Origin of the sequence: Diaphorobacter caeni, assembly GCF_015354245.1 — a bacterium.
In the GTDB taxonomy this organism is placed as follows: Bacteria; Pseudomonadota; Gammaproteobacteria; order Burkholderiales; family Burkholderiaceae_C; genus Diaphorobacter_A; species Diaphorobacter_A caeni.
In genome coordinates this window covers 56,817-109,428 of record NZ_JADKYZ010000013.1, presented here as the reverse complement: position 1 = coordinate 109,428, position 52,612 = coordinate 56,817, and the positions used below count along the sequence as shown (strand labels likewise).

At 62.8% G+C, this 52,612-nt stretch carries 45 protein-coding genes and 5 tRNA genes; 42 read left to right on the top strand and 8 right to left on the bottom strand.

Features of this window, described 5'->3' with window-relative positions; all coding sequences use genetic code 11:
• Positions 1-248: 248 nt before the first annotated feature.
• On the bottom strand, positions 249-836 hold the full coding sequence (locus tag ISG32_RS25505) for a GspH/FimT family pseudopilin (RefSeq protein WP_228530113.1): 588 nt from the start codon (positions 834-836) through the stop codon (positions 249-251).
• A 309-nt stretch (positions 837-1,145) separates the two neighbouring features.
• On the opposite strand from ISG32_RS25505, the gene ISG32_RS25500 reads away from it, so the two are divergent.
• From ISG32_RS25500 to ISG32_RS25375, 26 genes are all read left to right on the top strand, one after another.
• Positions 1,146-1,231 (top strand) — tRNA-Tyr (locus ISG32_RS25500).
• Between the two features lie 52 nt (positions 1,232-1,283).
• Positions 1,284-1,357, top strand: a tRNA-Gly gene (locus tag ISG32_RS25495).
• 44 nt (positions 1,358-1,401) lie between these two features.
• Positions 1,402-1,476: transfer RNA gene (locus ISG32_RS25490), tRNA-Thr, on the top strand.
• Between the two features lie 64 nt (positions 1,477-1,540).
• On the top strand, positions 1,541-2,731 hold the full coding sequence (tuf, locus tag ISG32_RS25485) for an elongation factor Tu (protein WP_194771793.1): 1,191 nt from the start codon (positions 1,541-1,543) through the stop codon (positions 2,729-2,731).
• 12 nt (positions 2,732-2,743) lie between these two features.
• Positions 2,744-2,819: transfer RNA gene (locus ISG32_RS25480), tRNA-Trp, on the top strand.
• An 88-nt stretch (positions 2,820-2,907) separates the two neighbouring features.
• The gene (gene secE / locus ISG32_RS25475) at positions 2,908-3,291 is read left to right on the top strand and encodes a preprotein translocase subunit SecE (RefSeq protein ID WP_194773815.1); all 384 of its coding nucleotides are present in this window, start codon (positions 2,908-2,910) and stop codon (positions 3,289-3,291) included.
• A gap of 18 nt (positions 3,292-3,309) precedes the next feature.
• Positions 3,310-3,897: a transcription termination/antitermination protein NusG gene (nusG, locus tag ISG32_RS25470; protein WP_194773823.1), complete on the top strand. Its 588-nt coding sequence runs from the start codon at positions 3,310-3,312 to the stop codon at positions 3,895-3,897.
• Positions 3,898-4,044: 147 nt separating this feature from the next.
• On the top strand, positions 4,045-4,476 hold the full coding sequence (gene rplK / locus ISG32_RS25465; protein ID WP_166068710.1) for a 50S ribosomal protein L11: 432 nt from the start codon (positions 4,045-4,047) through the stop codon (positions 4,474-4,476).
• A gap of 2 nt (positions 4,477-4,478) precedes the next feature.
• Complete coding sequence (rplA, locus tag ISG32_RS25460; RefSeq protein WP_194773814.1) at positions 4,479-5,174, top strand: 50S ribosomal protein L1; 696 nt, start codon at positions 4,479-4,481, stop codon at positions 5,172-5,174.
• A gap of 239 nt (positions 5,175-5,413) precedes the next feature.
• Positions 5,414-5,923: a 50S ribosomal protein L10 gene (gene rplJ / locus ISG32_RS25455; protein ID WP_194773813.1), complete on the top strand. Its 510-nt coding sequence runs from the start codon at positions 5,414-5,416 to the stop codon at positions 5,921-5,923.
• Positions 5,924-5,974: 51 nt separating this feature from the next.
• Positions 5,975-6,352, top strand: a complete 378-nt coding sequence (gene rplL / locus ISG32_RS25450; protein WP_194773812.1) for a 50S ribosomal protein L7/L12 — start codon at positions 5,975-5,977, stop codon at positions 6,350-6,352.
• A gap of 367 nt (positions 6,353-6,719) precedes the next feature.
• On the top strand, positions 6,720-10,844 hold the full coding sequence (gene rpoB, locus ISG32_RS25445; RefSeq protein WP_194773811.1) for a DNA-directed RNA polymerase subunit beta: 4,125 nt from the start codon (positions 6,720-6,722) through the stop codon (positions 10,842-10,844).
• Positions 10,845-10,864: 20 nt separating this feature from the next.
• The gene (gene rpoC / locus ISG32_RS25440; RefSeq protein WP_194773810.1) at positions 10,865-15,100 is read left to right on the top strand and encodes a DNA-directed RNA polymerase subunit beta'; all 4,236 of its coding nucleotides are present in this window, start codon (positions 10,865-10,867) and stop codon (positions 15,098-15,100) included.
• A gap of 179 nt (positions 15,101-15,279) precedes the next feature.
• The gene (locus ISG32_RS25435; RefSeq protein WP_194773809.1) at positions 15,280-15,855 is read left to right on the top strand and encodes a LemA family protein; all 576 of its coding nucleotides are present in this window, start codon (positions 15,280-15,282) and stop codon (positions 15,853-15,855) included.
• Between the two features lie 36 nt (positions 15,856-15,891).
• The gene (gene rsmB / locus ISG32_RS25430; RefSeq protein ID WP_194773808.1) at positions 15,892-17,292 is read left to right on the top strand and encodes a 16S rRNA (cytosine(967)-C(5))-methyltransferase RsmB; all 1,401 of its coding nucleotides are present in this window, start codon (positions 15,892-15,894) and stop codon (positions 17,290-17,292) included.
• Positions 17,293-17,332: 40 nt separating this feature from the next.
• A complete protein-coding gene (locus ISG32_RS25425) occupies positions 17,333-17,959 on the top strand; it encodes a DUF4390 domain-containing protein (protein ID WP_407645095.1) in 627 nt (208 codons plus the stop codon).
• A gap of 23 nt (positions 17,960-17,982) precedes the next feature.
• Positions 17,983-20,250 (top strand): sensor histidine kinase, encoded by a 2,268-nt coding sequence (locus tag ISG32_RS25420; RefSeq protein WP_323745996.1) that lies wholly within the window; start codon positions 17,983-17,985, stop codon positions 20,248-20,250.
• A gap of 40 nt (positions 20,251-20,290) precedes the next feature.
• Positions 20,291-21,022, top strand: coding sequence for a response regulator (locus tag ISG32_RS25415; RefSeq protein WP_194773807.1), 732 nt, complete (start codon positions 20,291-20,293; stop codon positions 21,020-21,022).
• 82 nt (positions 21,023-21,104) lie between these two features.
• Positions 21,105-21,180: transfer RNA gene (locus ISG32_RS25410), tRNA-Phe, on the top strand.
• Between the two features lie 473 nt (positions 21,181-21,653).
• The gene (locus ISG32_RS25405) at positions 21,654-22,703 is read left to right on the top strand and encodes a cytochrome-c peroxidase (RefSeq protein WP_228530112.1); all 1,050 of its coding nucleotides are present in this window, start codon (positions 21,654-21,656) and stop codon (positions 22,701-22,703) included.
• 23 nt (positions 22,704-22,726) lie between these two features.
• Positions 22,727-24,577: a DAHL domain-containing protein gene (locus tag ISG32_RS25400; protein WP_194773806.1), complete on the top strand. Its 1,851-nt coding sequence runs from the start codon at positions 22,727-22,729 to the stop codon at positions 24,575-24,577.
• Positions 24,578-24,619: 42 nt separating this feature from the next.
• Positions 24,620-25,594, top strand: coding sequence for a response regulator (locus ISG32_RS25395; protein WP_194773805.1), 975 nt, complete (start codon positions 24,620-24,622; stop codon positions 25,592-25,594).
• Positions 25,595-25,897: 303 nt separating this feature from the next.
• Positions 25,898-27,301, top strand: a complete 1,404-nt coding sequence (locus ISG32_RS25390; RefSeq protein ID WP_194773804.1) for an aspartate ammonia-lyase — start codon at positions 25,898-25,900, stop codon at positions 27,299-27,301.
• A 266-nt stretch (positions 27,302-27,567) separates the two neighbouring features.
• Positions 27,568-27,843, top strand: coding sequence for an H-NS histone family protein (locus ISG32_RS25385; protein WP_194773803.1), 276 nt, complete (start codon positions 27,568-27,570; stop codon positions 27,841-27,843).
• A gap of 77 nt (positions 27,844-27,920) precedes the next feature.
• Positions 27,921-28,808, top strand: coding sequence for a hypothetical protein (locus ISG32_RS25380; RefSeq protein WP_194773802.1), 888 nt, complete (start codon positions 27,921-27,923; stop codon positions 28,806-28,808).
• Between the two features lie 50 nt (positions 28,809-28,858).
• Complete coding sequence (locus ISG32_RS25375) at positions 28,859-29,617, top strand: tyrosine-protein phosphatase (RefSeq protein WP_194773801.1); 759 nt, start codon at positions 28,859-28,861, stop codon at positions 29,615-29,617.
• Positions 29,618-29,695: 78 nt separating this feature from the next.
• Here the strand turns inward: ISG32_RS25375 and ISG32_RS25370 are convergent, their stop codons facing one another.
• Positions 29,696-30,208: an HU family DNA-binding protein gene (locus tag ISG32_RS25370; RefSeq protein ID WP_194773800.1), complete on the bottom strand. Its 513-nt coding sequence runs from the start codon at positions 30,206-30,208 to the stop codon at positions 29,696-29,698.
• Positions 30,209-30,228: 20 nt separating this feature from the next.
• On the opposite strand from ISG32_RS25370, the gene ISG32_RS25365 reads away from it, so the two are divergent.
• The 3 genes from ISG32_RS25365 to ISG32_RS25355 all read left to right on the top strand — a co-directional run bounded on the left by ISG32_RS25365 (position 30,229) and on the right by ISG32_RS25355 (position 32,658).
• Positions 30,229-30,396: a hypothetical protein gene (locus ISG32_RS25365; RefSeq protein ID WP_194773799.1), complete on the top strand. Its 168-nt coding sequence runs from the start codon at positions 30,229-30,231 to the stop codon at positions 30,394-30,396.
• A 71-nt stretch (positions 30,397-30,467) separates the two neighbouring features.
• Positions 30,468-31,316 (top strand): PhaM family polyhydroxyalkanoate granule multifunctional regulatory protein, encoded by an 849-nt coding sequence (locus tag ISG32_RS25360; RefSeq protein WP_194773798.1) that lies wholly within the window; start codon positions 30,468-30,470, stop codon positions 31,314-31,316.
• 43 nt (positions 31,317-31,359) lie between these two features.
• Positions 31,360-32,658: an FIST signal transduction protein gene (locus tag ISG32_RS25355; protein ID WP_228530111.1), complete on the top strand. Its 1,299-nt coding sequence runs from the start codon at positions 31,360-31,362 to the stop codon at positions 32,656-32,658.
• Between the two features lie 25 nt (positions 32,659-32,683).
• Here ISG32_RS25355 and ISG32_RS25350 read toward each other — a convergent pair whose 3' ends face one another.
• Both ISG32_RS25350 and ISG32_RS25345 read right to left on the bottom strand, forming a co-directional pair.
• Positions 32,684-33,085 carry a YXWGXW repeat-containing protein gene (locus tag ISG32_RS25350; protein WP_194773797.1) on the bottom strand — a complete coding sequence of 134 codons (402 nt, stop codon included), beginning with the start codon at positions 33,083-33,085 and terminating at the stop codon, positions 32,684-32,686.
• Between the two features lie 309 nt (positions 33,086-33,394).
• The gene (locus ISG32_RS25345) at positions 33,395-34,141 is read right to left on the bottom strand and encodes a helix-turn-helix domain-containing protein (protein WP_194773796.1); all 747 of its coding nucleotides are present in this window, start codon (positions 34,139-34,141) and stop codon (positions 33,395-33,397) included.
• A 118-nt stretch (positions 34,142-34,259) separates the two neighbouring features.
• On the opposite strand from ISG32_RS25345, the gene ISG32_RS25340 reads away from it, so the two are divergent.
• The 6 genes from ISG32_RS25340 to ISG32_RS25315 all read left to right on the top strand — a co-directional run bounded on the left by ISG32_RS25340 (position 34,260) and on the right by ISG32_RS25315 (position 39,599).
• Positions 34,260-35,111, top strand: a complete 852-nt coding sequence (locus tag ISG32_RS25340; RefSeq protein ID WP_194773795.1) for a hypothetical protein — start codon at positions 34,260-34,262, stop codon at positions 35,109-35,111.
• Positions 35,112-35,139: 28 nt separating this feature from the next.
• Positions 35,140-37,083, top strand: a complete 1,944-nt coding sequence (locus tag ISG32_RS25335) for an MFS transporter (RefSeq protein WP_194773794.1) — start codon at positions 35,140-35,142, stop codon at positions 37,081-37,083.
• On the top strand, positions 37,080-37,589 hold the full coding sequence (locus ISG32_RS25330) for a hypothetical protein (protein WP_194773793.1): 510 nt from the start codon (positions 37,080-37,082) through the stop codon (positions 37,587-37,589). Before ISG32_RS25335 ends, ISG32_RS25330 begins: the two co-directional genes overlap by 4 nt.
• A gap of 146 nt (positions 37,590-37,735) precedes the next feature.
• Positions 37,736-38,233 (top strand): YiaA/YiaB family inner membrane protein, encoded by a 498-nt coding sequence (locus ISG32_RS25325; RefSeq protein ID WP_194773792.1) that lies wholly within the window; start codon positions 37,736-37,738, stop codon positions 38,231-38,233.
• Between the two features lie 128 nt (positions 38,234-38,361).
• Positions 38,362-38,787 (top strand): hypothetical protein, encoded by a 426-nt coding sequence (locus tag ISG32_RS25320; RefSeq protein ID WP_228530116.1) that lies wholly within the window; start codon positions 38,362-38,364, stop codon positions 38,785-38,787.
• Positions 38,788-38,801: 14 nt separating this feature from the next.
• Positions 38,802-39,599: a DUF2145 domain-containing protein gene (locus tag ISG32_RS25315; protein ID WP_194773790.1), complete on the top strand. Its 798-nt coding sequence runs from the start codon at positions 38,802-38,804 to the stop codon at positions 39,597-39,599.
• Between the two features lie 624 nt (positions 39,600-40,223).
• On the opposite strand, the gene ISG32_RS25310 is transcribed toward ISG32_RS25315, so the two are convergent.
• Positions 40,224-41,669, bottom strand: coding sequence for a GGDEF domain-containing protein (locus ISG32_RS25310; RefSeq protein ID WP_194773789.1), 1,446 nt, complete (start codon positions 41,667-41,669; stop codon positions 40,224-40,226).
• A 347-nt stretch (positions 41,670-42,016) separates the two neighbouring features.
• The gene (gene tgt / locus ISG32_RS25305; protein ID WP_194773788.1) at positions 42,017-43,189 is read right to left on the bottom strand and encodes a tRNA guanosine(34) transglycosylase Tgt; all 1,173 of its coding nucleotides are present in this window, start codon (positions 43,187-43,189) and stop codon (positions 42,017-42,019) included.
• A gap of 101 nt (positions 43,190-43,290) precedes the next feature.
• Between tgt and ISG32_RS25300 the strand changes: the two genes are divergently transcribed.
• Positions 43,291-43,770, top strand: coding sequence for a universal stress protein (locus ISG32_RS25300; RefSeq protein ID WP_194773787.1), 480 nt, complete (start codon positions 43,291-43,293; stop codon positions 43,768-43,770).
• A 232-nt stretch (positions 43,771-44,002) separates the two neighbouring features.
• Here ISG32_RS25300 and ISG32_RS25295 read toward each other — a convergent pair whose 3' ends face one another.
• Both ISG32_RS25295 and ISG32_RS25290 read right to left on the bottom strand, forming a co-directional pair.
• A complete protein-coding gene (locus ISG32_RS25295) occupies positions 44,003-44,395 on the bottom strand; it encodes a hypothetical protein (RefSeq protein ID WP_194773786.1) in 393 nt (130 codons plus the stop codon).
• A gap of 207 nt (positions 44,396-44,602) precedes the next feature.
• Complete coding sequence (locus ISG32_RS25290; protein ID WP_194773785.1) at positions 44,603-45,124, bottom strand: MarR family winged helix-turn-helix transcriptional regulator; 522 nt, start codon at positions 45,122-45,124, stop codon at positions 44,603-44,605.
• A 125-nt stretch (positions 45,125-45,249) separates the two neighbouring features.
• On the opposite strand from ISG32_RS25290, the gene ISG32_RS25285 reads away from it, so the two are divergent.
• Genes ISG32_RS25285 through ISG32_RS25260 form a run of 6 tightly spaced genes read left to right on the top strand, consistent with a single transcriptional unit; the run spans position 45,250 to position 52,608 of the window.
• Positions 45,250-47,616, top strand: a complete 2,367-nt coding sequence (locus ISG32_RS25285; protein WP_194773784.1) for a bifunctional salicylyl-CoA 5-hydroxylase/oxidoreductase — start codon at positions 45,250-45,252, stop codon at positions 47,614-47,616.
• Complete coding sequence (locus ISG32_RS25280; protein WP_194773783.1) at positions 47,613-48,401, top strand: SDR family NAD(P)-dependent oxidoreductase; 789 nt, start codon at positions 47,613-47,615, stop codon at positions 48,399-48,401. Before ISG32_RS25285 ends, ISG32_RS25280 begins: the two co-directional genes overlap by 4 nt.
• 55 nt (positions 48,402-48,456) lie before the next feature.
• Entirely contained in the window at positions 48,457-49,314 is an 858-nt protein-coding gene (locus ISG32_RS25275; RefSeq protein ID WP_194773782.1) for an enoyl-CoA hydratase family protein, read from the top strand.
• Position 49,315: 1 nt separating this feature from the next.
• Positions 49,316-50,491: an acyl-CoA dehydrogenase family protein gene (locus ISG32_RS25270; protein WP_194773781.1), complete on the top strand. Its 1,176-nt coding sequence runs from the start codon at positions 49,316-49,318 to the stop codon at positions 50,489-50,491.
• Positions 50,492-50,539: 48 nt separating this feature from the next.
• Positions 50,540-52,156: a benzoate-CoA ligase family protein gene (locus tag ISG32_RS25265; protein ID WP_194773780.1), complete on the top strand. Its 1,617-nt coding sequence runs from the start codon at positions 50,540-50,542 to the stop codon at positions 52,154-52,156.
• Positions 52,156-52,608, top strand: coding sequence for an acyl-CoA thioesterase (locus ISG32_RS25260; protein WP_194773779.1), 453 nt, complete (start codon positions 52,156-52,158; stop codon positions 52,606-52,608). Before ISG32_RS25265 ends, ISG32_RS25260 begins: the two co-directional genes overlap by 1 nt.
• Positions 52,609-52,612: the final 4 nt, after the last annotated feature.

The following is a 52,612-nucleotide window of genomic DNA, read 5'->3' as shown; positions in this document are numbered from 1 at the left end:
ACAGGACAGTGAAACGACTTCGCGCCGATGATAGTGCGGACTCCCGTGTGAAAGTAGGTCATCGTCAGGCTATTACAGCCCAAACCGCCCCTAGCTCATTTGAGTTAGGGGCGTTTTGCTTTGCGGGAAGCAAAACACACGTGCTTCATGGGACCTGCATTCGCATCAGCCATGATCCAGGCGGTGATTGTGAGGGCCCTGCGAAACCAATCTCCGCATGAACACGAAGCATCCCCATATGACCACCCTCATGCACAACTGTTGCCAGGAGTGGATCTGACTCGTCCTCCGGAGGAGATGCATATCATGGTGTCGAGGCCTGAGTCGCTTGAGGCTCTAGGAGTCACGGCGAAGCTTGCTCCAATGCCGTTGATGGCACCCCAGCGGTTGACTGTCAATGTGGCCGAGTTGGTTGTGAAACGCACGGAAGCATCCGGTGGAGCGGGGAAGGACTGGATCAGCTCGTCATCTTCGGTCGACGTGGATGCGCGGGGAATCCCGTTGTTGTCGAGGTCAATGAACACATCCCAGCCACAACTCCAGTCACTGGGCGAGGCGTTGCAACTTCGGCCATCGGTGACGTCCTTCTTTCGCAGTTTGATGTTGTCTCCCCTTCGAACTGCTTCGGAGCGGGCGACTTGCAGGGAGCCCTTGAGCTCCATGGCGGCCTGATGCACGCGCAGTTTTTGGATCAAGCTGGAAAAGTTCGGAGCGGCCAGAGTGGCGACAATCGTCAGCAGCGCAATGGTGCACATGAGTTCAACCAGAGTGAAGCCACTTTCAGCGTTGCAAGAGCGGGGAGTGGGTACAGCGGCGTGAGATGTGGGGCGGTTCATTGGCAGGTGACCGAAGGGGGGGATTTCCCTTTGTACCGCTGCTCGAAAACGGGCAGTTTGATCTCCACAGGCAAGGACAAAGAATGGGTGCGAGTGTGTCGAGAAGCATGCCCCTGGCACAGAAAGAAGGCGTGTTCAAAAAAATCGTCTTTCCGTGCATTTCTCTTCGTGTTTTCCCGAAAGTGGCCCTCCTGCCGGGCTACAATACGAGCTGCAGTTTGGTGGGCTTGGACGAAGCCAAGAATCTTGAAAATATTTTTAGGGTTTCTTGGGTGAGGATGAAAAATCCGCTATAATTGCAAGTTCTCCGGAGGGGTGCCCGAGTGGCTAAAGGGGGCAGACTGTAAATCTGTTGGCTTACGCCTACACTGGTTCGAATCCAGTCCCCTCCACCAAATTATGAGAGTCGAGGTCCTCGTTGGGGTGCGACGCTGATCAATGGATCAAGCGGGAGTAGTTCAATGGTAGAACCTTAGCCTTCCAAGCTAATGACGCGGGTTCGATTCCCGTCTCCCGCTCCATAGCTGGTTTGTGAGAAAAGTTAAGCGCAATGCGCTGTGAAGTTGCCCATGTGGCTCAGTGGTAGAGCACTCCCTTGGTAAGGGAGAGGTCGCGGGTCCGATTCCCGCCATGGGCACCACAAGTTTCAGGTGCGTCCGTTCGGGTTGCGCCTTATTTTCAGGTGTAGTTTTCGGAGTCAAGAAATGGCAAAGGAAAAATTCGAGCGGACCAAGCCGCACGTCAACGTCGGTACCATCGGTCACGTTGACCACGGCAAGACCACGCTGACGGCCGCTATCGCTACCGTTCTGTCGAAGAAGTTTGGCGGCGAAGCCAAGGCTTACGACCAGATCGACGCTGCGCCCGAAGAAAAGGCCCGCGGTATCACGATCAACACCGCTCACGTCGAGTACGAAACCAACGGTCGTCACTACGCTCACGTGGACTGCCCAGGTCACGCCGACTATGTGAAGAACATGATCACCGGCGCTGCCCAGATGGACGGCGCGATCTTGGTCTGCTCCGCTGCTGACGGCCCAATGCCCCAGACCCGCGAGCACATCCTGCTGGCCCGTCAGGTTGGCGTTCCTTACATCATCGTGTTCCTGAACAAGTGCGACATGGTCGATGACGAAGAGCTGCTCGAGCTGGTCGAAATGGAAGTTCGCGAACTCCTCGACAAGTACGACTTCCCAGGCGACGACACCCCGATCATCCGTGGTTCTGCCAAGCTGGCTCTCGAAGGCGACCAGTCCGACAAGGGCGAGCCCGCCATCCTGCGTCTGGCAGAAGCTCTGGACAGCTACATCCCCACGCCTGAGCGTGCAGTGGACGGCGCGTTCCTGATGCCAGTCGAAGACGTGTTCTCGATCTCCGGTCGCGGTACCGTGGTGACAGGCCGTATCGAGCGCGGTATCGTCAAGGTCGGCGAAGAAATCGAAATCGTCGGTATCAAGGACACCCAGAAGACCACCGTCACTGGCGTGGAAATGTTCCGCAAGCTGCTGGACCAAGGTCAAGCTGGCGACAACGTGGGTCTGCTGCTGCGCGGCACGAAGCGCGAAGACGTCGAGCGCGGCCAAGTGCTGTGCAAGCCCGGTTCGATCAAGCCACACACGGAATTCACCGCTGAGGTGTACGTTCTGTCGAAGGACGAAGGCGGCCGTCACACTCCGTTCTTCAACAACTACCGTCCACAGTTCTACTTCCGTACGACTGACGTGACCGGCTCCATCGTGCTGCCAGCCGACAAGGAAATGGTCATGCCTGGTGACAACGTGTCCATCACCGTGAAGCTGATCGCTCCGATCGCCATGGAAGAAGGTCTGCGTTTCGCCATCCGCGAAGGCGGTCGTACCGTCGGCGCCGGTGTGGTTGCCACGATCATTGCGTAAGTTTTGATTCGTAGGGGTATAGCTCAATTGGCAGAGCGTCGGTCTCCAAAACCGAAGGTTGTAGGTTCGATTCCTACTGCCCCTGCCACCTAAGGGTGGAAACAATAAGCCCGCCAAGCCTTGGCGGGCTTCGGCGTCTTGTGCGACGCTGGAATAAGAAATGATTGCAGTCACATATGGCCACTTCTCAGGTTGAAACGGTTAGTACTGGAGCGGACAAGGCGAAGCTTGCCTTGGCCGTCGTACTGGTATTGGCCTCTATTGCCGGCTTCTATGTGCTTTCCAAGCAGGGTCCATTGGTGCAATGGGCTGTGTTGCTGGTGGGATTGATTGCGGCCGTAGTGGTGTTTCTTGTTTCCGAGCCTGGCCGGCAATTCGTGGCCTTCGCTCGCGATGCGTGGAAGGAAGTGCACAAGGTTGTCTGGCCTACCCGCAAGGAAGCGCTGCAGATGACCGGCTATGTGTTCGCCTTTGTGGTGATCATGGCGCTGTTCCTGTGGTTTACCGACAAGACGCTTGAATGGCTCTTGTACGATTTGGTTCTGGGTTGGAGGAAGTAACTGATGACTGATGACGCCATGGAAAATGCTGGCGCTGCAGCGGCAGTTCCTGCTCCCGTAGCTGCAGGCAATCCGGATCTGCGCTGGTACATCGTTCATGCCTATTCGGGTATGGAAAAGGCGGTGGAGCGCAACATCACCGAACGCATCGCCCGTGCGGGCATGCAGGACAAGTTTGGCCGTATTCTGGTTCCGACCGAAGAAGTGGTCGAAATGAAGAATGGCCAGCGCAAGACGACCGAGCGTCGCCTTTATCCTGGTTATGTGTTCGTTGAAATGGTGATGGAAGATGACACGTGGCACTTGGTGAAGCACACCAGCAAGGTCACGGGCTTCGTGGGTGGTTCCAAGAACCGTCCCGCGCCGATCTCTGACGATGAAGTCCAGAAGATCGTCAGCCAGATGGAAGAGGGCACCGAGAAGCCACGCCACAAGATCGAGTTCACCGTGGGTGAGCTGATCCGCGTGAAGGAAGGCCCCTTCACCGACTTCAACGGTTCCGTGGAAGAAGTCAACTACGAGAAGAATCGCCTGCGTGTGTCGGTGATGATTTTCGGACGCTCCACACCGGTCGAATTGGAATTCGCTCAGGTCGAGAAGACATAAGTCTTTCTCCCAAGACCTGATCTGCAAGGATCAGTGGTCCGATGCTTCACAGCTCTGCATCGGAAGCCACTTCACTTCGAGCTGCAACCCCGGGGAGCGTGTCTTGTGAAAGCAAGACAGGCGTTATGACCCGCAAGGAAATTAGCCATGGCGAAAAAAATCGTCGGCTTTATCAAGCTGCAAGTTCCAGCTGGTAAGGCAAATCCATCTCCTCCAATCGGTCCAGCGCTGGGTCAGCGCGGTCTGAACATCATGGAGTTCTGCAAGGCATTCAATGCGCAGACTCAAGGTGTTGAGCCAGGTCTGCCACTGCCAGTGGTGATCACGGCTTTTGCTGACAAGAGCTTCACGTTCGTCATCAAGACTCCTCCAGCCACCGTGCTGATCAAGAAGGCCATCAAGCTCGACAAGGGTTCCTCGAATCCTCTGAAGACCAAGGTCGGCAAGATCACCCGCGCCCAGCTGGAAGAAATCGCAAAGACCAAGCTGAAGGACATGAATGCCGCTGACGTTGACGCCGCTGTGCGCACGCTGGCAGGTTCGGCCCGCTCCATGGGCGTGACTGTGGAAGGACTGTAATCATGGCGAAGTTGACCAAGAAGCAAAAAGCATTGGCCGGCAAGGTTGACAGCACCAAGCTGTACGCATTCGCTGAAGCTGTGGCTATCGTGAAGGAAGCCGCTACCGCCAAGTTCGACGAGTCCATCGACGTTGCAGTGCAACTCGGCGTGGATGCCAAGAAGTCGGACCAAGTGGTGCGTGGCGCTGTCGTTCTGCCTCACGGCACCGGCAAGACCACTCGCGTGGCCGTGTTCGCCCAAGGCGCCAAGGCTGAAGAAGCCAAGGCCGCAGGCGCAGACATCGTCGGCATGGACGACCTGGCTGCCCAAGTGAAGGCTGGCGACATGCCCTTCGACGTGGTGATCGCTGCTCCCGATGCAATGCGCATCGTGGGTACCCTGGGTCAGATCCTGGGCCCACGTGGCCTGATGCCCAACCCCAAGGTTGGCACCGTGACTCCTGACGTCGCTACCGCTGTCAAGAACGCCAAGGCTGGTCAGATCCAGTTCCGCGTCGACAAGGCCGGCATCATCCACGGCACGATTGGCCGTCGCTCGTTCGACAACGAGAAGCTGCAGGGCAACCTGGCTGCTCTGATCGAAGCGCTGAACAAGTCCAAGCCTGCGTCGAGCAAGGGTGTTTACCTGCGCAAGGTCGCTGTGTCCTCCACCATGGGCGTTGGCGTCCGTGTGGATACACAGTCCATCGCAGCGTAATTGCTAAAAAGATCTTGAGGCGCTCGCAAGAGTGCCTCAGTGGTGGGTCGGCGCAGTGATGCGTCGGGTCATCCAAGACCGTTGGTGTGCAGACCGCTGCACTTAAACCGTGTGGAAGCCAACGCAGATGGCGATCCCGCTGCAGATGGAACGAGAAATTTTTCCTCAACAGTTGGTCGCTGCAACTTAAGCGCGCATCGAGAACTTAGGTTCGGAGTGCGCATATGAAGGAGTAGACCTTGAGTCTTAATCGCAGTGAGAAAGAAGCGGTCATCAATGAAGTGACCAGCCTCGCCGCAAAAGCTCAAACGCTGGTGATCGCGGAATACCGTGGCATCACGGTCGCTGACATGACCAAACTGCGCGTTGATGCACGCAGCAAGGGCGTTTCCCTGAGCGTTCTGAAGAACACTCTGGCACGTCGTGCTGTGGCTGGCAGCCAGTTTGATGTTGTCGCCGACCAGATGACCGGTCCTCTGATCTATGGCTTCTCCGAAGACGCTGTGGCCGCCGCCAAGGTGGTGGCCGATTTCGCGAAGACGAACGACAAGCTCGTGATTCGCGGTGGCGCTTTCGGTGGCAAGGCCCTGGACGTGAACGGCGTTAAGGAACTGGCAAGCATTCCCTCCAAGGAAGTGTTGCTGGCTCAGCTGTGTGGCTTGCTCATGTCGCCTATCTCGCGTACAGCCGTTGTGCTGGGCGCCCTGGCGGCAAAGAAGGGCGAAGGCGAAGCTGCTGCTGCTGCTTGATTGAAAAGCGCGCAGTTATCCCTCAAATAAACCAATTGTTAGGAAATCAAAATGGCATTCGATAAAGACGCATTCTTGACCGCGCTGGACAGCATGACGGTTCTGGAACTCAATGACCTGGTGAAGGCTATTGAAGAGAAGTTCGGCGTGTCCGCCGCTGCTATGGCTGCTCCCGCTGCTGGCGGCGCTGCTGGTGGCGCTGCTGCTGCTGAAGAAAAGACTGAATTCAACCTGGTTCTGCTCGAAGCAGGCGCAAACAAGGTTGGCGTGATCAAGGCCGTGCGTGAAATCACCGGTCTGGGCCTGAAGGAAGCCAAGGACATGGTCGACGGCGCTCCCAAGACCCTGAAGGAAGCTATGCCTAAGGCTGACGCTGAAGCTGCTGCCAAGAAGCTGACAGAAGCTGGTGCTAAGGCTGAACTGAAGTAATTCGGTCAGTTTTGAGGGCTGGAGGTTCCAAAAGGGGCCTCCAGCCTTTGGCGCTTCTAGTGCAAGGGTTTGTCCTGTGCTGGAAAGACGTCTTGTCTGACGACCTGCGTGGTCGTTTTGTTGTCAGATCAAGGCGGTAGATTCGGACCATTGTGTCCAGAGCGCACCAGAAAGCGGTTTGCAAGTATTCACTTTAACCGCTTTCTAGTGCCTTCTGATTCATCCGACAGCAGAAGGTGCCTTGGTTCGGGCGATGTGCAACGCATCGCCGTCCGCCATGGTTGGTAGTGGCCAACCGCCAAGCCTACAAGTGTGCCTTGTAGGGCAGTCGTCGAAGACCAGTTTCATGTCTTTGCCTGGAGATCTCATGGCCCAAACTTCCACGTACAGCTACACCGAGCGCAAGCGGATTCGCAAGAGCTTCGGCAGCCGTGACAGTGTGCTCAAAGTGCCTTATCTGTTGCAGATGCAGCGTGATGCCTACACCGCATTCCTGCAATCTGGTACAGCCCCCCAAAAACGCAGCGATGATGGCCTGCAGGCCGCGTTCAACGCCGCATTCCCGATCGTGTCGCACAACGGCTTCGTCGAAATGAAGTTTGTCGAGTACAACCTCGCCAAGCCCGCTTTCGACGTGCGTGAGTGCCAGACCCGTGGTCTGACCTTCTCCTCGGCCGTGCGTGCCAAGGTGCAGCTCATCATCTATGACCGCGAATCCTCGACCGCCTCCTCCAAGGTGGTGAAGGAAGTGAAGGAGCAGGAAGTCTACATGGGCGAAGTGCCCCTGATGACGGACAAGGGCTCGTTCATCATCAACGGTACTGAGCGCGTGATCGTGTCGCAGCTGCACCGCTCGCCAGGCGTGTTCTTCGAACACGACAAGGGCAAGACCCACAGCTCGGGCAAGCTGCTGTTCTCGGCTCGCATCATTCCTTACCGCGGCTCCTGGCTCGACTTCGAATTCGATCCGAAGGACATGCTGTACTTCCGCGTCGACCGTCGCCGCAAGATGCCCGTGACGATCCTGCTGAAGGCCATTGGCCTGAACCCGGAATCCATCCTCGCGAACTTCTTCGTGAACGACAACTTCCGCCTGATGGACACCGGTGCACAGATGGAATTCGTGCCCGAGCGCCTGAAGGGCGAAGTCGCGCGTTTCGACATCACCGACAAGTCCGGCAAGGTCGTGGTCGCCAAGGACAAGCGCATCACCGCGCGCCACACCCGCGAACTCGAGCAGTCCAACACGACGCACGTGAGCGTGCCCGAGGACTTCCTGATCGGCCGCGTCGTGGCACGCAACATCGTTGACGGCGACACCGGCGAAATCATCGCCAAGGCCAACGACGAGCTGACCGAAGCGCTGCTCAAGAAGCTGCGCTCCGCCGGCGTGCACGACATCCAGTGCATCTACACGAATGAACTCGACCAGGGCGCGTACATCTCGCAGACCCTGCGCATCGACGAAACCACCGACGAGTTCGCCGCGCGCGTTGCCATCTACCGCATGATGCGCCCCGGCGAGCCACCAACGGAAGACGCGGTACAGGCCCTGTTCCAGCGCCTGTTCTACAACTCCGACACGTACGATCTGTCGCGCGTGGGCCGCATGAAGTTCAACGCAAAGGTCGGTCGCGATGGCGCCACCGGACCGATGGTGCTGGACAACGACGACATTCTGTCCGTCGTGAAGATCCTCGTGGATCTGCGCAACGGCAAGGGCGAAGTCGACGACATCGACCACCTGGGCAACCGCCGCGTGCGTTGCGTGGGCGAACTGGCCGAAAACCAGTACCGCACCGGTCTGGCTCGTATCGAAAAGGCTGTGAAGGAACGTCTGGGCCAAGCGGAACAAGAGCCGCTGATGCCGCACGACCTGATCAACTCCAAGCCGATCTCCGCAGCCCTGAAGGAATTCTTCGGCGCATCGCAGCTGTCGCAGTTCATGGACCAGACCAACCCTCTGGCCGAAATCACCCACAAGCGCCGCGTTTCGGCTCTTGGCCCGGGTGGTCTGACACGCGAGCGCGCAGGCTTCGAAGTGCGTGACGTGCACGTGACCCACTACGGTCGCGTCTGCCCAATCGAAACGCCTGAAGGTCCAAACATTGGTCTGATCAACTCGCTGGCTCTGTACGCCCGCCTGAACGAATACGGTTTCATCGAAACCCCGTATCGCCGCGTGGTGGATGGCAAGGTCACGATGGACATCGACTACCTGTCGGCCATCGAAGAAGGCAAGTACATCATCGCCCAGGCGAACGCGACGCTCGACGAAGAAGGCCGCCTGACGGGCGATCTGGTGTCGGCCCGCGAACGTGGTGACTCCACTCTGGTGTCCGCCGAGCGCGTTCAGTACATGGACGTGTCGCCTGCGCAGATCGTCTCCGTTGCCGCCTCGCTGGTTCCGTTCCTCGAGCACGATGACGCGAACCGCGCGTTGATGGGCGCCAACATGTCGCGTCAGGCCGTGCCAGTGCTGCGTCCCGAAAAGCCGATGGTCGGCACGGGCATCGAGCGCGTGGCCGCCGTTGACTCCGGCACCGTGGTGACCGCAACCCGTGGCGGTATCGTCGACTATGTCGACGCGACCCGCATCGTGGTGCGCGTGAACGACGAGGAAGCCGTCGCCGGCGAAGTCGGCGTGGACATCTACAACCTCATCAAGTACCAGCGTTCCAACCAGAACACCAACATCCACCAGCGTCCCATCGTCCAGAAGGGCGACAAGCTGGCCAAGGGTGACGTGGTGGCCGACGGCGCATCGACCGACCTGGGCGAAATCGCCATTGGTCAGAACATGCTGATCGCCTTCATGCCATGGAACGGCTACAACTTCGAAGACTCGATCCTGATCAGCGAGCGCGTGGTGGCAGAAGACCGCTACACCTCGATCCACATCGAAGAACTCGTGGTGATGGCTCGTGACACGAAGCTGGGCCCTGAGGAAATCACGCGCGACATTCCGAACCTGTCGGAACAGCAACTGAACCGCCTCGACGAATCCGGCATCATCTACGTGGGTGCGGAAGTGCAGCCCGGCGACACGCTGGTCGGCAAGGTCACGCCCAAGGGCGAGACGACGCTCACTCCTGAAGAGAAGCTGCTGCGCGCGATCTTCGGCGAGAAGGCTTCGGACGTGAAGGACACGTCGCTGCGTGTGGATCAGGGCTCTTCGGGCACCGTGATCGACGTGCAGGTGTTCACCCGCGAAGGCATCCAGCGTGACAAGCGCGCCCAGCAGATCATCGACGATGAACTCAAGCGCTATCGCCTCGACCTGAACGACCAGCTGCGCATCGTGGAAGCCGACGCGTTCGACCGTATCGAGAAGCTCTTGATCGGTCACGTCGCCAACGGTGGCCCGCAGAAGCTGGCCAAGGGCACGAAGATCGACAAGGCGTATCTCGACGGCGTGGACAAGTTCCACTGGTTCGACATCCGTCCTGCGGAAGACAACGTCGCGGCGCAACTTGAGTCCATCAAGAACGCGCTGGAGCAGACACGCCACAGCTTCGACCTCGCGTTCGAAGAAAAGCGCAAGAAGCTCACGCAAGGCGACGAGCTGCCCGCGGGCGTGCTCAAGATGGTCAAGGTCTACCTGGCCGTCAAGCGCCGTCTGCAGCCCGGTGACAAGATGGCCGGCCGTCACGGCAACAAGGGTGTGGTCTCCAAGATCACGCCCGTGGAAGACATGCCTTACCTGGCAGACGGCACCACCGCCGACATCGTGCTGAACCCGCTGGGCGTGCCATCGCGCATGAACATCGGTCAGGTGCTGGAAGTTCACTTGGGTTGGGCCGGCAAGGGCCTGGGCCAGCGCATCGACAACATGCTGCGTGACCACGCACGTGCCGAAGAAATGCGTGAACTCATGGAGCAGATCTACAACTCGCGCGGCCGCCAGGAAGACCTGTCGCAGCTGACCGACGAAGAGATCATGAAGATGGCGGGCAACCTGCGTACCGGCGTGCCTTACGCATCGCCCGTGTTCGACGGCGCTTCCGAAGCCGAGATCAAGGACATGCTCAAGCTGGCCTACCCGGACGACATCGCCAAGGCCAAGGGCCTGACCGACACGCGCACACAGGCTTACCTGTATGACGGCCGCACCGGCGAGCGCTTCGAGCGCCCGACCACCATCGGCTACATGCACTACCTGAAGCTGCACCACTTGGTCGACGACAAGATGCACGCCCGCTCCACCGGTCCGTACTCGCTCGTGACGCAACAGCCGCTCGGCGGCAAGGCCCAGTTCGGTGGCCAGCGTTTCGGTGAAATGGAAGTGTGGGCGCTGGAAGCTTACGGCGCCGCCTACGTGCTGCAGGAAATGCTGACGGTGAAGTCCGATGACGTGGTGGGCCGTACCAAGGTGTACGAGAACATCGTCAAGGGTGAACACTCGATTGAAGCCGGCATGCCGGAATCGTTCAATGTGCTGGTCAAGGAAATCCGTTCCTTGGGCCTGGACATCGAACTGGAACGTTCTTAATTTGAAAAGGGAAAGAGTCCATGAAATCGTTACTCGACCTGTTCAAGCAATTCACGCCCGATGAGCATTTCGATGCCATCAAGATCGGCATGGCTTCGCCCGAAAAGATCCGCTCGTGGTCTTTCGGCGAGGTGAAGAAGCCTGAGACGATCAACTACCGCACGTTCAAGCCAGAGCGCGACGGTCTGTTCTGCGCCAAGATCTTCGGTCCCATCAAGGACTACGAATGCCTGTGCGGCAAGTACAAGCGCCTCAAGCACCGCGGTGTGATCTGCGAGAAGTGCGGCGTTGAAGTCACGCAGACCAAGGTGCGTCGCGAGCGTATGGGTCACATCGACCTGGCCGCTCCTTGCGCGCACATCTGGTTCCTGAAGTCGCTGCCATCGCGTCTGGGTCTCGTGCTCGACATGACGCTGCGCGACATCGAACGCGTGCTGTACTTCGAAGCTTATGTGGTGACCGACCCCGGCATGACTCCGCTGAAGAAGTTCGGCATCATGTCCGAGGACGACTACGACGCCAAGCGCAAGGAATACGGTGATGAATTCATCGCCAAGATGGGCGCGGAAGGCATCAAGGATCTGCTCGAAGGCATCGACATCGATATGGAAATCGAGCGTCTGCGTGGCGATCTGACCGGCTCCGAAGTCAAGGTCAAGAAGAACGCCAAGCGCCTGAAGGTTCTGGAAGCGTTCAAGAAGTCCGGCATCAAGCCTGAGTGGATGGTGCTGGAAGTGCTGCCCGTGCTGCCGCCGGATCTGCGTCCGCTGGTGCCGCTGGATGGCGGCCGCTTCGCTACGTCCGACCTGAACGACCTGTATCGCCGCGTCATCAACCGCAACTCGCGTCTGCGCCGCCTGCTGGAGCTGAAGGCTCCGGAAATCATCGCGCGCAACGAAAAGCGGATGCTGCAGGAAGCGGTGGATTCGCTGCTGGACAACGGCCGTCGCGGCAAGGCGATGACGGGCGCGAACAAGCGTGCCCTGAAGTCGCTGGCCGACATGATCAAGGGTAAGAGCGGTCGTTTCCGTCAGAACTTGCTGGGCAAGCGCGTGGACTACTCCGGTCGTTCCGTGATTACCGTGGGTCCTTACCTCAAGCTGCACCAGTGCGGTCTGCCCAAGCTGATGGCGCTGGAACTGTTCAAGCCATTCATCTTCTCGCGCCTCGAAGCGATGGGCATCGCCACGACCATCAAGGCCGCCAAGAAGGAAGTGGAAGCCGGCACGCCAGTGGTGTGGGACATCCTGGAAGAGGTCATCAAGGAACACCCGATCATGCTGAACCGTGCGCCTACGCTGCACCGTTTGGGCATTCAGGCGTTCGAGCCTATCCTCATCGAAGGCAAGGCGATCCAGCTGCACCCACTCGTCTGCGCGGCGTTCAACGCCGACTTCGACGGTGACCAGATGGCCGTTCACGTTCCACTGTCGGTGGAAGCGCAGCTCGAAGCCCGTACGCTGATGCTGGCATCGAACAACGTGTTGTTCCCCGCTTCGGGCGAGCCTTCCATCGTTCCTTCGCAGGACGTGGTGCTGGGTCTTTATCACGCCACTCGTGACAAGATCAACGGCAAGGGTGAAGGCCTGGTGTTCTCCGACATCGGTGAAGTGCAGCGCGCACTGGACGCCGGTGAAGCCGAGCTGGCTGCACGCATCAGTGTGCGTCTGACCGAGTGGACCAAGAACAAGGCGACGGGCGAATTCGAGCCCGAGACCAAGCTCGTGGAAACCACCGTCGGCCGCGCACTGCTGTCCGAAATCCTTCCCAAGGGCCTGCCTTTCGCGAACATCAACAAGGCGCTCAAGAAGAAGGAAATCTCCAAGCTCATCAACGTGAGCTTCCGCAAGTGCGGCCTGAAGGAAACCGTGGTGTTTGCCGACAAGCTGCTGCAGAACGGTTTCCGTCTCGCGACCCGCGCAGGTATTTCCATCTGCGTGGACGACATGCTGGTGCCACCGCAGAAGGCGGACATCATCGGCCGCGCCGAGAAGGAAGTGAAGGAGATCGAACAGCAGTACGTCTCCGGTCTGGTGACCGCTGGCGAGCGCTACAACAAGGTCGTGGACATCTGGGGCAAGGCCGGTGACGAAGTCTCCAAGGTCATGATGCAGCAGCTGTCCAAGCAAAAGACCATCGACCGTCACGGCAAGGAAGTCGATCAGGAATCGTTCAATTCGATTTACATGATGGCCGACTCCGGTGCCCGCGGTTCCGCAGCCCAGATTCGTCAGCTCGCCGGTATGCGTGGCCTGATGGCAAAGCCTGACGGCTCCATCATCGAGACGCCTATCACCGCGAACTTCCGCGAAGGCCTGAACGTGTTGCAGTACTTCATCTCCACCCACGGTGCCCGTAAGGGTCTGGCGGATACGGCGTTGAAGACGGCGAACTCGGGTTACCTGACACGTCGTCTGGTGGACGTGACGCAAGACCTCGTGGTGAATGAGCAGGACTGCGGCACGCACAATGGTTCGCTGATGCGCGCCATCGTCGAAGGTGGTGAAACCATCGAGTCGCTGCGTGACCGTATCCTCGGTCGCGTCGCTGCCGAAGACATCATCCACCCTGAAACCCGCGTGGTGCTGGTTCCGGCCGGCACGCTGCTGGACGAGGACACGATCGAAGAGATCGAAGCCCAGGGCGTGGACGAAGTGAAGGTGCGCACGGCGCTGACCTGCGAAACCCGCTACGGCCTGTGCGCCAAGTGCTACGGTCGCGACTTGGGTCGTGGCGGCATGATCAACCTCGGCGAAGCCGTGGGCGTGATCGCTGCGCAGTCCATCGGCGAACCAGGCACCCAGCTGACCATGCGTACGTTCCACATCGGTGGTGCGGCGTCGCGTGCGGCGGTGGCCTCGAGCGTGGAAGCCAAGTCGAACGGTTCGATCAGCTTCAACAGCACGATGCGCTACGTCACCAACACCAAGGGTGAACTGGTGGTGATTTCCCGTTCCGGCGAAATCGTCATCAGCGACAACGGCCGCGAGCGTGAGCGTCACAAGGTGCCGTACGGCGCGACGCTGACCGTGAAGGCCGATCAGGCCATCAAGGCGGGCGCGATTCTCGCCAACTGGGATCCGCTGACACGCCCGATCATCACCGAGTACGCTGGTCGCGTGAAGTTCGAGAACGTCGAGGAAGGCCTCACGGTTGCCAAGCAGGTCGACGAAGTGACCGGTCTGTCCACGCTGGTGGTGATCGATCCGAAGCGTCGCGGCTCCGCCAAGGTGGTGCGTCCGCAGGTCAAGCTGATCGACGCGAACGGCCAGGAAGTGAAGATCCCCGGCACCGATCACTCGGTGACGATCGGCTTCCAGGTCGGCGCTCTGATTCAGGTGCGTGACGATCAGGACGTGGGCCCAGGCGAAGTTCTGGCCCGTATCCCGGTCGAAGGTCAGAAGACCCGCGACATTACCGGTGGTCTGCCACGTGTGGCCGAACTGTTCGAAGCGCGTTCGCCAAAGGACAAGGGCATGCTGGCCGAAATGACCGGCACGATCTCGTTCGGCAAGGAAACCAAGGGCAAGGTCCGTCTGCAGATCACCGATCCGGAAGGCAAGGTCTGGGACGAACTGGTTCCGAAGGAAAAGAACGTTCTGGTGCACGAAGGTCAGGTCGTCAACAAGGGCGAGCTGGTCGTCGACGGACCCGCGGATCCGCAGGACATCCTGCGTCTGCTGGGCATCGAAGAACTGGCGCGCTACATCGTTGATGAAGTGCAGGACGTGTACCGCTTGCAGGGCGTGAAGATCAACGACAAGCACATTGAAGTGATCGTGCGCCAGATGCTGCGTCGCGTTGTGGTCGAGAACATCGGCGAGTCCACCTACATCTCGGGTGAACAGGTCGAGCGTTCGGAGATCCTCAACACGAACGAAGCGCTGCAGAAGGAAGGCAAGATTCCGGCAACGTACTCCAACATCCTGTTGGGTATCACGAAGGCATCGCTGTCGACCGACTCGTTCATCTCCGCCGCTTCCTTCCAGGAAACGACGCGCGTGCTGACCGAAGCCGCCATCATGGGCAAGCGCGACGAGCTGCGTGGCCTGAAGGAAAACGTCATCGTGGGTCGTCTGATCCCGGCCGGTACCGGTCTGGCATACCACCAGGCCCGCAAGGCCAAGGACGCGATGGACGAAGCCGAGCGCCGTGCGATCGCCGACGCCGAAGCTGCAGAGCTGGCCACCGCAGGTGATGCCGACGACGCAGTGGAGCCTGCCGCTCAGGACCAAGGCGCCGGCACTGCGGATTGATTGATCCGTAACCCGCGCTGAGATCGACGCACCGCGTCGATCCCGACTCCCGCCCTGCCGTGCAATGCACGGATAGTGCGGGAGTTTTTCTTTTTGTGAGCACTTGGCGAGCCGAAAGTGCTCTACATTGCGGGCATGCATTGCATGACACGTCGTCTTCCTCCAAAGGATTGCACCCCATGTTCCTGACTGGCTGGCTCATCGCTCTGGCCGTGCTGGTGTTCTGGGCCGTCGGTGCGTACAACCGACTGGTGCGTCTGCGCTCGGCCGCGATCCAGGCATTCGGCGCGCTCGATGCGGAGCTGCTCCGGCGCACGGCGCTGCTCGGTGAATACGACGCCGTGGTTGCCGGTCCGCGCGTGCCGCAGGATGCGCAGATGCACGAGGCCTTGCGGGCTTCGGGCACACAGTACGCGGCGTCGCTGGCGGTGATGCGTTCGCGTCCGCTGGACGAGCAGGCTGGCTCCGCGCTGGTCGCTGCGGGCAAGGTGCTCGATGCCGCATGGCAGGCGTTGGTGCAGGCCTCACAGGCGCAGTCTTCGGAGGCGGGGGATGGCGGCGGTGCAGCCGGCACAGGCTCCGCGACGACGTCGCTTCATTCACTCATCGAACGCAGTGCGCACCAGCGCACGCAGATCGATCTCGCCACCGCTCAATTCAATGCAGCGGTGGATCATTACAACAAGGCCGTAGCCCAGTTTCCCGCGAGCATGCTGGCGGGGGTTTTCGGCTTCAAGCGGGCACTGATGCTTTGATCGGCACCACGCGGCCCCGAATGGTTTTTCCGGCTTATGGCGACTCAGTCCAAGAAGACAACATCCTCTTCATCCCAAACGCAGAACTGCGCTGCAGAACCGCAAGGCCCGGCACTGTGGAAGCAGCTTGATGCGGCCGCGCAGTGCCTGCAGGCCGTGCGTGGCGGGCAGTCGGCGACGGCGGTGCTCGAGCAGGTCGAGCGCAGTCTGCGCCCCGGCGTGCAGGCGCTGCTGTTTCAGGCCCTGCGCCAACTGGGGCGCGCGCAGGCGCTGCGCAAGGAGCTGGCCGCGCGCAACCCGCCGCCGCGCGTCGACAACCTGTTGTGCACGGCGCTTGCCCTGGCCTGGCAGGAAGATGCCGCTCCGTATCCGCCGTTCACGCTCGTGAGCCAGGCCGTGGAGGCCGCCAAGCGCAATGCGACGACGCGCGGTCAGGCGGGTTTTGTGAACGCTTGCCTGCGCCGCTTTCTGCGCGAGCGCGATGCGCTGGTCGCCGCCACCGACAAGGACCCGGTCGCGCAGTGGAACCATCCGCTGTGGTGGATTCGTGCGGTGCAGAAGGACTATCCGGACCACTGGCAGCAGATCCTCGCGGCCAACAATGCCCATGCCCCGATGACGCTGCGGGTGAATGCGCTGCGTGGACAGGCTGCGGAATATCTGCAAACGCTCGAAGCCTCAGGCCTGCCGGGCGTGCGCGTGGGCGCAAGTGGCATCGAACTCGCGCAGGCCGCGCCGGTGTCGCAGTTGCCCGGCTTTGCGGAGGGCGCGGTGTCGGTGCAAGATGCCGCGGCCCAGTTGGCCGCCCCGCTGATCACCGAGGGTCTGGATCAGGCACAACCTCTGCAGATCCTCGACGCCTGCGCCGCGCCGGGCGGCAAGACCGCCCACATCCTCGAACTCGCGGGTGCGCAGCAGAAGTGGCAGATGACGGCGCTCGAGATGGACGGCGAGCGTGCCCGTCGCATTGGCGAGACGCTCGAGCGATTGAAGCTCAAGGCCCAGGTGCTGGTGACCGATGCCGGCGACGTGGACGAGTGGTGGCCCAAGGCCAATGGCCGTGCGCAGTTTGATGCCATCTTGCTCGACGCGCCCTGCAGCGCCGCGGGCATCGTGCGCCGCCATCCCGATGTGCGCTGGCTGCGCCGCGAGAGCGATCTGCCGCAGCTCGCCAAGCTGCAGGAGCGGCTGCTGGCCGCGCTCTGGCCGCTGCTCAAGCCGGGTGGCAGGCTGCTGTACTGCACCTGTTCGATCTTCCATGTGGAAGGGCGGAATCAGATCAAAGCGTTTCTCTCGCGCAACACTGATGCAGATTTACTCACCTCGCCGGGCCATTTAATGCCCGGCCATTCTGCGGGAGATGACAAGCTCCGCGAGAATGCGATAGGTGACCATGACGGCTTTTACTACGCACTTCTGCAAAAGCTGGCTGCGTGAGTGGACTGCACGCGGCAGGATGATTGCGTGGTGGCCCCGTTTGACGCCGAGTTCGGCGTTCTGCTCCGCGCTGCTGGTCGCCGCGCTGGTCTGCGGACTGGCTCCGGCGCAGAGCCTGGCCCAGCAGTCGCACTCCCGCAGCGAGATCACCGACTTCAAGCTCCAGCAGACCACGGACGGCCTGCTGCTCTCGACCACCATGCGTTTCGAACTGCCCGACCAGGTCGAAGACGCGCTCTACAAAGGCATCGCCATGTACTTCGTGGCGGAGTCGCAGATCGTGCGCGAGCGCTGGTACTGGTCGGACAAGGTGGTCGCGCGAGCTACCCGTCATATGCGCCTGAGCTACCAGCCGCTCACGCGCCGCTGGCGTTTGAGCCAGTCATCGACCCCGTTTTCCGACACGGGCCTCGGCGTGTCGCTGGGGCAGAACTTCGATGAACTGGGGGACGCTCTGGCGATCATGCAGCGCATCGCGCGCTGGAACGTGGCAGAGGGCGATGTCTTTGAAGACAACGGCACGCAGACCCTGCACTTCAATTTCAGACTCGACATGTCCCAGCTCCCGAGACCGCTGCAGCTCAGCACGGTCGGCCGAACCGGCTGGAGTCTGATGCTCTCGCGCAGCGTGCTGCTCACCAGCAGCACCGTGGAGACAAGCAAGTGAACGCACCACAGCAGCCCGTCCCGATCTCCGAGGCTGCCCGCAAGCAGGAAACGCGTCGTCGCACCGTGCGCTGGGCGCTCGGAGTCGGCGCTGCGCTGATGTGCGCGATCGGACTCGTGCTGCTGTTCCTGCTCACGCAGGCCACCAACAACCGCGACCTCTACGAGCGCAATTTCGCCTGGCTGATGGGCGTGAACGTGCTCGTCGCCGTGCTGCTGCTCGCGGTGCTGGCGTGGGGTGCGTTGCGGCTGGCGATGCGGCTCAAGCGGGGGCGCTTCGGAAGTCGACTGTTGATGAAGCTCGCGGGCATCTTCGGCGTCGTCGGCGTGATTCCGGGACTGTTGATCTATGTGGTGTCCTACCAGTTCGTCTCGCGGTCCATCGAGAGCTGGTTCGATGTGCGCGTCGAAGGCGCGCTCTCGTCGGGCGTGAGTCTCGCGCGGGTGACGCTGGACACCATGGGCGCGGACATCGCCTCCAAGACCCGTGAATCCAGCACCCAGCTCGCGCAGGTGCCCGATGCCGCAGCGGGGCTGGTGCTCGACCGCATCAAGGATCAGCTCGGCGCGTCCGACATCGTGCTCTGGAACGCTTCCGGCCAGCCGGTGGCGAGCGCCGGACAGTCGCGCTTTTCGCTGAATCCGGATCGACCCACGCCGCAGCAGCTGCGCACCGCGCGGCAGGATCGGATGACGTTCCAGATCGAGGGACTGGACGACATCACCACCGCGAAGGCCGAAGACAACGTGCGGGTGAAGGCGCTGGCGCTGGTCAGCAGCCCCACGCTCGGCCTGCTGGTCGAGCCGCGCTTTCTGCAGGCCACGGTCTCGCTGCCGCCCGCGCTCGTGGCCAACGCCATCGCGGTGCAGGAAGCCAATCGCGAGTATCAGGAACGCGCGCTCGCCCGTGGGGGCCTCAGGCGCATGTACATCGGCACGCTCACGCTGAGTCTTTTTCTTGCAGTGTTCGGCGCGGTGCTGCTGGCGGTGCTGCTGGGCAATCAGCTGGTGCGGCCGCTGCTGCTGCTCGCCGACGGGGTGCGCGAGGTGGCGGCGGGGAATCTGAGTCCCAAGGCGGTGATTCAGAGCAATGACGAACTCGGTGGGCTCACTCGTTCATTCGCCACGATGACCCAGCAGCTCGCCGATGCCCGTGCGGCCGTGGAGCGAAGCATGGGCGAGGTTGACGCCGCACGCGCCAATCTGCAGACCATTCAGGACAACCTTACCGCCGGTGTCATCGTGCTCGATGTGGCGGGCACGATCCTCTCGTCCAACCCCGGAGCCACGCGCATCCTGCGCGCGCCCATGGCCGCGTTTGAAGGCAAGCCGCTGGCCGATGTCCCCGGACTCGCCGAATTCGCGTCGGCCGTGCAAGGCCATTTCGACGAATTCCATCGCGAGCGCACGCATCACGGGCTCGACCATTGGCAGCATCCCTTCGAGCTCGATGCGCCGCCGTCGGGCGTGGGCGAGCAGGGCACCAGCCTGGTCGCACGCGGCGCCGAGCTGCCCGAAGGCGCACGGCTGCTGGTGTTCGACGACATCTCGGAAATCGTCTCCGCACAGCGCGCCCAGGCATGGGGCGAGGTGGCACGGCGCCTGGCGCACGAGATCAAGAACCCGCTCACGCCCATCCAGCTGTCGGCCGAGCGTCTGGCGATGAAGCTCGACGGCAAGGTGGCGCCCGCCGAACAGGCGGTGCTCGACAAGTCGGTCAAGACCATCGTCGAGCAGGTCGACGCGATGAAACGTCTGGTCAACGAGTTCCGCGACTATGCACGTCTGCCCGCAGCCGAATTGCACTCACTCGACCTCAACGCGCTGGTCAATGACGTGCTGCATCTCTACGGTTCGGAAAACGCTTCGGTGGCCGTCGAGGCCGAACTGGATGCCCGCAATCCGCACATCAACGGCGATGCGCAGCAGCTTCGGCAGGTCATACATAATCTTTTACAAAATGCCCAGGACGCCACCCAGCAGGCGGCGGAGCAAAGCGCAGAGCCCGCGCGGCCGGTGCGAATCAGCACGGTTTTGAGCGATGCGTCCAATCGTGTGCGCCTTACTGTGTCAGACTCGGGGCCAGGCTTTCCCGCGCATATACTGCAACGGGCATTCGAGCCTTACGTTACGACTAAGCCGCGCGGCACGGGATTGGGGCTCGCGGTGGTGAAAAAAATAGCAGATGAACACGGCGCACGTGTCGATTTGGTCAATCGTGTGGAAAACGATGTGGTGAAAGGGGCACAAGTGTCGCTATCATTCCCTTCGGACATCGCTTCAGCACTTTAACAACACGCGCATATCGTGCAATAAGGGTGTATCAAAACACATGGCAAACATTCTGGTGGTAGATGACGAACTGGGAATCCGGGATCTGTTGTCGGAAATCCTGAACGACGAGGGTCACAGCGTGGACCTCGCAGAGAACGCCACCCAGGCTCGCAATGCACGTCTGGACAATGTCTACGATCTGGTGTTGCTCGACATCTGGATGCCCGATACCGACGGCGTTTCGTTGCTCAAGGAATGGGCAACATCCGGCATGCTGAACATGCCGGTCATCATGATGAGCGGTCACGCCACCATCGACACCGCAGTGGAAGCCACGCGCATCGGTGCGTTCTCGTTCCTTGAAAAACCCATCACCATGCAGAAGCTGCTCAAGGCAGTGGAGCAGGGTCTGGCGCGCAGCACCGGCAACGGGAGCAATGCGCAGGCCCAGGCGGCGGGTGCCGTGGGTCAGGGCGGCGCCACGGCAGCCAAAGTCGCTGGCAGCGGAAATGGCCCTCAGGTGCTCAATGGCGGCGTCGGCGCTCCGGCCACAGCGGTCGCCATGGTTGCGGAGATCGACCAAGGCCCCATGTCGCATCAGGGCTTTGACCTCGACCGACCCCTGCGCGAAGCGCGCGACGGATTCGAAAAAGCATACTTCGAGTTTCATCTGGCCCGCGAAGGCGGCTCGATGACCCGGGTCGCTGAAAAAACAGGTCTCGAACGCACCCACCTTTACCGAAAGCTGCGTCAACTCGGTGTAGACTTGGGCCGCAACAAACGAGGATGACGAAGAATTAAAAAACAGAAATTTTTCGGCGATTTGCAAAAAGAGCTAAAAAATCTGTATATAATTCAAGTCTTCCCCAAGTGGCCCGGTAGCTCAGTTGGTAGAGCAGCGGATTGAAAATCCGCGTGTCCGTGGTTCGATTCCGCGCCAGGCCACCACTTGATTCTCAAAAGCCCGTTCAAGCAATTGAACGGGCTTTTGTCGTTCTGGGCCTGATATGAAATTCCGGCGGATATGTGCCGGGTTTCTTGTTGCGACTTCGCGTTGTCATCTCTTCTGGCCATCGTTTCCCAAGTCGACAACGGAACGCCAAAGCACGCTGCCTTCCCGTGTTTACCCTTGGTTTTGGGCGTATTTAGGCCTTTTAATAGCCAAAATATTACGGTTCACAATCGTTCATTGTGAAAGGCTTTCGGTCTCTGCATCATTTCGATACTATAGATAACGACTCAAGACAAAAAACTTTCGATTGAATCACTCAATACGATGGCGATGGGCCCGAAGAAGGTGGTTTGAGCAGAAATTGTTGAAAGTCAAAAGCGTTTGCAGGTGTTCTGGCGCGTGAAGCGGCGAATCCTGAGCACCGAATGCAATAGATATCGAAACACGTAAGGCAGCCACGAAGTTGCCTATGGAGGGGGAGACGATGCCATTTTTCCGAGCATTGGTACGTCCGGTTGGGGGACGTGCGGGACAGATGATCAGGATTTGCGGGTTGGCTGCGTTGGCGGTGGCCACGGGCGCCAGTGCCCAGACGCAGAAGCCGGCAGCTCTCAACGAGCCGATCTTGCCGCTTCCTTTGGGCCACAAGGAAGATGCCAGCAAGGTTGCATTGGGCAAGAAGCTGTTCAATGACGTGAGGCTGTCGGGGAGCAACTCCGTGTCCTGCGCCAGTTGCCACAACCTTCCCAAGGGCGGCGGCGATATCTTGCCGATCTCGAAGGGGGTGCAGGGGCGATTGGGCAAGGTCAATACGCCGACCGTGTTGAACAGCGGCTTCAACTTCCGCCAGTTCTGGGATGGGCGCGCAGCGTCGTTGGAGGAGCAGGTTTCAGGACCTATCCATGACGCGAACGAAATGGACTCCACATGGGCGGAGGTGATCCGCAAGCTCGGCCAGGACGGAGCCACTGCGGGCGAGTTCAAGAAGATCTATCCCGACGGCGTCACCGCACGGAACATCGCTGACGCATTGGCGAGCTTTCAAAAGACGCTGGTGACGCCCAACGCCAGATTCGACCGCCATCTGCGCGGGGAGAAAGCGGCCCTCACCACCGATGAGCTGCGTGGTTATCAGCTTTTCAAATCCTACGGCTGCGTGGCCTGCCATCAGGGTGTGAACGTGGGTGGAAACATGTTCCAGACCTTCGGCGTGATGGGTGACTATTTCGGCAAGCGCGGCAATCCCACGGCGTCGGATCTGGGTCGCTTCAATGTCACGAAAAAAGAGAGCGACAAATACTCTTTCAAGGTTCCCAGTCTGCGCAACGTGGCGCTGACAGCACCCTATTTCCATGATGGCTCGGCCAAGACGCTTGGTGATGCGGTGGACGTGATGTTTCAGTACCAGCTGGGGCGTCAGGCATCGGCTGAGGACAAGAAGCTGATCGTGAAGTTTCTGCACACCCTTACCGGCGAACTCGATGGCAAGCCCCTTGCCAGCGCGCAAAGCCTCGATTGACCCAGGATTGAAAGAGAGGCCGTATGTTCAACAGCAAGAACTTTCAGTTGCGTTTGATCGGTGCTGCAGCGGTGGTCCTGATCGCGGTTTTGGCATTCCTGATTTTGCAAACCCGCTCGATCAACTTCAACATCAGCAATGAGATCGTCAACACGCTGCGGGAACTCAAACAGGTTGATGCGGAATGGAACGTCGACGTGCTGCGCGCCAAGACGGGACTGTCCACCAACTACGATCAGGTGGCCAGCCCGCTGCCACTGATCTCGCGCTTGGGCCATCAGCTCTCGGACACGACCACCAAGTATTGGCTGGGGCACAGCGACAGCATTTCGGCCATGAAGCCGATTCTGGAGCGATTCCAACGGTTGATGGACGAAAAGATCGCGGCGACCGAGCAGTTCAAGTCGCAGAACGCCATTCTGCGCAACTCGTCGCGCTTTCTGCCGGTGGCGGCCGCCGAGCTGGTGGAAGCCACGCGGAGCAGTTCGATGCCGGCGGGCGATCGGCAGACCCTGGAGCGGCTGACCAATGACATGCTCGCCAATGCGATTGGCTATACCCAGAATCCGGAAGCGGCGCTGAACGATCGCATCGCGGGCGATGCCGATGCGTTGCGCAGCTTTACCGCCAGCGCGGATGCGTCAGTGCGGGATCTGGCTGGCATCTTCGTCGCTCACGTGAACACGCTGGTGCGACAGCAGGACCGTGGCGCAAGTCTGCTTGCCGAACTCAGCGCTCTGCCAACAGCCCAGACTCTGGATGAGCTGTCGGATGCGCACACGATGGAGAACGACAAGCTGCTGACGCACCTGCAACTGTATCAACGCGCGCTGGTGATCTATTCCGCATTCCTTCTGTGCCTGCTGGCCTGGGTGGGCTGGAAGCTGTTCCGCAGCTTTCAGTTGCTCAACAAGGCCAACGACAGCCTCAGCGAAACCAACAAGACGCTGGAAAACGCGAACTTTGAATTGCGTGAGTCGCACGTGCGGCTGGTGCAATCCGAAAAAATGTCGGCGTTGGGTCAGATGGTGGCGGGCATCGCGCACGAGATCAACACGCCGCTGGCCTACATCCGCAGTACGTTCAACGTGGTGCGCGATCAGCTCAATCCGTTCGACACGCTGGCCATCGAGGGACTCGGTTTTGCCAAAGCCATGCGCGAGCCGAAGCGGGACAACGATGTGCTCAAAGTCCATTTCAGCAAGTTTGAATCGGCTGCGAGCGACGTGGTGAACCATGGCGTGCTGCGCGAAGTGGATACCTTGCTCAGCGACGGGATTCATGGCATCGATCAGATTTCGGAGATCGTGCTCAACCTGAAGAACTTCAGTCGTCTGGACCGCGAGAAAGTCACAAACTTTTCGGTGGAGGAAGGGCTGGAAAGTACCTTGCTGCTTGCGCGCAACGTGCTCAAGAACAAGGTCGAAATCCGCAAGGAGTTCGCCGATGTTCCCGACATTTCCGGCTCGCCTTCGCAGGTCAATCAGGTGTTCCTGAACATCATCACCAACGCGGTGCAGGCGATGCCCGAGCGTGACGGTCCGAACATCGTGACACTGCGCACCAGCGTGAGCCCGGAAGGCGATCAGGTGCAGGTGGAGATTCAGGACAACGGCACGGGCATTCCAGAAAGCGTCCTGCCGCATATCTTCGATCCGTTCTACACCTCCAAGCCGATCGGCGAAGGTACGGGCATGGGGCTGTCCATCTCGTACAAGATCATTCACGAGCATGGGGGATCCATTCTGGTCGAGTCGGTGCCCGATGTGGGTACGGCGTTCACCATTCTTCTGCCACTGCAGAACCCAAAGAGCGACCCGTCGGATGCCGATGAACTGATCGCAGAGTCCAGCGAAGCCTTGTTTGCGGATTGATCCGTGATGCAGCCAGTCAACAAATCAAAAGAGGAGAAGCCAATGCCACCCCACATCCCTTCCATTCTTTTCGTGGATGACGAAGAGCGCATCGTGAATCAACTGCGCATGATCTTCAGAAACGCCTACAACGTGCACACGGCGACGTCGGGCGAAGAGGCGCTGCAGATTCTGTCGAGCACGCCGATCGATGTGCTGGTCAGCGATCAACGCATGCCGGGCATGCCGGGCATGCTGGGTGTGGAGCTGCTGGAGAAAGCCCGACAGCTCTCCCCCAACACCATGCGCCTGCTTCTGACGGGGTACTCCGATCTCGCGGCCATTGTGGGCTGCGTGAACGAGGGCGAAGTCTTTCGCTTCATCAACAAGCCCTGGGATCACGAGGAAATTCAGCAGATCATGGCCGATGCCTGCGCCGCCGGCAGCGCCGCACGCCAGGCGAGCCACACCGAAGCCGCATTGGCGACCAGGCAGTTGATTGCCAGCGTCAAGGAAAATCCGCCTAAGGTGCTGTTGATTGACACGAACGTGGCAGAGCTTCAGGCCATGTCTCAGGTGCTGTCGAGCGACCAGAGCTGCATTCTGGCCACCTCCATCAGCGATGCGCTCGATGCGCTGTCCAACAATGATGTGGGCGTCATCGTCTCGGAGGCGCGCGTGGGCCGCAGCGACATGGGCAGCTTCCTGCATCTGCTCAAGCAGCACCATCCGATGATCACGACCGTGCTGCTCAGTCGGGCGGGGGATGCGGATCTCGTCATCCGCATGATCAACAAAGCGCAGATCTTCCGCTTTGCAACCAAGCCGCTGCGCAAGAGTTCCTTTCAGCTGGCAGTGGCTGCCGCCATGAAGGCGCATTTCAACTACCGTGCCAATCCGGCACTGGTCAATCGCCATCGGGTGGCTGAAGACAAGACGGCGAGTTCGGACGCCTCTCTGGTGAGCAGCGTGATGCAGAGCCTCTCCAGTTTGCGGCAGCGCTTTTCGATCTTCGGGCGCAAGCGGGAAGCGACCTGAGGCCACGCGCGCAGGCACTCCGGCAAGAGTGACCACATACCGTTGGAAGGCCATGGCGCCGGAGGTTCCTTGCAGTCCGCGGAAAAACAATTCGCACCAATACAGTGCGACATTGGACCCCGTATGCAAGAAAAGTTGAAACTCATCTATTCTTTTGCATAGTTCACGGCAGCGGCCCAGCTGGATCTGCACCTTGTTGGTGCTGACTCGCTGGGCTTTGCTACGTCCGAATCTAGTTCAAAGAGGTCTTGGCGGCATCGCCAAGGCTGAGTTACACCATTTCCAACTTTTGATCTGCCAACCATGCGCCAAGAAAGCGACTTTTTGGGTCCCAAGGACATTCCCGACAACGCCTACTGGGGGGTGCATTCCGCCCGTGCGGTGGAGAACTTCCCGATCACGGGCCGAACCGTGGCCGAAATGCCAGCGCTGGTGCGTGCGTTCGCCTATGTGAAGAAAGCGGCTGCGGTGGCCAATCTGACGATGGGCGCCATCAATCAGCAGCAGGCGGATGCCATTGCCAAGGCTTGCGACATTCTCATCGCCGGTGAGCATCACGACCAGTTCGTGGTGGACGTGATCCAGGGCGGCGCGGGCACGTCGACCAACATGAACGCCAACGAGGTCATCGCCAACATCGCGCTTGAAACGCTGGGGCTGGGCAAGGGACGCTATGACGTGATTCATCCGAACGATCACGTCAACGCTTCGCAGTCCACCAACGATGCCTACCCGACGTCGGTGAAGCTGGCGACTTACTTCGGCATTCAGGACCTGCTGGCGGCACTGACTGCGCTGCGCGGCGCCTTCCAGGCCAAGGCGGTCGAATTCAAGGATGTGCTCAAGATCGGCCGCACCCAGTTGCAGGATGCCGTGCCCATGACTCTGGGCCAGGAGTTCAACGCGTTCGTCTCGATGATCGCCGACGACGAAAAGCGTCTGCGTGAGTCGGCCAGCCTGATGTGTGAAATCAACATGGGCGGCACCGCGATCGGCACCGGCATCAATGCACCCGTCGGTTACGTGGACGTGGTGGTGCCCAAGCTGGCCGAATTCTCGGGCGTGCCCGTGGTGAAGGCGGGTGACCTGATTGCAGCCACCGGCGACACGGGGGCCTTTGCGGACATCTCCGGCATCCTGAAGCGCATTGCCGTGAAGCTCTCGAAGATCAGCAACGACCTGCGCCTGCTGTCGTCCGGCCCGCAGGCCGGTGTGGGCGACATCAAGCTGCCAGCGCGCCAGGCGGGCTCGTCCATCATGCCGGGCAAGGTCAATCCCGTGATCCCCGAAGTGATGAATCAAGTGTGCTTTGAAGTGATCGGCAACGACGCCGCCATCACCATGGCGGTCGAAGCTGGCCAATTGCAGCTCAACGCATTCGAACCGCTGATGGCCTGGGCGCTGCATCAAAGCCTGACCCATCTGAGCAGTGCCTGCCGTACCCTGCAGGTCAATTGCGTGGAAGGCATTGAAGCCAACACCAGCCTGCTGGATGCACGCATCGCCGAGTCGGTGACCTTGGTGACGGCGCTCAATCCGATGATCGGCTACGAGAAGGCCGCCAAGATCGCCAAGACCGCCATCGCGTCGGGACTGCCGATTGCCGTGGTGGCCGAGCAACTGGGCATCATGAGCCAGGCGCAGATGCAAGAGCTGCTGGTCGCTGACAAGTTGACCACTCCTGGCGCATTGACGGCTGCAGTCTGAGTCTCGGCATGGCCTGTGCTCTGGGCAAGGCCTGCCTCGCCTGATGGTTGCGGCGGCGATTCACGGGATGGGCCGCTGAATCACGCCAGGCGGGGTGTGCGGCGTTTTCTTGACGTCGCATGGCCCTGTCTGCCGGGTGGCGCGTCTGTCGCCATATAAAATCCGAGCCGACTCTGCCGTCGCATCGGTGAGTGAGGGTGCACTCCATGCTCCCCTCCCTGCCGATGGCGATACGCTGTTTCTTCGCTCCTACCCGTGAATCATTGATGACTACCTACAAAGAACTTCTGGCACAGAAGCAGGCACTGGACCAACAGATCGCCGAAGCCAAGAAATCCGAATCCAAGGCCGCTCTGGCCACCGTGCATTCGCTGATCGCCGAGTTCGGCTTCACTGCGCAGCAGGTCTTCCCCTGGAAGCCCGCCGGCGTGAAGGCCGCCGCCAAGTACCGCGATCCGGTCAGCGGGGCCTCCTGGAGCGGCCGCGGCAAGCCGCCGAAGTGGATTGCCGGCAAGGATCGCGCCGAGTTCGAGATCCAATGAACCGCCAGCAGAAGGCAGCCCATGTGGTTGCCTTTTTGTTTTTGAGATCGTAATCACGCTCTGAGAGCCCAGTGAAGATGAACGACGCACCCAGCGGCCAGAGTCCCGAACGCAAAGAGCCCGCACGGAGCGACGCGGGAAAAAAGACGCACGCCCACAGCGTGAGAAGTCTGGGTGTGGCGGCCACCGGTGTCGTGGGGCTGTTCTTCGTGTTCGTGCTGGGCGATCTGCTGGCGCGCTCGGGGATCGGCTGGATGCGGGATCTCTCGCCGAGCGTGTTCTGGTTCGGCATCGTGTTTCTGGTGTTCTATCTGATCGCCTACATCAGCCACTCGGAGTTCACGCGCCACATCGGCGGACAACTCGCGTCGCAGGCGGCGCTGGCGGTGTTCATGTGGTTCATGTACACGCAGGCGGCGCTGCAGGCGAGCGTGCTGCTCAACCGCGTGTACGGCGTCGACGCATCGGCGTTTCCCGGATCGAGCCAGGTGCTGACCTTCGTGCAGATGTTTCTCGCGAGCCGGCCGCTGATCTATCTGATGATCGTCTTCAGCCTGTGGCACTTTCTGCGCTACGTTCTCAGCAGGCAGCGCGCGACGCGCATTTCCGTTTTTTCCTCGCTGATCATGCTGTCCGGAGCGACGATCGGCGTGATGGCGCTGGTGTTCATTCACGAGCGCCTGTCCGAGCCGCTGCTCCTCAAAAAGAGCTATCTGATCGCCAAGGAACTGGATTTCAATCCGCGCGTGCATTGCGGGCGCGTGGATCTCGAGGGCGTCGGCGTGTTTCTTGGCCCCGAGCAGCAGCGCGTGCTGGTCGACGCAGTGCCCTCAACCGCGTCGTGGACGGAGTCGATCTATGCAACGGAAGCCTCGCTGCGTTCGACCGAGGTGCCGGGGAGTTTTCCGGTCTACCGCTGCTCGGAGCGTGATGAAGCACTGCCGCTGGCGTCGCCTGCGCGCTGATGTCGAACAGGTGTCACACCCAATCGGAGCTTTTCCAATACAGTGTGGGCATGGATCATCAATTCACACGTACGCTCAATCTTTCAGGAGCCTCCAACTTCCGCGACATCGGCGGATACCGTGGCCATGAAGGTCGTCAGGTGCGCTGGCGCCGCATCTTCCGTTCGGACCATCTGGCGGCGCTGACCGCGCAGGACACGCGCACGCTGGCCGACATCGGCGTGTCGCGCGCGCTGGACTTTCGCGGCGATGTGGAACGTGCGGCGCAGGCCTATTCGATTCCGAACGTGCGCTACCACGCGCTCTCCATCGAGCCCACCGTGGTGCAGCGCGCCAAGGAGATGACTCTGGCGGGCCAACGCATGACGGCGGACATCGCCGTGGGGCTGATGCAGGACACTTACCGCGCCTTCGTCGCCAACAATGCGCAGCAGTACGCGGAGCTGTTCGAACACCTGCTCGAAGACGACGCGCCGCTGGTGTTCCACTGCACCGCAGGCAAGGACCGCACCGGCTTCGCCGCCGCGCTGATCCTGATGACGCTCGGCGTGCCGCGCTCGGTGGTGATGGAGGACTATCTGCTGACCAACGCGCTCTACCGTCGGCCCGCCGCCATCGGCAACGGTGCGCCGGAGGAGGTGCTCAACGTGCTGTGGCGCGTGCAGGAAGACTTCCTCGAAGCCGCGCTGCAATCGGTCGATGCCGATTTCGGCGGGCTCGAAAAGTACATGGAAAAGCAGCTCGGCGTGGGTGAGCGGGAGCGCGCGCGACTCGCGCAGCTGTATCTGACCGAGACGCCCCAGGGCTGACCGTCCGCGCATGGAGCGGGCAAGAAAAAACCGGCACATGTGCCGGTTTTTTCTTTGCGTGGGCAGCGTGGCCGCCGATCAGGCCGCAGCGTCCTTGAGCTTCTTCAGGGCGCGGGTCTTGATCTTCACGGTGGCGGGCTTGGCGTCGAACCAGCGCTCTTCACCGGTGAAGGGGTCCTTGCCGAAGCGCTTCTTCTTGGCTGGGACCTGCAGCACGCCGATCTTCAGCAGACCTGGCAGCGTGAACTCGCCGGAGCCCTTCTTGTGCACCGATGCCACAATGGCGTTTTCCAGTGCCACGAGCACGGCCTTGACGGCCTTGGCTTCGACGGCGCTGGCTTCCACCAGGTGAGCGATCAGCGAGGACTTGTTGAACACGTCCTTGATCGGCTTCACGGCTGCAGGCGCAGCGGGAGCTGCAGCAGCCTTCTTGGCGACGGGAGCCTTCTTGGCCACGGCGGCCTTCGTAGCCACAGGTGCCTTCTTGGCTGCAGGAGCAGCCTTCTTCGCTGCGGGTGCAGCCTTGGTTTTCGCTGTCGTTGCAGGAGCGGCCTTCTTGGCGGGCGCGCTCGCTTTCTTTGCAGTTGCCATGATGAAGTTGGTTTGTATGTATGTTGATTCGAAATACCGCCAGCAGTGCTGGTGTCGGCATTCTAGGGCGAGATTTCCAAGACGTGCGTGGTGTGCGGGTTCAAAACCACTTGAAAACTGCATTCAATGGCGGTTTTGCGGCGAAAGAGCCACGCGATCCGGCGCTTTTTCAGGTGAACTGCTGTTGACGTTAAGCTGCGAGTTGCGCGAGTATCTGTCATCAATTCCGTTCACGCCATCAGCATGGAGACAACACATCATGAGCGACACTGACAACACACCCTTTGGTTTCGGGCGCTTTGTACCGGGCTTCGATTTTCTGCAGAATCTGGCGAAGGGCGCGACGTCCGGCGCGTCGCCGATGCCGGGACTCGCGAGCTGGGTTGCACCCACGGTGAGCGTGGAAGAGCTGGACAAGCGCATCGGTGAATTGAAGTCGGTGCAGTTCTGGCTCGAGCAGAATTCGCGCGCGCTCGCGGCCACCATCCAGGCGCTCGAAGTGCAGAAGATGACGCTCGCCACGCTGGAGAACATGAACGTCGCGATGGGCGACATCGCAGGCGCTTTCGGCGCGCAGATGGCGGGTGTCGCAGGCGCTGCCAAGAGCGCTGCGGCGAGCGCGAGCAAGGCGGCGAAGGCTCCGGAACCTGAATCTGAACCCAAAGCCGCGGACAAGCCCGCCGAAGCGCCACGCGCGCAATCGCAGGACAAGACCGCAACCGCAGCGGCATTCATGCCCGGCGCGTCGGGCATGGTCGATCCGGTGCAGTGGTGGACCTCGCTGACCAACCAGTTCCAGCAGATCGCAACCAGCGCGATGCGCGACGTGTCGCAGCAGGCGGCGAACGCGCCTGCAATGGCGAGTGCTGGGGGTGTGGGTGGCGGCGCTGCGGCGCAGGAGGCTTTCAAGAAGGCGTCCGACATGGCGACGCAGTTCGCCGCTGACAGCATGAAGGGCGCGGAGGCCATGACGCGCTCGGCGATGGCGGTCGCGAGCAAGGCTGCGGGCGCAGCGAAAGCGCCAGCCGCCAAGACAGCGGCTGCGGCGAAGAAGTCGACGGCCACATCCGCCGCTGCAAAGAAGACCCGCCCCAAGGCATCGAAGTGAACGGCTGGCGCACGCGCCAGACCACGGGCCGGACGGCGCTTTGATGATGTCGGCGAGGCTGTTCCCCTCGGGCCACGCCACCCACCCGCAATGGCGGATGGCGGGAGCTCTGGTGCTGGCGCAGCTGCGTGCACAGATGGCCCTGCCGGGCTACGCGCGTGCGCCGTCGTTGGGGCTTCTGTACATCACCGACCACTATGCTGGCGAGGCCAGCCAGCTGCTCGCATTCCTGTCGCAGCAGCTGCCGGACGTGAAGGCCTGGAGCGGCACCGTCGGCATCGGCGTCGCGGCGAACAATGCGGAGTATTTCGACGAGCCCGCGCTCTCGGTCATGCTCTGCGACATCGCGCCCGAGCACTGGCGCATCTTCTCGGGCGTGGCGCCGATGCCGCGTGCGGGGCAGGGGGGCTTCGCGATGCAGACGGCGCTGGTCCACGCGGATGAGTTCACGCCCGATCTGAGCGAAGTGCTGGAGGAGATGGCGCAGCGCACCAGCGCGGGCCATGTGTTCGGCGGCGTGGCGGCGAGCCGTGGCACCAAGGTGCAGTTCGCGCTGGATCTGCTGCGTGAACACACGCAGAGGCACGGGGACGATTCCGGCGTGCTGCAGGGCGGCCTGTCGGGCGTGGCGTTCGGGCCCGAGGTGCAGTGGGTGTCGCGCGTGACGCAGGGGTGTCGGCCGATTGCGCCTTGGGGCGTGGTGACGGCGGTGCAGGACAACCTGGTGCTTGAGCTCGACGGCGTGCCCGCGCTCGACATGCTGCTGGAGACGTTGGGGGTTTCGCTCGAAGGTGACACGCAGCCGGCCATCGAGGCGGTGAACGCGACCATGGTCGGGCTGCTCGATGCGGGCTCGCGCCAGCCGCACAGCACCGGGCATTTCGGCCCTGACGCGCGGGTGCGCCACATCGTGGGGCTGGATGCCACGCGCCGTGGGGTGGCGCTCGAAGAAGGCGTGCAGTTGGGCTCGCTGATGGCTTTCTGCCAGCGCCATCGGAGCACCGCACGCGCCGACCTGATGCGCATCTGCGCGGAGATACGCGAAGAACTCGAGCCCGCCGAAGACGTGCTCACGGTGCATGGCAGCACGAACGTGGAGCCGTCAGGCGCCTATGACCGGATCACTTCGCACCGGCGCATGCTGGGCGCCGTGTACGTGAGCTGCTCGGATCGCAGCGGCCAGTTCTTCGGTGGCAGCAACGCGGAACTGCAGATTGTGCGTCGTGCGCTCGGCGACGTGCCGCTCGTGGGATTCTTTGCACGCGGTGAAATCGCGGAGCATCGCCGTTACGGTTATGCCGGTGTGCTGACCGTGTTTGTCGGCAGCACACCGGCGGCGTGAATCGCTCTGTCCAGGGGGAATCCGATCAGTTGCGATAAGGGTTGTCCGGGCGACGGTCGTGGCGGTTCGGCACACCGTCGCCATCGCGGTCCCAGCCGCCCCGGTTGTACTGCCAGCGATCGCCTCGCTGCACCCACGCGGGCTGGTGGTAGCTGTGGCCGGGGCGCACGCGAACCCAGGTGCCGGGCACCCAGACATGGCGGTGGCCGCGCCACTCCCAATGGCCTTGCGACCAGACCATGCCGCGACGCGGGGCGGGCACGCGTTCATAGCGTGGAGGGGGCGGTGCGCTGTACTGCACGGGCATCACGGCGGGGTAGGGCGTGCCGATCTGCACGTTGATCTGGGGGCCTGCATGAGCTGCTCCGGCTGCCAGTCCGAATGCTGCAGCAGCGATGCTGGCGGCGATGAGAGGTGTGCGAATCATGTGGTGCTCCTTGTTCGGTGGCTTGGATTGCTGCCACCGTGAAGCGAATCATGAATCCCGTGTGTGAAGCGGAAGTTCTCTCTGTTTGAGCGCTTGGCAAAGTGTTGTGTACAAGTGTGTCGATGCTTGCTTGCCCCATCTTTTCGGCAAACAACGCAGTTACCTGTGGCGCCTCGCGTCTTCAGCAGCGTTTGAAACTGGCGAGGCCCAAGCGAGAGCAGCCGCGCAAGGGCCGCCCCGCCGCGCTGGCTGCGTCCCCCAGCCCGAAACGCAAAGCGTTTCGAGAGCGGGGGGAAGGCGCGAAGCGCCTCAAGAGGGACTAACAGTCCTTCGCATCTGCCCGAAGACCGCGAATTCCCAGCTGCGCATGCCGAGCACCAGCGTGTAGCCCTCAAGCTCGCGTGGCGGCAGTTTCTGGTCGGCGAGATGCTGCTGTGAAAAATCCTGTGCCAGCCGCTGCATGCGCTCGTTGAACGCCGGGGCCACGGCGCGGCTGATGGAGCCGTGCACCAGCAGCATGCCCTCGCCCGCACCGTCGAAGCTGCCGGAGAAATAGTCGAGCAGCGCGTGCTCGCGGAAGTAGTCCATCACCGCACCGTGCGGGCGCCAGCGGAAGGTCTTGGCGAGCTTGAGGCGGTAGCGGTTGAGCGGTCGCAGCTCGATGATGCCGATGCGGTCGAGCTGGGCGAGGTATTTCACGCCCTCGGCCTCGGTCAGTCGGTAGGTGCCGGTGATCTGCTCGAGCGTCCATTGGCTGAGCACGCAGATCGCCATCAGCAGCAGTTTCTTGTCCGCGACGACGGCGCGTTCCTGCTCGGGCGTGAGCTCCTTGAGCAGCGGCTGGCTTTCGGCCACGCGGCGCGCGAGGTCGGCAAAGTCGATGCGCAGCGCGCGGCAGATCGCGTCGATGCGCGTGAGCGGCATGTCGCCCTTGGCCAGCATGCGCTTGACGCTGGACTCCGCCATGTCGAGTTCTCTGGCCAGATCGGCGTAGGTCATCTGGGCGGACTTGAGCTCTTTCTTGAGAGCGGTGATGAGGTCGGCGGTGGTGCTCATGGGTATCGATTATCTATACCAGCGGTTTCGTGCGTTGGTTCCGGTGCGGAAAAACGATGCCAAGCGGCGACGGCGTTCGCAGACTGCGGGGCATGACCACTTGCGGGAGAGACCTTCCATGCTGCGCACCTTGTCCACTTTGTCCACCTTGACCAACTCGTCGTCGTCCAGACTGCCGCGCCACCTCGTCATCGGGGCGATGGCGCTGTGGTCGCTGTTGACCCTCTTCGGCCCGATGCTGGCGCAGTCGCCACGCTATCACGCGTTCGCGGATCAGCGCACCATCCACGGCCTGCCGCACGCGATGGATGTGCTCAGCAATCTGGGTTTTCTGGTCGCCGGCATCGCGGGGCTGGTGGCGCTATGGCGCACGCGCATGGTGCACGTCGCACCGACGGCGCGTTGCATGGCGGCCGTGTTCTTCGCGGGGCTGATCGGCTGCTTTGCGGGATCGTCGTACTACCACCTCGCGCCCGATGACGCGGCGCTGGTCTGGGATCGCCTCGCCATGTGCGTGCCGTTCGCTGGCATCCTGGGGCTCGCGGTGCGCCTGGCCTGCGGTGACGATGCCGCCGCGTGGCTGGCCGCGACGGCCATGCTGGTGTGCGGCATCGCGTCGACGCTGATCTGGCAGCACGGTGGCAACATGCTGCCCTGGGCGGTGGCGCAGGGCAGCGGCATGCTGGCGCTGGTCGGACTGGCGTTCGTGCCGCGTCGCAGCGGCGGTCTGCATGTGCACCTCGGCGTGGTGATCGGCTTCTACGCGCTCGCCAAGGTGTTCGAGCTCGCGGATGCACAGGTGTTCGCGCTGGATTTCGGCCTGCTCTCCGGCCACAGCGCCAAGCATCTTCTGGCCGCCGCCGCTGCCTGGCCGGTGCTGCATGCGCTCGGCAGACTGCGTGTGAACGCCGCCACAGCCGTTTCGCCGAACAAAGGCACAATGCCCGTTGGCAACCAGCAGCGCCGCTGAACAACGACACTTGGAAAACAACAAGACCATGAACCCAACGCCAGTTGACGACCGCTCCGCCAGCGCATCGGCGCATGAGCAGCATCCCAACCAGTTCGCCTTGCTCAAGCAGCGGCGGTTCGCGCCCTTCTTCTGGACGCAGTTCTCGGGCGCGGCCAATGACAACCTCTTCAAGTTCGCCTTCACGGTGATGGTGACCTACCAGCTCAGCGTGAGCTGGATGCCGCCGTCGATGGCGGGGCTGGTGATCGGTGCGCTGTTCATCCTGCCGTTTCTGCTGTTCTCGGCGACCGCCGGGCAGATCACCGACAAGCTCGAGAAGACGCGCATCATCCGCTTCGTGAAGGACTTCGAGATCGTCGTCATGCTGATCGCGGCCGCCGGTTTCGTGATGGGCCATGCGGCAATCCTGCTGGGCTGCGTGTTTCTCATGGGGCTGCATTCCACGCTGTTCGGACCCGTCAAGTTCGCCTATCTGCCGCAGGCGCTCAACGAGCGCGAACTCACCGGCGGCAACGGCATGGTGGAGATGGGCACCTTCGTCGCCATCCTGCTGGGCAACGTCGCGGGCGGTCTGCTCGTCGCCATGCCGGGCATCGGCCACACCGCCGTGGCCGTGGCCTGTGTGGGGCTGGCGCTGGTCGGCAGGCTGGTCGCGCAGTGGATTCCCAAGGCGCCCGCGACCGATCCGGATCTGGTGGTGAACTGGAATCCGATCACCGAGACCGTGCGCAACCTCAAGCTCGCGCACGGCAACATCGTGGTGTTCCGCTCGCTCCTGGGCATCAGCTGGATGTGGTTCTTCGGCGCCGTGTTTCTGAGCCAGTTCCCGAGCTTCGCGAAGGAGGTGCTGCACGGCAACGAGCAGGTCGCGTCGCTGCTGCTGGTGGTGTTCTCCATCGGCATCGGCGTCGGTTCGCTGCTCTGCGAAGTGCTGTCGCGCCGGCAGGTGGAAATCGGTCTCGTGCCGCTCGGCGCCATCGGCATGAGCGTGTTCGCCATCGATCTGTACTTCGCCTCGCGCAATCTCCCCAAGGTGGCGGAGATGGGCGCTGCGGCGTTCCTCGCCACCCCCGCGCACTGGCGCGTGATGATTGATCTGCTGCTGCTGAGCCTGTTCGCGGGTCTCTACAGCGTGCCGATGTACGCGCTGATTCAGCTGCGCAGCCAGCCCACGCACCGCGCGCGCATCATCGCGGCGAACAACATCCTCAACGCGCTGTTCATGATCGCGAGCTCGGTGCTGGCGGGCGCGCTGCTGGCAGCCAAGTTCACCGTGCCGCAGATCTTCCTGTTCACCGGCATCGCCAACGCCATCGTCGCGTTCTACATCTTCATGCTGGTGCCCGAGTACCTGCTGCGCTTCTACGCCTGGGTGCTCTCGCGCGTTATCTATCGCTTCAAGGTGCGCGGCGACGAGCACATTCCGACGCAGGGCGCGGCGATTCTCGCGTGCAACCACGTGAGCTTCGTGGACGCCGTGCTGCTGATGGCGGCGAGCCCACGCCCGATCTACTTTCTGATGGACCACCGCATCTTCCGCGTGCCGGTGCTCGGCTGGATCTTCAAGCTCGCCAAGGCGATTCCGGTGGCGTCGCAGAAGGAAGACCCGGCCACGTACGAGGCCGCCTTCGAGCGTGCCGCACAGGTGCTGCGCGAGGGCGATCTGCTCGCGATCTTCCCCGAGGGCGGCATCACGCGCGATGGTGAACTGCAGGAGTTCAAGGGCGGCATCATGAAGATCATCGACCGCGCGCGCGCCGAGGGCGTGGACGCGCCGGTCGTGCCGATGGCGCTGACCAACCTCTGGGGCTCGTACTTCAGCCGCGTCGAGCAGGGCGGGGCGATGGTGCGCCCGTTCCGCCGTGGCATGTTCAACCGTGTGGGCCTGAACGTGGGTGCGCCCATGGCCGCCGCCGAGGTGCAGCCGGCCAGCCTGCGCGAGCGCGTTGCGCAACTGCTCAAGGCATGAGCGGCAAAGACAGCGCGCTGGCGCTGCGCATCATTGGATTTCTGCGGGAGATCGGCCTTCACGTCGAATTGGGCGAGGTGGCCGAGGACAGCTTTCTGCCCGGCCTGCGGATTCGCGGGGGCGGTCTGCTGGTGGATCTGGACAGGCTGCTGTGGCCCGGCGATCTGCTGCACGAGGCGGGCCATCTCGCGGTGGTGCCGCCCGAGGTGCGCGCCACGCTCGACGACGCCCTGCAGGACATGCCCGCCGTACCGCACGGCGGTGAAATCGAGGCCACGGCCTGGGCGTGGGCTGCCACGCGCCATCTGGGGCTCGACTCGGCCGTGCTGTTCCACGACGGCGGCTACCGTGGCCACGCGGCGGGGCTGCGCATGAATTTCGAGCTGGGGGTCTATCTCGGCGCGTCGGGGCTCGCCAACGCGGGAATGACGACGCTGGCCTCGCAGGCGTCGAAGTTCAGGGACGCCTCCGTCTATCCGCAGATGCGACTCTGGCTGCGTACTTAGTGAAGTGTCCTCAAAAAGTATCGAAAAACGATACTCAAAGTGGATATCGAGACAACTCTCCATCCTTCCGACTACTTTTGACGCCCGCTGCGGCAACATTCGTTCCATGTTCAACAACGAGCTTGCTTGAAGCGGCTCCAAACAACATGTCCTCCAGCAACTACCCCGTCGTTCAACGTGACACGCGCGCCTGGCAACTGCAGGTGTGGGTCTCCTTCGGCATCGCAGTGTTCCTCTGCGCCACAGGCCTTGCGTGGCTGCCGGGTGAACGACTGGAGCAGGTTTTCATGGTGATGGGTTATGTGTTCTGTCTGTCCGCCACCTTCGTGCTGGCCAAGTTCACACGGGACAACCAGAGCAAGCGCGGCGCTGCCGCAGACACGCCCATGTGGCGGTTCGTGGTCTGGGGCGGTTTCGCCATCGCCATGGGCCTGACCGGTTGGGGCCTGCTGGGCATGAACATCAACCCGACCTTCAAGGCCTTCATGGCGGTGAGCTGGCTCTACCTGATCACCACGGCCTTCACGCTGGCCAAGATGCTGCGTGACCGCTACGACGCCGACCTCCTTGAAGCCCGCTTGCACGGTCGCCGTGAAGCGCAGATGCAGAGCATGGCGGCGGCCGAGGAAAGCGTCGCCAAGTGATGGCGGGTGCGGTTGGCAGATCATTCAGAAGAAGCATTCATTGAAATCAAAAGCGCCGGTCGCGAGTCGCGGCCGGCCAAAGCAAGGGAAACATCATGCGTTCGATCTTTCGCAAGACTCTGGTTCACATGGCTTTGGTGGCCTGCATGCTCGGCGGCCTGACCGCACGGGCCGACGCGCAGAGCGATGCGTCGCTCGCGCTTTCGGTGATGCCGATCGCCTCCGTGGTGATGGGTGTGGGCGCGAGTGGCGCTGCCGCCGGTGCGGTGGTGGCGATCCCCGCAGCGCTGTCGGTCGGCGGTGCGGTGCTGGTGGTGAAGGCGGTGGAAGCCTCGGCGGTCGGCACGGTGTATCTGCTGGAGCGCGCATCGGACGGCGCACAGGCCAGCGTGCAGGTCGTCGGCAAGGGCTCGCGTGCCGTGGCCCATGGCGTGGGCACGGCGGTGGAGTGCAGTCTGGTGACCGGCGGCGTCGTGCTGTCGGTGGCGGGCGCGGTGATCGCCTTCGTGCCCGATGCCATCGGCCAGGCGCTGTTGCACAACGAACGTCTGTGAACGGGAGCGACCGCATGCACAAGAAGTCGACAGCCGTGATGGCGCTCGCAGCGGCCACTCTCATCACCGTGGGCGGCGCAGCCCATGCGGGCCGCTCCTGCGAGCAAAAGCCCGTGAGTGTGCAGACCATCAAGAAGGGCATGGAGCTCGCCGCGCAGACCGCCAAGGCGCTCGACGCGACGGGCGCCAAGGTGATCGTGCTGGGCCGCGCCGGTCAGGATCTGAGCAAGTACAACCTGCGCTACTCGCATCTCGGCTGGGCCTACAGGACGCCCGAGGGCCAGTGGCGCGTGGAGCACAAGCTCAACGAATGCGGCACGGCCGAGGCGCACATCTACCGGCAGGGGCTGGGAGAGTTCTTTTTGGACGACCTCTGGCGCTACGAGGCCGTCTGGGTGGTTCCCACGCCCGAGGTGCAGGAGCGCATGCTGCCCCTGCTGCAGGACCGCCGCAAGGCGCTGGCGCTGCACGAGCCCAAGTACAGCATGGTGGCCTATCCCTGGGCTACCAAGTACCAGCAGTCGAACCAGTGGGCGCTCGAGTCGCTCGCGATGGGGATGGAGCCCACGGTGGCGACGCGCGAGCAGGCGCAGGCCTGGCTCAAGTTCAAGGGCTACGAGCCGAGCGCCATGCGCATCGGCGCGATGACGCGGCTCGGCGGACGGATGACGGCGGCGAACATTGCGTTCGACGATCACCCGAACGAGAAACGCTTTGCCGACCGCATCGAGACGGTGACCGTGGATTCGGCGATGGGCTTTCTGCAGCGCGCGCAATTGTCGGGCGCGCCGCAGACACTGCGTCTGGATTGACCCGCCGCAGCGGAGCGAGGACTGCATCCCCCTGAACGCATTGCGCAGAGCAGGGAGGGCGGCGCGAAGCGACCCAGCAGCGTTTGTAGCGATCCGAGGCCTATGCCACCGGCGCGGCCCAGGCGAGAGCAGCCGCGCCAGGCCGCCCCGCCGCGCTGGCTGCGTCCCCCTCCCGCAAAGCGAGAGAGGTGGAAGGCACGAAGCGACTCAGCAGCGTTTGTAGCGATCCGTGGCCCATGCCTCCGGCGCGGCTCAGGCGAGAGCAGCCGCGCAAGGGCCGCCCCACCGCACTGGCTGCGTCCCCTACCGCAAAGCGAGAGAGAGGGAAGGCGCGAAGCGACTCAGCAGCGTTTGTAGCGATCCGTGGCCTATGCCACCGGCGCGGCCCAGGCGAGAGCAGCCGCGCAAGGGCCGCCCCGCCGCGCTGGCTGCGTCCCCCTCCCGCGAAGCGAGAGAGGGGGAAGGCGCGAAGCGACTCAGCAGCGGTTGTAGCGATCCGTGGCCCATGCCACCGGCGCGGCCCAGGCGAGAGCAGCCGCGCAAGGGCCGCCCCGCCGCGCTGGCTGCGTCCCCCTCCCGCGAAGCGAGAGAGGGGGAAGGCGCGAAGCGCCTCAGGGGGTGTTTCTAATACACCGCGTGCGCGCACATCACCACGCGGTTGCGCCCCGTGTCCTTGGCCTCGTAGAGCGCGTGGTCGGCCTCGCGCAGCAGCAGCTCGATCATCGCGTGCTTGGGTGGAGCCTCCTGGTGCACGACACCGATGCTCACGGTGATGTGCAACTGCACCTCGTCGTTGAAGGTGAAGATGTGGCGGCGCGTCGCGTCGCACAGCCGCTCGGCGATCTCGTGCGCCTCGTCGCGGGTGACGTTGGGCAGCATGAGCGCAAACTCTTCTCCGCCCATGCGCCCGAGCACGTCGGAGGGCCGCAGGTGCAGCGTGATCAGCTGGGTGAATTCGCGCAGCAGTTCGTCGCCAGCCGCATGCCCCCAGGTGTCGTTCACGCCCTTGAAGTTGTCCAGATCGATCATCAGCACGGCGGCGGCGCGGCTGTCCTGGCCGAGCTTCTGCAACCAGCGTGCGCACTGCTCGATGAAGGTGTTGCGGCCCAGCACGCCGGTCAGCGCGTCATGCCGTGCGGCGTAGTGCAGGCGGTCGAGCAGCTCGTTGCGGACGGCCTGAAAACTCGCCACCGCCAGCGGCCCGAGCGAGAGCAGCGTGATGCCAAAGCGCAGCGAGATCGCGTCCCTCATGTGATCGGGCGTGTAGGTGATGACGCCCAGCGATGCGGTGTACGACTTGAGCAGACCCACCGCGAAGCACAGCAGCGCGACGGAAAACAGCTTGTAGCGCAGCGCACACCAGATCAGCGCGGGAACGCCGAACACCAGCGAGCCGGGCCCGCCGATCAGCACGGCGGCGGTCTCGCAGGCGATGAGCGTGATCAGCGGGGCGAGATGCACCGGGTCAAAGCGATCCGCGCAATCCTTCCAGCGGATGGCGCGGATCTGCTGCAGCGTGGGCGCGCTCAGCACGATGGGAAGCATCAGCATGCTGCACATCAGCGCGCTGGTGAACCACATGAACAGCGCGCTCGCCGAGGTGCCGCCGAAGAGGAACGGCGTGGCGGGAAATCCGACCAGCGACTCGCCCGCCGCCTGCACCATGCAGCCGCAGAGCAGGAACAGCGCCGACAGCGTGCCGCGCAGCAGCACGGTGTTGCGGTCCAGGCCCTGAAAGAACTGCCAGCCCGCGATGACGCCGGCCAGATTGGCGAACGACAGCCAGATGGCGGCCGCCGGACCATCGCCCATGAGCAGCGAGGAAAGCACGAAGGCGCTGGTGCTCCAGATCCAGGTGCGGGGATCGCGCGCGAGCGACGGGCGGCGCAGGATCAGGCCGAGCATCAGCGCGTTCGCCGGCCAGAACGAGGCCAGAAACTCCACGGGCCGACTCAGCGTGCCGACGATGCAGGCCGCGAACACCGCAATGCCGAGAGCCGCGGCCGCGTGCGCGTCCGACAGCGGCCGGTGCGCTGGTGCAGGATCGGGTACGGCTCTTGGCGAATCCATGGCGGCAGAAGGCGTGCGTGCGTGCACCTTGGGGGATGAATTCTGTCGAGGACTATCGACAGGAGGTATCTGAACAAGAGCTTACAACGGGTTGCACTGCCCGCGTGTGTCGCGTCCGCGTGACATAGGGTTTTGGAGCGCCGAAAAACGCGCTCGTCGATGGTGCGAGATGCACCGGATTGGGGTGCGCGTGGGTGCGCTGTGGGGGCTGGGGGATGCGCTTCGGCGCGGGTGCCGGTGCGCACCGCAAGGAATCCTTCACGGACTCGGAACCGCCGTGCGGCGCACGGGCCGGTGCGCATTGGTGTGAAAGCGCTCACCCACCGGGCGCTTTCACGAGAGTGGCGTCAGACGCCGCGCGCGCGGTCGGCCTTGAATTTCGCGCGGAACTGCGTGAACGTGCCCGCATCCAGTGCGTTGCGGACTTCCTGCATCAGATTCAGGTAGTAGTGGAGATTGTGAATCGTTGTCAACATCGGGCCGAGCATCTCGCCGCAGCGGTCCAGGTGATGCAGATAGGCGCGCGAGAAGCCGTCACGGCCGCCGTCATCCCAGCTCACGCCGCTCGTGCTCGCGCAGGCGTGGCAGGTGCAGGTGGTGTCGATGGGCTGGTGGTCGGACTTGTGGCGCGCGTTGCGCAGCTTCAGATCGCCGTAGCGGGTGAAGATCGTGCCGTTGCGCGCGTTGCGGGTCGGCATCACGCAGTCGAACATGTCCACGCCGTCGGCCACGCCCTGCACCAGATCTTCGGGCGTGCCCACGCCCATCAGGTAGCGCGGCTTGTTCTCGGGCAGCAGATGCGGCGTGTGCGCCATGATCTCCAGCATCTCGTCCTTGGGCTCGCCCACCGAGACGCCGCCGACCGCGTAGCCGGGGAAGTCCATCTCGACCAGCGCGTCCAGCGATTCCTTGCGCAGGTTGGTGTACATGCCGCCCTGCACGATGCCGAACAGCGCGTTCGGATTTTCAAGACGCTCGAATTCATCCTTGGAGCGCTTGGCCCAGCGGCGGCTCATTTCCATCGACTTGCGCGCTTCGGCCTCGGTGGTCTTGTGGCCGTTGGTCTCGTAGGGCGTGCATTCGTCGAGCTGCATGACGATGTCGGAGTTGAGCGTCGTCTGGATCTGCATGCTCACTTCGGGCGACATGAACAGCTTGTCGCCGTTGACCGGGCTCTGGAAGTGAACGCCTTCCTCGGTGATCTTGCGCATGGCGCCGAGGCTCCACACCTGGAAGCCGCCCGAGTCGGTGAGGATGGGCTTGTTCCACTTCTCGAAGCCATGCAGGCCGCCGAAGCTTTGCATGATGTCCAGACCGGGGCGCATCCACAGGTGGAAGGTGTTGCCGAGGATGATCTGCGCGCCCATCTCCTCGAGACTGCGCGGCATCACGCCCTTGACGGTGCCGTAGGTACCCACGGGCATGAAGATGGGGGTCTGCACGACACCGTGGTTGAGCGTGAGCTTGGCGCGCCGGGCGTGGCTTGTCGGATCGGTTTTGAGGAGTTCGAACTGCAGCATGATGGGTGCGATTGTCCCAGACTGCCGATACAGAATATTTCACAAGCCCATTCGTCGCTCTACACTGTTCATAGCAGGGGCAAATAACGAAAGGAAGTCACATGGTAAGAATTCTCGTTGCGGTCGATGGTTCCGAACTGGCGCTCGACGCGGTGCGCCATGCGCTGATGCTGATTCGCGAAGGGCTGAAGGCCGTCGTCGTGCTCGGCCATGTGCAGGAAGAGGCTTCCTTTCTGGAGCTGGCGACTCAGGGCGCCGACGCCATCGCCGAGGCTGCCGTGGAGGCCGGCAAGCACCTCACGCGCCCTGCGGAAAAGCTGGTGCGCGCCGAGAACGTGCCGTTCGAGACGGAGATCGTGCTCGGTTCGCCCGCTGCGGCGCTGTGCGACCTGGCGGAGGCGCAGGGCTGCGACTTCATCGTGATGGGCGCGCGCGGCATGGGCGCGATGCGTGCGGCGGTGATCGGATCGGTCTCGCAGGCCGTGGTGCACCAGTGCAATCTGCCGGTGCTGGTCGTCAAGCACGTCGAGGCGCTGGAAGAGGACGAGGGCGAGGATCAGGACGCCGAAGAGGCGCAGTGAACTCTTGATCTCGGCGCCGCCTTCGGCGGCGATTGGTCAATCGTTTGGAGGCGGCGAAATGGGCCATATCGCTTCGTTGCGCCTCCTTGCCGTACTGAAGTACTGATCTGCGTCGGCGACGCCTCACGCTATGGCCCATTGCGCCGTTGTGGAGTTTGTTCAAAAGCCTCGTGGACTTCGCAGGCCCGCTCCTGCATGAGCACCGGAGAAAGCAAGGAGGGTGTGGAGTGGCTCAGGCCGCCTTGCGCATCGTCTCGTCATGAAAGCCGCGCGCGAACTTGCCGTGCGGCAGGCTGCCAAGGCGCTGGAAGATGCGCCGGCAGTAGATGCGGCTCCAGAGGCACTTGTTGAGCTCGTCGACGGGCCAGGGGCCGCTCACCACCACGAGGTCGTTGGCCTTGTCCCATTCGCCTGCGGCGCGCAGACGGCGGCGCGTATGGGCCGCCCATGACTGGATGCGCGTGGGCGCGCCGTGCTCGTGGATTTCGCCGGTCTGGCGGTTGAACGCCACCGCGACCGTGTCGGTCTGCAGCTTGTAGCGGCGCTCGCCGGTGACCTGGCTGGGCGTTTCGCTGAGGTCGTACAGAAAATAGCTGCCCGCTTTGAGCTGGTACTGCAGGTCCATGGCGGATTCCTCCGGACTTTGAAGATGACGTAGCGACAGTGGGGCGCCGGTTCGGCGCAGCGCTTTGGTGACAGAAAATGTCATCAATCTTCAAATAACGCCGGGGCCAGCGCGGATGTGCTACGCATTGTGTAGCGGTAGGTGCCAATGTGCAAGGGCTGGACGTGGATTTTTGTGACGGGTTGAGGCGAATGCTCTCAACTGCGCTCAATCGCGCGTCTCGCTCGGCTGATCCAGCACTCGCCGCAGTTCGCCGAGCTGGTCGTAAAGCGCCTTGGCATGCGTTCCGCCGAGCGGTGCGAACAGCTGCTCGAGCCAGCGCTCGTGCTCGGTCGCCATGCGGTCGAACTGCTGTTGTCCGCTGGCCGTGAGGCGCACGAACATCGATCGCCGGTCGCCCTCGTCGACCACGCGTTCCACCCAGCCCTCGGCCACGAGCTGGTCGGTCAGGCCGGTCACGTTGCCGCCGGTGACCATCAGATATTCCGACAGCGTCTTCATGCGCAGCCCCTCGGGAAAGCGGCTGAGCTGCGCCATGTAGTCAAAGCGCGAGAGCGTGGTGCCGAACTGCGCCTGCAGATGGCTGCGGATGGTCTGCTCGATCTGCGTGCTGCAGGTCAGTAGCCGCAGCCACAGCCGCACGGCCTGATGGTCGTCGTGCGACAGGCCTGCCTCGCGGCCGGGGCGGTCGCTGGCGTAGTGCGTGGAGTCGGTGGCGCGGGGCTTCATGTGACTGGGCAGGGCTGGAAAGCGCGTGTAACGAAGGGCTGGATTAAGGGTTAGTTCTATCTTAGCTCATCGTTGAGGAGTAAATAATTTAGTTCTAAAGCAATTTCACGAATCGGAAGCCAAGCATGAAGATCGTATGCATCGGTGGGGGGCCCGCAGGTTTGTATTTCGCGCTGCTGATGAAGCAGCTCGACCCAAGTCACGACATCACGGTGGTGGAGCGCAACAAGCCCTACGACACCTTCGGATGGGGCGTGGTGTTCTCCGACGCGACCATGGACAACATGCGGGAATGGGACCCGGTGACCGCCGCCGAGATCGAACAGGCGTTCAACCACTGGGACGACATCGAGCTGCTGTTCAAGGGCCGCACGATCCGCTCGGGCGGGCATGGCTTCGTGGGCATCGGCCGCAAGCATCTGCTCAACATCCTGCAGGCGCGCTGCGAGCAGCTTGGCGTGAAGCTGGTCTTCAACACCGATGCGCAAAGCGACGAGGACTATCCCGATGCGGACCTCATCATCGCGAGCGACGGCGTGAACTCGCGCATCCGCAGCCGGTACGAGAGCGTCTTCAAGCCCGACATTGTCACGCGCCCCAACCGCTACATCTGGCTGGGCACGCACAAGGTCTACGAGGCCTTCACGTTCGACTTCGTGCGCACCGAGCATGGCTGGTTCCAGGCGCACATCTACAAGTTCGACGACCAGACATCGACCTTCATCGTCGAGACCACGGAAGAGACCTGGAAGGCCAGCGGCCTGGAAGGCGCGGATCAGGAACAGTCCATCGCGTTCTGCGAAAAGCTGTTCGCGGGCAACCTGCAGGGCGCAAAGCTCATGACCAACGCGCGCCATCTGCGCGGCTCCGCGTGGATCAACTTCCAGCGCGTGGTCTGCGATCAGTGGTGGCTCCAAAACGCCAAGGGCAGCCATGTGGTGCTGATGGGCGATGCGGTGCACACGGCGCATTTCGCCATCGGCTCGGGCACCAAGCTCGCCATCGAGGACGCGATTGAGCTCACGCGCCAGTTCAAGCGGCTGGGCGACACGCGTGAGCACATTCCCGACGTGCTGGCCGCTTACCAGGAGGCGCGTCGCGTGGAGACGCTGCGCATCCAGAACGCGGCGTGGAACGCGATGGAGTGGTTCGAGGTCTGCGGAAAGCGCTACTGCGATCAGCTGGAACCCGAGCAGTTCATGTACTCCATGCTCACGCGCAGCCAGCGCATCAGCCACGAGAACCTGCGCCTGCGCGATGCGAACTGGCTGGGCGGCTACGAGCAATGGCTGGCGAAGAAAAACGGCGTGACGGCGGAGGTCGGCGGAGTCACTCCGCCGCCGATGTTCTTGCCATGGAAGGTGCGTGATCTCGCGCTCAAGAACCGCATCGTCGTCTCGCCGATGGCGCAGTACTCGGCCGTCGATGGCGTGCCCGGCGACTTCCATCTCGTGCACCTCGGCGCGCGTGCGATGGGCGGCGCGGGGCTGGTGTTCGCCGAGATGGCCTGCGTGAGTCCCGAGGGGCGCATCACGCCCGGCTGTCCGGGTGTCTATTCCGACGCGCAGAAGCAGGGTTGGAAGCGCATCGCCGACTGGATCCATGCGAACAGCGACGCGAAGTTTGCGATGCAGATCGGCCACGCGGGCGCCAAGGCGTCCACGCGCCTCGCTTGGGACGGCACGGACCTGCCGCTGCCTGATGGCAACTGGCCCATCATGTCGGCCTCCGCGCAGCAGTATCTCGATGGCGTGAGCCAGATCTCGAAGGCGATGACGCGCGAGGACATGGACCGCGTGAAGCAGCAATTCGTCGATGGCGCGCGCATGGCCGCCGAGATCGGTGCGGATTGGCTGGAACTGCACTGCGCGCACGGCTACCTGCTGTCGAGCTTCATCTCGCCGCTCACCAATCACCGCACGGATGAATACGGCGGCAGCCTCGAAAACCGGCTGCGCTACCCCGTCGAAATCTTCAAGGCGATCCGCGCCGTGTGGCCCGAAGACCGGCCCATGTCGGTGCGCATTTCGGCGCACGACTGGGTGCCGGGCGGCATCACGCCCGAGGACGCGGTGGAGATCGCCAAGGCCTTCAAGGCGGCGGGTGCGGATCTGATCGACTGCTCGTCGGGCCAGGTCAGCAAGCAGGAAAAGCCCACGTTCGGCCGCATGTTCCAGACGCCGTTCGCCGACCGCATCCGCCAGGAGGCATGCATCGCGACCATGGCCGTCGGTGCGATCAGCGAGGCCGACCACGCCAACAGCATCATCGCCGCAGGCCGCGCCGATCTGTGCGCGGTGGCGCGCCCGCATCTGGCCAATCCCGCATGGACGCTGACCGAGGCCGCGAAGATCGGCTACACGCAGATCGCCTGGCCCAAGCAGTACTACCAGGGCAAGCGTCAGATGGAGGCGAACTTCGAGCGCGAGAAGATGCAGCAGCAGGTGGCAGTCGCTGCGGCCGCAGCCCATGCATCGGCGGGGCTGGCATGACGAGCGGCGCAAGCACTCCCGCCTCCATGGCCGGACAGCATGCCCTTGTAACCGGCGCCGGGCAGGGCATCGGCGAGGCGATCGCGCGGCAGCTGCTCGCGCGCGGAGCCAGGGTCACGGTGCTGGGCCGCCGCAGCGCGCCCCTGCAGACGCTGGTCGAGGCCCATGCGCAGCAATGTCAGGCGGTGCAGGCCGACGTGGCCGATGCCGCTCAGGTGCAGGCCGCGTTCGCGCAGGCCGTCGGCACGTTCGGCGACATCAACATCCTCGTCAACAACGCCGGTCAGGCCGCGAGCGTGCCGTTCATGAAGATGGATCTCGCCACCTGGAGCCACATGCTCGCGGTGAACCTCACCGGCACCATGCTGTGCATCCAGCAGGTGCTTGCGGGCATGACGGCGCGGGGCGCGGGGCGCATCGTGAACGTCGCGAGCACGGCGGGGCTCAAGGGCTACGGCTATGTCTCGGGCTACTGCGCGGCCAAGCATGGCGTGATCGGGCTCACGCGCTCCCTCGCGCTGGAGCTGGCCCACAAGGGCATCACGGTCAACGCCGTCTGCCCCGGCTACACCGAAACCGAGATCGTGCGCGAGAGCATCGAGCGCGTGGTGCAGAAGACCGGCCGCACCGAAGAACAGGCCATGGCCGAGTTCGTCAAGGGCAACCCGCAGGGGCGCCTCGTGCAGCCCGCCGAGGTGGCCGACGCCGTGCTGTGGCTCTGCGGCGCGGGCGCGAGCGCGATCACCGGACAGAGCATCGCGGTCGCCGGCGGCGAAGTGATGTGAGCGCAACCCATCAGCAAGACCTCAGAAAAGCAGAAATCAGAAAGCGAGACACGCAATGAACAGCAGCAGCACCATCGATCCGGCACTGGTTGCAGGCAACCGCAAAGAGTTGGCGGGCTACGTGGCCCAGCACTTTCAATGGCAGGTGGACAAGGGCGTCGGCACCATCACGCTGAACCGACCCGAGCGCAAGAACCCGCTGACGTTCGAGTCGTACGCGGAGCTGCGCGACCTGTTCCAGGAACTCAAATGGGCGACCGATGTGAAGGCCATCGTGCTGGTCGGTGCGGGCGGCAATTTCTGCTCGGGCGGCGATGTGCATGAAATCATCGGCCCGCTGGTGCAGCTCAAGGCGCCCGAGCTGCTGATGTTCACCCGCATGACGGGCGAACTGGTGAAGACCATGCGCGCCTGTCCGCAGCCCATCATCGCGGCCATTGACGGCGTGTGCGCGGGCGCGGGCGCGATCATGGCGATGTCGTCCGACATGCGGCTCGGCACCGCGCGAAGCAAGACTGCCTTTCTGTTCAATCGCGTGGGGTTGGCTGGTTGCGACATGGGCGCCTGCGCCATCCTGCCGCGCATCATCGGGCAGGGGCGCGCGAGCGAGCTGCTCTACACCGGCCGCAGTCTGGGCGGCGAGGAGGGTGAACGCTGGGGCTTCTTCAACCGCCTCTGCGAGCCTGACGCGGTGCTCGCCGAAGCGCAGAAGCTCGCCGCCGATCTTGTCTCCGGTCCGACCTTCGCCAACGGCATCACCAAGACCATGCTGCACCAGGAATGGGCCATGACCCTCGAGCAGGCCATCGAGGCCGAAGCGCAGGCGCAGGCGATCTGTATGCTGACCGAGGATTTCTCGCGCGCCTACCACGCCTTCGTCGCCAAGCAGAAGCCGCAATTCGAGGGGAACTGACATGGCTGATCAAAGCTATCTGAAGTGGCCGTTCTTCGACGCGCGGCACGAGGCGCTTGCGCTCGAGCTCGACGCCTGGGCCCGGCAGCACATCGCGCATGAACACGGCCCCGATGTGGATGCGGAATGCCGCCGGCTCGTAGTGCAGTTGGGCAAGGCGGGCTGGCTCCAGCATGCGATTGCGGGAAGCGCATACGGCGGCGCGGGCGAGCAGATCGACACCCGTGCGATCTGCCTGATCCGTGAGACGCTGGCACGTCACAGCGGCCTCGCCGATTTCGCCTTTGCGATGCAGGGGCTGGGCTCGGGCGCCATTTCGCTGGCGGGCAGTGAAGCGCAGAAGCAGCGCTACCTCTCGCGTGTCGCCAAGGGCGAGGCGATTGCGGCGTTTGCGCTCTCCGAGCCGAATGCCGGATCGGACGTGGCGGCGATGTCGTGTGAGGCGCGGATCGATGGCGATCACTATGTCATCAACGGTGAGAAGACGTGGATTTCCAACGGCGGCATCGCCGATTTCTACGTGGTCTTCGTGCGCACCGGCGAAGCGCCGGGTGCGCGCGGCATCACGGCGCTGATCGTCGATGCGGACACGCCGGGTTTCGAGATCGCCGAGCGCATCGACGTGATCGCGCCGCATCCGCTTGCGCGCCTGAAGTTCAGCGACTGCCGTGTGCCGGTCGCGCAGCGCGTGGGTGCTGCGGGCGAGGGTTTCAAGGTGGCGATGCGCACGCTCGACGTGTTCCGCACCTCCGTCGCCGCCGCTGCGCTGGGCTTCGCCCGGCGTGCGCTTGATGAGGCGCTGCTGCGCGCCACCACCCGCAGCATGTTCGGCGGCGTGCTCGCGGACTTTCAGCTCACGCAGGCCAAGCTCGCGCAGATGGCCACACAGATCGATAGCGCCGCGCTGCTCACCTACCGCGCCGCATGGCAGCGCGATCAGGGACAGAGCGTCACGCGCGAGGCGGCGATGGCCAAGATGGTCGCGACCGAGAACGCGCAGCAGGTGATCGACGCGGCCGTGCAGCTGTGGGGCGGCCTGGGCGTGGTGAGCGAGCAGCCGGTGGAGCGCCTTTACCGCGAGATCCGTGCGCTGCGCATCTACGAAGGCGCCACCGAGGTGCAGCAGCTCATCATCGCGCGCGAGCTGCTCAAGGAAGTTGCCGCACGCGCAGCCTGACCGCGTCAGCCACGTCGTCCATCAAATGTTTGCGAGAGGTTGATTTTCATGTCCTACACCGCTCACGTGGATACCTTCGCGGCCCGGCATCTGCCGCCGCCCGAGCTGCAGCCGGAGTTCGTTTTCGATCTGCCCGAGCTGCAGTTTCCCGAACGGCTGAACTGCGCGAGCGAACTGCTCGACCGCCATGTGCGCGAGGGCCGGGGCGACCGGCTCGCGCTGCAGGCCCCCGGCGTGCGCTGGAGCTATGCGCAACTGCAGGAGCAGGCCAACCGCATCGCCAGCGTGCTGGTGCGCGACATGAGGCTCGTGCCCGGCAATCGCGTGCTGCTCTTCGGCCCCAACAATCCCATGATGGTCGCGAGCTGGTTCGGCGTGGTCAAGGCTGGCGGCATCGTGGTGAGCGCCATGCCGCTGCTGCGCGCCAAGGAGCTTTCGGCCATCGCGGAGATCGCGAAGATCAGCCACGCGTTGTGTGACGAGCGCTTGCGTGAGGAGGTTGAGGCGACCTGCAGGAAAGTGCCAAGCATGCGGAGCGTTCGCTACTTCAATGCGCCGCTGTCGGATGCGCAATCGCTCGAGGCCGCGATGGCGGGCGCATCGCCCGCGTTCGACAATGTCGACACCGCCGTGACCGACACCTGTCTGTTCGGCTTCACCTCGGGCACCACCGGCGTGCCCAAGGCCACCATGCATTTCCATCGCGACGTGATGGCGGTCTGCGCGTGCTGGCCACGACATGTGCTGCGCGCGAATGCGGACGACGTGTTCATCGGCAGTCCGCCGATTGCCTTCACGTTCGGGCTCGGCGGACAGGTGTTGTTTCCGATGTCGGTGGGGGCGTCGATGGCGCTGATCGAGAGGGTGGGCGCGCAGCAGCTGGTGGAAGGCATCGAGCAGTTCGGCGCGACGGTGATGTTCACCGCGCCCACGTCGTACCGCACGATGTCCGCGTTCGCCGACCGTATCCGCCAAAGCACGCTGCGCAAGTGCGTCTCGGCGGGCGAGGCGCTGAACGCCTCGACGCGCGCGATGTGGAAGGACGGCACGGGCATCGAGATCATCGACGGCATCGGTTCCACCGAGATGTTGCACATCTTCATCTCGCACCGCGAAGACGAAGCCCATGCGGGCGCGACCGGCAAGGCCGTTCCGGGCTACCGCGCGCGGGTGGTGGATGACGAGGGCAAAGAGGTCGCGGTCGGCACGGTCGGCAAGCTCGCGGTGCAGGGGCCCACGGGCTGCCGCTATCTCAATGACGAACGCCAGCGCAAGTACGTGGTGGGCGGCTGGAACATGACGGGCGACGCCTACGTGATGGACGCGAACGGCTATTTCGTCTATCAGGCGCGCACCGACGACATGATCATCTCGGCGGGCTACAACATTGCCGCGCCGGAGGTCGAGGACGCGCTGATGGCGCATCCCTCGGTGGCCGAATGTGCGGTGATCGGCGCACCCGATGCGGAGCGCGGCCAGATCGTCAAGGCGTTCGTGGTGCTCAAGGACGGCGGCGCGGGTGACGAGGCCATGGTGCGACAACTGCAGGACTTCGTGAAGCAGACCGTGGCTCCGTACAAGTACCCGCGCGCCATCGAGTTCGTGAAATCGCTGCCGCGCACCGCGACCGGAAAGCTGCAGCGCTTCAAGCTGCACAACGCCTGATGACCAGCGCCGAAACCACCACATCAAGGGATGCGCGGCGTTTTGCGCGGCCGGTGCCGATCCGCTTCGCGCACTGCGATCCGGCGGGGATCATCTTTTTCCCGCAGTACCTCGTGCTGTTCAACGGACTGGTCGAGGACTGGTTCAACGAGGGGCTCGATGTCTCGTATGCCGACATGCTGTGCGGGCAACGCACGGGTCTGCCCATCGTGCATCTGGAGTGCGATTTCCGCGCGATCACGCGCATGGGCGAGACGGTCGAGTTCGGCCTGTCGGTGGCCCGCATGGGATCGAGCTCGATCACGCTGGACATGGACTGCCGCGGCGCAGATGGCGTGCTGCGCGTGTCGGCGCGCAAGGTGCTGGTCTTCACGAGCCTGGACACCCATGAGGCCATCGCCGCGCCCGAGCACATACGCGCCGCGATGGAGCGTTGGATGAATGAAAAGTGAATCG

Excerpts from the sequence above, each read along its gene's own strand:
- ISG32_RS25310 (WP_194773789.1), bottom strand. The coding sequence starts at position 41,669 with ATGGATTCGCCAAGAGCCGTACCCGATCCTGCACCAGCGCACCGGCCG.
- rsmB (WP_194773808.1), top strand. The coding sequence starts at position 15,892 with ATGGCGACTCAGTCCAAGAAGACAACATCCTCTTCATCCCAAACGCAG.
- rpoC (WP_194773810.1), top strand. The coding sequence starts at position 10,865 with ATGAAATCGTTACTCGACCTGTTCAAGCAATTCACGCCCGATGAGCAT.
- ISG32_RS25395 (WP_194773805.1), top strand. The coding sequence starts at position 24,620 with ATGCCACCCCACATCCCTTCCATTCTTTTCGTGGATGACGAAGAGCGC.
- ISG32_RS25380 (WP_194773802.1), top strand. The coding sequence starts at position 27,921 with ATGAACGACGCACCCAGCGGCCAGAGTCCCGAACGCAAAGAGCCCGCA.
- ISG32_RS25280 (WP_194773783.1), top strand. The coding sequence starts at position 47,613 with ATGACGAGCGGCGCAAGCACTCCCGCCTCCATGGCCGGACAGCATGCC.
- ISG32_RS25260 (WP_194773779.1), top strand. The coding sequence starts at position 52,156 with ATGACCAGCGCCGAAACCACCACATCAAGGGATGCGCGGCGTTTTGCG.
- ISG32_RS25415 (WP_194773807.1), top strand. The coding sequence starts at position 20,291 with ATGGCAAACATTCTGGTGGTAGATGACGAACTGGGAATCCGGGATCTG.
- ISG32_RS25320 (WP_228530116.1), top strand. The coding sequence starts at position 38,362 with ATGGCTTTGGTGGCCTGCATGCTCGGCGGCCTGACCGCACGGGCCGAC.
- ISG32_RS25400 (WP_194773806.1), top strand. The coding sequence starts at position 22,727 with ATGTTCAACAGCAAGAACTTTCAGTTGCGTTTGATCGGTGCTGCAGCG.
- rplK (WP_166068710.1), top strand. The coding sequence starts at position 4,045 with ATGGCGAAAAAAATCGTCGGCTTTATCAAGCTGCAAGTTCCAGCTGGT.
- ISG32_RS25390 (WP_194773804.1), top strand. The coding sequence starts at position 25,898 with ATGCGCCAAGAAAGCGACTTTTTGGGTCCCAAGGACATTCCCGACAAC.
- ISG32_RS25385 (WP_194773803.1), top strand. The coding sequence starts at position 27,568 with ATGACTACCTACAAAGAACTTCTGGCACAGAAGCAGGCACTGGACCAA.
- rplL (WP_194773812.1), top strand. The coding sequence starts at position 5,975 with ATGGCATTCGATAAAGACGCATTCTTGACCGCGCTGGACAGCATGACG.
- ISG32_RS25405 (WP_228530112.1), top strand. The coding sequence starts at position 21,654 with ATGGAGGGGGAGACGATGCCATTTTTCCGAGCATTGGTACGTCCGGTT.
- ISG32_RS25290 (WP_194773785.1), bottom strand. The coding sequence starts at position 45,124 with ATGAAGCCCCGCGCCACCGACTCCACGCACTACGCCAGCGACCGCCCC.
- tuf (WP_194771793.1), top strand. The coding sequence starts at position 1,541 with ATGGCAAAGGAAAAATTCGAGCGGACCAAGCCGCACGTCAACGTCGGT.
- ISG32_RS25335 (WP_194773794.1), top strand. The coding sequence starts at position 35,140 with ATGAACCCAACGCCAGTTGACGACCGCTCCGCCAGCGCATCGGCGCAT.
- rplA (WP_194773814.1), top strand. The coding sequence starts at position 4,479 with ATGGCGAAGTTGACCAAGAAGCAAAAAGCATTGGCCGGCAAGGTTGAC.
- ISG32_RS25330 (WP_194773793.1), top strand. The coding sequence starts at position 37,080 with ATGAGCGGCAAAGACAGCGCGCTGGCGCTGCGCATCATTGGATTTCTG.
- ISG32_RS25350 (WP_194773797.1), bottom strand. The coding sequence starts at position 33,085 with ATGATTCGCACACCTCTCATCGCCGCCAGCATCGCTGCTGCAGCATTC.
- ISG32_RS25315 (WP_194773790.1), top strand. The coding sequence starts at position 38,802 with ATGCACAAGAAGTCGACAGCCGTGATGGCGCTCGCAGCGGCCACTCTC.
- ISG32_RS25360 (WP_194773798.1), top strand. The coding sequence starts at position 30,468 with ATGAGCGACACTGACAACACACCCTTTGGTTTCGGGCGCTTTGTACCG.
- ISG32_RS25275 (WP_194773782.1), top strand. The coding sequence starts at position 48,457 with ATGAACAGCAGCAGCACCATCGATCCGGCACTGGTTGCAGGCAACCGC.
- ISG32_RS25295 (WP_194773786.1), bottom strand. The coding sequence starts at position 44,395 with ATGGACCTGCAGTACCAGCTCAAAGCGGGCAGCTATTTTCTGTACGAC.
- secE (WP_194773815.1), top strand. The coding sequence starts at position 2,908 with ATGGCCACTTCTCAGGTTGAAACGGTTAGTACTGGAGCGGACAAGGCG.
- ISG32_RS25285 (WP_194773784.1), top strand. The coding sequence starts at position 45,250 with ATGAAGATCGTATGCATCGGTGGGGGGCCCGCAGGTTTGTATTTCGCG.
- ISG32_RS25270 (WP_194773781.1), top strand. The coding sequence starts at position 49,316 with ATGGCTGATCAAAGCTATCTGAAGTGGCCGTTCTTCGACGCGCGGCAC.
- ISG32_RS25370 (WP_194773800.1), bottom strand. The coding sequence starts at position 30,208 with ATGGCAACTGCAAAGAAAGCGAGCGCGCCCGCCAAGAAGGCCGCTCCT.
- ISG32_RS25265 (WP_194773780.1), top strand. The coding sequence starts at position 50,540 with ATGTCCTACACCGCTCACGTGGATACCTTCGCGGCCCGGCATCTGCCG.
- ISG32_RS25300 (WP_194773787.1), top strand. The coding sequence starts at position 43,291 with ATGGTAAGAATTCTCGTTGCGGTCGATGGTTCCGAACTGGCGCTCGAC.
- rpoB (WP_194773811.1), top strand. The coding sequence starts at position 6,720 with ATGGCCCAAACTTCCACGTACAGCTACACCGAGCGCAAGCGGATTCGC.
- ISG32_RS25340 (WP_194773795.1), top strand. The coding sequence starts at position 34,260 with ATGCTGCGCACCTTGTCCACTTTGTCCACCTTGACCAACTCGTCGTCG.
- ISG32_RS25365 (WP_194773799.1), top strand. The coding sequence starts at position 30,229 with ATGTTGATTCGAAATACCGCCAGCAGTGCTGGTGTCGGCATTCTAGGG.
- nusG (WP_194773823.1), top strand. The coding sequence starts at position 3,310 with ATGGAAAATGCTGGCGCTGCAGCGGCAGTTCCTGCTCCCGTAGCTGCA.
- ISG32_RS25325 (WP_194773792.1), top strand. The coding sequence starts at position 37,736 with ATGTCCTCCAGCAACTACCCCGTCGTTCAACGTGACACGCGCGCCTGG.
- ISG32_RS25345 (WP_194773796.1), bottom strand. The coding sequence starts at position 34,141 with ATGAGCACCACCGCCGACCTCATCACCGCTCTCAAGAAAGAGCTCAAG.
- ISG32_RS25435 (WP_194773809.1), top strand. The coding sequence starts at position 15,280 with ATGTTCCTGACTGGCTGGCTCATCGCTCTGGCCGTGCTGGTGTTCTGG.
- ISG32_RS25355 (WP_228530111.1), top strand. The coding sequence starts at position 31,360 with ATGATGTCGGCGAGGCTGTTCCCCTCGGGCCACGCCACCCACCCGCAA.
- ISG32_RS25505 (WP_228530113.1), bottom strand. The coding sequence starts at position 836 with ATGAACCGCCCCACATCTCACGCCGCTGTACCCACTCCCCGCTCTTGC.
- tgt (WP_194773788.1), bottom strand. The coding sequence starts at position 43,189 with ATGCTGCAGTTCGAACTCCTCAAAACCGATCCGACAAGCCACGCCCGG.
- ISG32_RS25375 (WP_194773801.1), top strand. The coding sequence starts at position 28,859 with ATGGATCATCAATTCACACGTACGCTCAATCTTTCAGGAGCCTCCAAC.